Raw genomic sequence first — 56731 nt, 5'->3', positions numbered from 1 at the left:
GCGGCCAGCAGATGCAGCACCGTATTGGTCGATCCCCCCATGGCAATATCCAGCGTCATGGCATTCTCAAAGGCCGCCTTGCCGGCGATGCTGCGCGGCAGCGCCGACGCATCATCCTGCTCATAGTAGCGGTGGGTCAGAGCGACGATACGCCGCCCCGCCTCCTCGAACAGCGCCCGGCGATCGGCATGGGTCGCCAGCAGAGAACCGTTGCCCGGCAGCGCCAGCCCCAGCGCCTCGGTCAGGCAGTTCATGGAGTTCGCGGTAAACATCCCAGAGCAGGAGCCGCAGGTTGGGCAGGCGGCGCGCTCGATCTGTTCACTCTGTGCATCGCTGACCTGCGGATTGGCACCCTGGATCATCGCATCGACCAGATCCAGCTTAATCAACCGATCAGAGAGCTTGGTTTTACCGGCCTCCATCGGGCCCCCAGAGACAAAAATCACCGGGATATTCAGGCGCAGCGCCGCCATCATCATCCCCGGCGTTATCTTGTCGCAGTTGGATATGCAGACCATGGCATCGGCGCAGTGGGCATTGACCATATACTCAACGGAGTCGGCGATAAGCTCCCGCGAGGGCAGCGAATAGAGCATGCCGCCGTGCCCCATGGCGATACCGTCATCCACGGCGATGGTATTAAACTCTTTCGCTACGCCGCCGGCGGCCTCGATCTGTGCGGCGACCAGCCGGCCCAAATCGCGCAGATGCACATGGCCCGGCACAAACTGGGTAAACGAGTTCACCACGGCAATGATCGGCTTGCCGAAATCCGCGTCGGTCATTCCGGTCGCGCGCCACAGCGCGCGGGCACCGGCCATATTACGGCCATGGGTAGTCGTGGCAGAACGATACTTAGGCATGCACAATTCACTCCCTGCGTTACCCGCACTGCGCGGGAAAATCAATGAACGGGCGCCGCGCTCCCGGCGCCCCATCGGCTCAGGCTACCGTCGCTGCAGGCTTACGGATTCACCGGATCCAGCCAGCCAAAGCGGTCCTCAGTCTGACCGTTGAACAGGCCAAAAAAGGCCTGCTGTACCCGCTTGGTGATAGGGCCACAGCGGCCAATCCCGACCTGGATCCCGTCCACGCTGCGCACCGGCGTGATTTCGGCCGCGGTGCCCGACATGAAGATTTCATCGGCCAGGTACAGCGCCTCGCGTGACAGCACCTGCTCCCGGACCTCTAGCCCCTGCGCCTGCGCCAGGGTGATGATCGCATCGCGGGTGATCCCCGGCAGGGCGGCGGAGGTAAAGGGCGGCGTGAAGATCACCCCGTTTTTCACCATAAACAGGTTTTCACCGGCGCCCTCAGATACATAGCCGTGGACATCCAGCGCAATGCCCTCCTGATAACCGTGGCGCCGCGCCTCTGATCCCACCAGCAGCGAAGAAAGATAGTTTCCCCCGGCCTTGGCCGCGGTTGGGATGGTATTGGGCGCGGCCCGATGCCAAGAGGAGACCATGGCATCGATGCCTTGCTCCAGCGCCTCCTCCCCCAGATAGGCTCCCCAGGGGAAAGCAGCGAGGATCACATCCGTGCTATAGCCCGCGGGTGGATTCACGCCCATTCCGACGTCGCCGATAAAGACCAGCGGGCGGATATAGGCGCTCGACAGCTGATTCCGGCGCAGGGTTTCACGACAGGCGGCCATCAATTCGTCAACGCTGTAGGCCAGCGGCATACGGTAAATCCGCGCCGAATCATGCAGACGCTGCATATGTTCACGGTGGCGGAATACCGCCGGACCGCGGTGGGTGTCGTAGCAACGCACCCCCTCAAAAACCGAGGTGCCGTAGTGCAGGGCGTGAGACATCACGTGTACTCGGGCCTCGCCCCAGGGCACCATGTCGCCGTTAAACCAGATATAATCCGCTTTCTTGGTGGTCATTGATTTATTCCTTTTGGCGACCTGCGCCTGATTCGATAACGGGGAAAATCACTCAGCCCAGCGCCTGACGGCGGGGCAGCATGCGCAGCGATCGCGAGGCGCTGACGTCAACCCGCGCGACGTCCAGCAGCTTACTCAACTGAGACGACAGCAGCGTGACCGGCCGCGTACTGGCCACCGTCAGCTCAATACTGACGCTATCGCAGTCGCCGTCCTGAGCCATGTTCATGGCGTGGATCTCAAAGCCTCGATGGCGCACCACGCGCAGGACCCGCTCCAGGATCTCCGGACGGCGACGAGCCTGAATAGCCAGATGGTGTTGGAAGGAAGGACTCTGCATCATGATACGTTCTCCAGCATAGATTCGTTGCCTGCGCCCGGCGGCACCAGCGGCCAGACATTTTCAAATTCGTCGATAGCGACCTGCAGCAGATAAGGACCCGGGGTGCTAAACAGGGCCTCCAGCGCCCCGGCCACCTGCGCCTTGCAGCTGATGCGCTGCCCCGGGATATCAAACGCCTGCGCCAGGGTTAAAAAATCCGGATTATCGGAGAGATCGGTTTCGCTGTAGCGGGCGTCAAAGAACAGCTGCTGCCACTGGCGCACCATCCCCAGACGCTGGTTATCCAACAGCACGATTTTCAGCGGTAGCCTGGCCCGCTTGATGGTGCCCAGTTCCTGAACGTTCATCATGAAAGAGCCATCGCCGGAGACGCAGATCACGCAGTCGTCAGGGCGAGCGACCTGTGCGCCGACCGCGGCCGGGATGCCGAACCCCATGGTCCCCAGCCCGCTGGAGGTAATAAAATCCTGCGGCAGGGAAAATTGCATATGTTGGGCGCTCCACATCTGGTGCTGTCCGACATCGGTGGTGACCACCGCCTGCGGCGGCTTACGCTCAGAGAGCTGATGCAAAAACAGCGGTGCATAGATCGCCTCGCCGGGATGGTCATAGCGCCAGGCATGCTGCGCCTTGAGCGCCGCCACCTGCTGTAGCCATGGGGCGATATCCAGCGGCATGGTCAGCGCCGACAGCAGCGGGTTCAGATCGCCGCACAGCGACACGTGCGCCTGGCGCAGCTTGCCCAGCTCCGCCGGATCGATATCCAGATGGATCACCTGCGCCTGCGGCGCAAAGGCATCGAGGCGGCCGGTAACGCGATCGTCAAAGCGGGCACCGACGGCAATCAGCAAATCGCACTGCTGCACCGCCAGATTAGCCGCCTTGCAGCCGTGCATTCCCAGCATCCCCAGGTAAGCGGGGTGACGATCATCGGCGGCGCCCAGCCCCTTTAGGGTCGCGGCAACCGGCATCCCGCTGCGCGACACCAGCGAGCGCAGCGCCGGCACCGCATCGGCCATCCCTACGCCGCCCCCCACGTACAGCACCGGTCGCTGCGCCTGTGCCAGCATGGCACGCGCCTGCGCCAACGCCGCGGGCTGGCAGGGTGCCTGCGCCGACGCTACGCTGCACAGCGGCGTCGCCAGCTCTCCCTGCGCCAGCTGAATATCTTTAGGAATATCGATCAGCACCGGCCCCGGACGCCCCTGCATCGCAATGGCAAACGCGCGATCCATCACCTCCGGCAGCTCGGCCAGCGACGTCACCATAAAGCTGTGTTTGGTGCAGGCCAGCGACAGCCCCAGCACATCCATCTCTTGAAACGCGTCGGTGCCAATCAGCGCCGAAGCGACCTGTCCGGTGATCGCCACCAGCGGCACCGAGTCCATCATGGCATCGGCCAGGCCGGTGATCAGGTTGGTGGCGCCGGGGCCAGAGGTTGCGATACAGACACCAACGCGGCCGCTGGCGCGGGCATAGCCAATCGCCGCCATCACCGCGCCCTGCTCGTGTCGGCACAGCAAATGGGCTACGCCGCCGTCATACAGCGCATCGTACAGCGGCATAATCGCACCGCCCGGATAACCGAAAACCTGGTTCACTCCCTGCGCACGTAACGCTTGTACTACCCACTGCGCTCCATTCATGATTAATTCCCCGACCCTGTCCTATTTTTCAGAATTTTATTCTGATCCAAGCTATCCCTGCCTCCGCCGGCCGCAGCGTAAAAAAAAGCCCCCGGACCGGATGGTGCGGAGGCTCTTTTCTGATTTTGGCTTGATTTCTAAGCCCTTCTTCGTCCAAGTGCAGCCCCGCACGGTGGGATAATAATCACCACCACGCTAATCACGACTAGGCTAATCACTTGGACGAATAGGCTCATAAACAGTGAAATCTGTTGTTTTGTCACACGATGCTTACAGAGGTATCACAGTTTTTTGTACGCTGACAACCCTTTTTTTGCATATGAATTGCACCATCCCTGGCGCAATATCGAGCAACGCATTGAGTTAGCTAATTTTTATAGACTTATCCTGACGTGGAATTTTCTCTGCCATCGACACACCGCGCGTATCCCGGCCAAAGGCGATCAGCGCCACGATCGTGAGCGCGACGCAGGCCGCCGTGATGGCCATCGCCAGCGCATAGTTTTGCCCATGATCGGCGGCGATCGACGCTTGCATCGTTGCATTCACTGACGCAATCAGATTACCCAGTTGGTAGACAAAGCCCGGCAATACCGCGCGGGCATTGGCCGGCACCAGCTCGTTCAAATAGGTCGGGATCACGCCCCATGCTCCCTGCACCATAAACTGCATCAAAAAAGCACCGACGCCCAGCATCAGCGAACCGCTGGAAAAGGCCCACAGCGGGATCACCGGCAGCGCCAGCAGCGCCGCCAGCATGATGGCGCGTTTACGACCGATCCGCTCCGACAGGATACCGAAGAACACGCCCCCAATAATGGACGCAATATTGTAGGCAACAGCAATGATACTGATGACATTGGTAGAGAAACCATGCTGCACGCGAAGAAAGGTAGGATAGAGATCCTGAGTGCCATGGCTAAAGAAATTAAACGCCGCCATCAGCGCGACCAGGTAAACGCACAGCGTCCAGTGGCGCCTCAGCACCGGCAGCAGCGCGACGCTCTGATGCTGCGCACGCGCCGCCAGCCAGACCGGCGACTCAGGGACATAAAAGTAGATGAAGGGCAGTAAAACAATCGGCACGGCGCCAACGATAAACATACCGCGCCAGCCCAGCGTCTGGGCACATAATCCATAGATCACCGCCGCCAGCAAATAGCCAAACGGGTAGCCAGCCTGAAAAATACCGGACATCAGCCCACGTGAGCGATCGGGGATGGTTTCCATGGTCAATGATGATGCGACACCCCAAATTCCCCCCATCGCGACGCCGTACAGCGCCCGTAGCAGCAGGAAAATCAGCAGCGAGGACGCCGCGGCAGAGAGCAGTTCAAACAGGGAGAAGCAGATAATATTCAGCATCAAAATGGGGCGCCGCCCATACTTCTCCGCCGCCCGACCAAAAATTAGCGCCCCGATCGGGCGTACCGCCAGCGTTAGCAGAATGGCCAGCGTGACCTGCTCCACCCCGACGTGAAACGTACGGGCGATATCGCTAAGCAGGAAGACCAGAATGAAAAAATCGAATGAATCCAGCGTCCAGCTTAAAAAGCTGGCAATCGCCACGTTACGCTGCTGCGCAGACCAACCAAGCATAATATGTTACCTTTGGGTAGGGTGTAGGGTAAGAAGACTGCTTTTACGCCCTTAGCCTGGATGGTTATCTATATTGTTGGCAGGACGTCAGCCTTTTGTATAACTTTTGTTAAAATACCCCTAGCCTTTCTGCTGGGTAAATCGCCGACGAGTTACATTTGTTGTTAATATGTTAATAATTATTGCATAACCCCAGCCTTTCCGCGTACGCCTCCGCATCCCTAACGCTGTCCCCTTTCCCCGCGCAACGCTTGCGCCATGATGACATGCCGAAGGGAGAGACCATCATGACTCTGGCCACTGTATACACGCGCGCCGCCCTGGGTATTCAAGCCCCCGAAGTCCGCATTGAGGCGCATATCGGCAACGGCCTACCGGGCTTTACCCTGGTGGGCCTGCCGGAAACAGCCGTACGCGAAGCCAAAGATCGGGTGCGCTGCGCCATGTTGAACAGCGGATTTCAGTTCCCGCCGAAGCGCATTACGCTGAACCTGGCACCCGCCGATCTGCCTAAGGAAGGGGGGCGCTACGATCTGCCGATGGCGCTGGCGCTGCTGCTGGCGTCCGAACAGCTGGCCCCACGCGTATCCGTTGGCGACTATGAATTTATCGGCGAGCTGGCCCTGTCCGGCGATCTGCGTTCAGTACAGGGGGCGCTGCCCGCCGCGCTGAGCGCCGCCCGCGCGAAGCGCACCCTAATAGCGCCCAGTGATAACGCGGCGGAGCTCGGGCTGCTGGCAGCCCCTCGTCCCCCTGTCGCGCCGTCGCTGCTGGCCGTCTGCGCCTTTCTGAGCGGCCAGGCATCCCTAGAGACCGCGCCGGCCGGCGAGATGACGAGCGACTGCGCGGGCGCCGGCGATATGACCGACATTATCGGTCAGGCGCAGGCGCGACGGGCGCTGGAGATCGCCGCCGCCGGTGGACATAATCTACTGCTGATCGGGCCGCCGGGCACCGGTAAAACCATGCTGGCCTGTCGCCTGCCGGGCCTGCTGCCGCCGATGACCCCGGATGAGGCGCTAGAGCAGGCGGCCATCAGCAGCCTAGCCTACCCGGGCGCAATGCCGCCGCGCTATGGCGTGCGCCCCTTTCGCGCGCCACACCACAGCGCCTCCATGGCCGCGCTGATCGGCGGGGGCCGCTGCCGAAGCCCGGCGAGATCTCGCTGGCCCATCACGGCGTCCTGTTTCTTGACGAGCTGGCCGAATTCGATCGACGAACCCTGGACGCCCTGCGCGAACCGCTGGAGTCCGGCGTCGTCCACCTGTCTCGCGCCAGGATAAAGGTCAGCTTTCCCGCCCGAGTACAGCTGGTGGCAGCCATGAACCCCAGCAGCGGTGGCCACGCTGACGGACGCGATCGCCGGGCGGCGCCACAGCAGGTACTAAGATACCTCTCCCGGCTGTCCGGCCCCCTGCTTGACCGCTTCGATCTGTCGATTGATGTGCCGCCGCTGTCACCGGGACTGCTGGCTCGCCAGCGGGCGGATGGCGAAGACAGTGCGACTCTGCGCCGACGCGTGTGCGCCGCTCGGGCGCGGCAGTACGCCCGCGGCGGCCGGCTCAATGCGCATCTGGAGGGTGCCGCCCGCGATCGCGACTGCCGGCTGGCGCCGGACGATGCCCTCTATCTGGAGCAGGCGCTCACGCGCCTGGCGCTATCGGTACGCGCTTGGCATCGGCTGCTGAAAGTCGCACGTACGCTGGCGGATCTGGAAGGATGCGATGACATTGCACGCCGCCATCTGGCCGAGGCCCTGAGCTACCGCGCTATGGATCGGCTACTGCTCTCCCTGCAGCGGGGCTAAAACGCATTACGCCCGCATAACGCGGGCGTAATGATTCAGACGCGACCCCATGGACTCACGACCAGTTCAGGATCACCTTGCCGGAATGCCCCGAGCGCATCGCGTCAAATCCCTTCTGAAAATCATCGATCGCGTATTGATGGGTGATGATCGGCGTCAGATCGAGACCGGATTGGATCAGCGCCGCCATCTTGTACCAGGTTTCAAACATCTCACGCCCATAGATCCCTTTAATCAACAGCCCCTTAAAAATCACCTGGTTCCAGTCGATAGCCATATCGCCCGGCGGAATACCCAGCATGGCGATCTTGCCGCCGTGGTTCATGGTATCCAGCATCGTCCGGAAGGCCGGCGGCGCACCGGACATCTCCAGCCCGACGTCAAACCCTTCGCTCATCCCCAGCGCCTGCATCACCTCCGGCAGCGACTCCCGACTAACGTTGACCGCCCGCGTCACGCCCATCTTACGCGCCAGATCCAGACGATAGTCATTCACATCGGTGATCACCACGTGGCGTGCCCCAACGTGGCGACAGACCGCCGCGGCCATGATGCCGATCGGTCCCGCCCCGGAGACCAGCACATCCTCCCCGACCAGATCGAACGAGAGCGCCGTATGCACCGCGTTACCGAACGGGTCGAAAATCGCCGCCAGCGTATCGGGAATATTGTCGGGGATCTTGAACGCATTGAAGGCAGGGATCACCAGATATTCGGCAAAGGCCCCTTGGCGGTTAACGCCAACGCCGATGGTATTACGGCACAGATGGGTACGCCCGGCGCGGCAGTTACGACAGTGTCCACAGGTGATGTGACCTTCACCGGAGACGCGGTCGCCAATGCTAAAGCCGCTGACCTCCTGGCCGACGGCTACCACCTCACCCACGTACTCATGCCCGACCACCATCGGTACCGGAATGGTCTTCTGCGACCACGCGTCCCAGTTATAGATATGAACATCCGTCCCGCAGATCGCCGTCTTACGGATTTTGATCATGATATCGTTGTGACCCAGCGCCGGCAGCGGCACATCGGTCATCCAGATACCCTCTTCGGCTTTCAGTTTGGATAAGGCTTTCATAGCAGTCCCCTAAGCAATGACGCCAAGCTGTTTACCAACGCGAATAAAGGCGGCTACGGCCTGTTCAATCTGCGCAGGCGTATGGGCTGCCGACATCTGGGTGCGAATACGGGCCTGTCCCTGCGGCACCACCGGATAGAAGAACCCGGTCACATAGATCCCCTCCTGCAGCAGCAGATCGGCGAAGCGCTGCGCCAGCTTCGCCTCCCCCAGCATCACCGGAATAATGGCGTGATCGGCGCCGGCCAAGGTAAAACCGGCGGCGGTCATCTTTTCACGGAACAGGCGGGCGTTATCCCATAGGCGAGCGCGCAAATCGTCCCCCTGAGCCAGCAGGGTCAGCACCTGAGACGAGGCGGCGACGATGGCCGGCGCCAGCGAGTTGGAGAACAGGTACGGGCGCGAACGCTGACGCAGCCATTCGACCACCTCTTTACGGGCCGCGGTATAGCCGCCGGAGGCGCCGCCCAGAGCCTTGCCCAGGGTGCCGGTAATAATATCGACGCGCCCCATCACGCCGCAGTACTCCGGCGTTCCCCGCCCATGGGCACCGACAAACCCGACGGCGTGCGAGTCGTCCACCATCACCAGGGCATCATACTCATCCGCCAGATCGCAAATCGACCTCAGATCGGCGATCACGCCATCCATGGAGAACACCCCGTCGGTAGCGATCATGATATGGCGAGCGCCCTCGGCCCGAGCCAGCTCCAGACGCGCCTTTAGCTCGGCCATATCATTATTGGCATAGCGGTAGCGCCGCGCCTTGCACAGGCGAACTCCGTCGATGATCGACGCGTGATTCAGTGCATCGGAAATAATGGCATCCTCCGGCCCCAGCAGCGTTTCAAACAGTCCGCCGTTAGCATCAAAGCAGGAGGAGTAAAGTATGGCATCCTCCATGCCGAGAAAGTCCGCCAGCTGCTGCTCTAGCGCCTTATGGCTGTCCTGGGTGCCGCAGATGAAGCGCACCGAGGCCATACCGAAACCGTGTGAGTCCATCCCCGCCTTGGCGGCCGCGATCAGCGCCGGATGATCGGCCAGCCCAAGGTAGTTATTGGCGCAAAAGTTCAGTACGCGGCTACCGTCAGCCACGGCAATCTCCGCCTGCTGGGCGGAGGTGATGATCCGTTCGTTCTTGTACAGCCCTTCAGCACGCGTCGCAACGAGCTGCTGCGCCAGCTGCTGGTAAAAATCCGCAGACATGGGTTCTCTCCTAGGTTCCGGGTTCGCGAGGACATCTTACTGCTGAAACAGTATTGAAACGAGTTTGCAACCTTTATAATGCTAGAAATGCAGCATCTATCACGTCATGGCGCGCGGCAAGTGAGAATACGTCACAAAGTACGTCCATCCCGCGGGCGTACGCCGTCTCGCGCACGCTTTTTGGTTAACAACTGCGCCCCCGACGCTGCTTGCTGCGCCATGAAATGCTATGATGACGCCATCTGTAGCGCATTCGAGCGCTCCCGTTAGCTCATCGAAAGGTAAACCTCATGATTATTGTCACTGGCGGCGCCGGTATGATCGGCAGCAACATCGTTAAGGCACTGAACGATAAAGGCTATACCGACATTCTGGTGGTTGATAACCTCAAGGACGGCACAAAGTTTGTGAACCTGGTCGACCTGGATATCACCGACTATATGGACAAAGAGGATTTCATTGCCGGCATCGTTGCTGGCGATGACTTTGGCGATATCGACGCGGTATTCCACGAAGGCGCCTGCTCTTCCACCACCGAGTGGGATGGCAAGTACGTCATGGATAACAACTACCAGTACTCCAAAGAGCTGCTGCACTTCTGCCTGGAGCGTCAGATCCCTTTCCTGTATGCCTCTTCCGCCGCAACCTATGGCATGACGGACAAATTTGTGGAGGATCGCCGCTACGAAGGTCCGCTGAACGTGTATGGCTACTCCAAATTCCTGTTTGACCAGTATGTGCGCCGCATCCTGCCCCATGCCGAGTCTCAGATCTGTGGCTTCCGCTATTTCAATGTCTATGGCCCGCGTGAAGGTCATAAAGGCGGTATGGCCAGCGTTGCCTTCCATCTGAATACCCAAATCAACAACGGAGAACAGCCTAAACTGTTTGAAGGCAGCGAGAACTTTAGACGCGACTTCATCTATGTGGGCGATGTTGCGGACGTTAACCTGTGGTTTTGGGAAAACGGCGTCTCCGGGATCTTTAACTGCGGCACCGGCAACGCCGAGTCTTTCCAGGCCGTCGCTGACGCCGTCGTGGCGTATCACCAGAAAGGTAGCGTGACCTATATTCCGTTCCCGGACAAACTCAAAGGGCGCTACCAGGCCTTCACCCAGGCGGATACCACCCAGCTGCGCGCGGCCGGCTACAGCCGTCCGTTTAAGACCGTGGCACAGGGCGTGCGTGAATATATGGAATGGCTGAACCGTAAGCCCTAATACAGTAAGGAATTTCTCACGGTATGAAAATACTGGTTATCGGCCCGTCGTGGGTAGGCGACATGATGATGTCACAAAGCCTGTACCGCACCCTGAAGGCGACGTATCCCGAGGCAGAAATCGACGTGATGGCACCCAACTGGTGCCGTCCGCTTCTGGAGCGTATGCCGGAGGTACATCAGGCGATTCCTATGCCGCTGGGGCACGGTACGCTGGGGCTGGGCGAACGCTATCGTCTGGGTCGACAGCTGCGGGAGCGGGAGTACGATCGGGCCTATGTGCTGCCCAACTCCTTTAAATCAGCGCTGATCCCCTTCTTTGCCCGCATCCCTGTACGCACCGGTTGGAAAGGGGAGCTGCGCTATGGCCTGCTGAACGATCTGCGCCAGCTGGATAAGTCGGCATTTCCACTGATGGTCGAACGCTACGCGGCGCTGGCTTACCCAGCGACGCAGATACGTCGTGCCGCGGATCTGCCGCAGCCGTTACTGTGGCCTGCGCTGCAGGTACGCGACGAAGAGATCGCCGAAACCGCCGCCGCCTTTAATCTGACGGATCACCGCCCGGTGATCGGCTTTTGCCCCGGTGCGGAGTTTGGCCCGGCCAAACGCTGGCCCCATTACCACTATGCCGCCCTGGCCCAGCGTCTGATCGGACAAGGGTATCAGATCGCGCTCTTTGGCTCGGCCAAAGACACCGATGCCGGTGAGGAGATCCGCCGGACGCTGGACGAAGAGAGTCGCGAATACTGTCTGAATCTGGCTGGACATACCTCGCTGGATCAAGCCGTCGCGCTGATCGCTGCCTGCCAGGCCATCGTCAGCAACGACTCAGGGCTGATGCACATCGCCGCCGCGCTCGACAAACCGCTGGTTGCCCTGTACGGACCAAGCAGCCCAGACTTTACTCCGCCGCTGAGCCAACATGCCCGGGTAATCCGGCTGATTAGCGGCTACCACAAGGTCCGCCGCGGCGAGGGAGAAACCGGATACCACCAGAGCCTGATCGACATTACGCCGGATCGGGTTGAACAGACGCTGCAGGCGTTGCTGCATGATGAGAAGGAGAGCGGGTGCGTATCCTGATGGTCAAAACCTCCTCCATGGGAGATGTCATCCACACGCTGCCGGCGCTGACCGATGCGCAGCAGGCGATACCGGGACTTTGCGTAGACTGGGTGGTCGAAGAGGGCTTTGCCCAGATCCCCTCTTGGCACGCGGCGGTCGATCGCGTGATTCCGGTCGCAATCCGGCGCTGGCGCAAAAACCTGCTCAGCGCCCAAACCCGTCAGGAGTGGCGCACGTTTAAGCAACAGCTGCGTCAGGAGCGCTATGATGCGGTTATCGACGCACAGGGACTGCTTAAAAGTGCACTGCTGGTCACCCACAATGCCCTCGGTACCCGTCACGGATTCGATCGCCGCAGCGCCCGAGAGCCGCTGGCCAGCCTGTTTTACGACCGGCGCCATCGCGTTGCCCGCGATCAGCATGCGGTGGAAAGAACCCGCCAGCTGGTTGCGCAGAGCCTGGGCTATCCCCTGCCTGCGCAGCGCGGCGACTACGCCATCGCCCGTCATTTCACCCAACAGCTCCCCATGGATGCTGGCCAATACATGGTGTTCCTGCATGCCACCACCCGTGATGAGAAACACTGGCCAGAGGCGCACTGGCGTGAGCTGATTGCCTGGGTTGGCCGCCATACGACGCAGCGAATCAAGCTGCCCTGGGGCGCCGAACATGAGCATCAGCGCGCCCTGCGTCTCGCGGAGGGCTTCCCCCACGTTGACGTTCTGCCTAAAATGGCGCTGTCCGACGTCGCCACCGTATTAGCCGGCGCCAGCCAGGTGATCTCTGTCGATACCGGCCTCAGCCATCTGGCGGCAGCCTTGGATCGCCCCAATATCACCCTGTATGGCCCCACCGATCCGGGACTTATCGGCGGGTATGGGAAAAACCAGCTGGAAATTATTGAACCGACACACTCTCTTGATGCTCTGCCATCGTTAGCCGTCGTTGAGTACTTAAAAAATGAAAACTAATTTCATAGATAAGCTACCTATATATATTTCAGCATTATTTTGCGCATTTATTTCACTACTATCAATTAGTGATGATAATAATATAGTTAGCAATATTTATTATGTTTCGTTTGCATTATTTATCGCATGGTGCATTCGCGAAAGGAAAAACATATTTAATAAAACAAGTTTATTACTTGGTGCATTTCTTCTATTAAGCGCCATATCAACATATTGGTCTGATCACAGCAAAGATACATCGCGCTATATACAGCACGCCGTATATATTTTCATCTTCTCATCTATAATTTATGAGCTGAGAGGCACACTTTTTTTCAAAAATATTCTCTTTAAGTCCTATGTGGCAACATGTTCTATATTTGTTATAATAAATGGCTTTCTTTTTTATTCAAAGTATAACTTATACGATAGATTCTATCCAATCCTCGGCCCCTCTAATACCATAGACTATGCGGGGATACTATGCTTAGCAATAATCTTTTGCTGCTATCTCTATCAACATGAAAAGAATAAAGCCCCATATGTTATTGCTGGCATCATTTTATTAGCTGGCGTGATATTAAGCCAGAGCAGAACACCAATCATTGCTTTAGCCATATCGCTCATGGTGCTTTTTATAAAAAGCAAAAGATCAGCCATAATATCATTAGTGACTATTTTGGCAATTATATTTCTAATTCATACTGTCTATCCAAGTATTTTTACTCGTGACGCCGTCAATGGCGCGCCTACGCCAAGAATTTTTACTTGGCTATATACCATCCAACAAGTTAGCGAACATCATCCATGGCTTGGCTTTGGCTACAATGATACATTCGCTCATTATTTCAAGCCTCGGAATTTTACTTACAATAATGCTCACAGTGTCTTCATGAGCATGCTCTACTATTCTGGCATCATTGGCGTCATCCTGTTTTTTTCTTATATTTTAAATATCTTCTTCGCGGCAATAAAAGTCTTCAATGAAAATAGATATCCTATAGCATTTATTTTAATTTCGCTAATATTCTCATCAACCCAAGGATATCTATATATTTATCATCCGCGCGAGATATGGCTAGTTTTATGGCTACCGCTATTCTTAGCTATCCCAATGAGCAAGATATCATCGGAGCAAGTATAACATGGCAGAAAAAAGCATTGTTCACTTGGTTAATCTTCGCGATTTCGGTGGCGTTGAGCGTCTTATTTTAGACTATGTTATTAATGGAAAAGAACATAACTGGGTTATTATAAACACGGCTAACTCCCTCAACAAACGATTTAATGAACATGCTAATTCAATTATTTTCTGCAATCGAGCCATTCAGTCAGCGGCTATCCAGATCCCATCATTTATAAGAAAAAAAGCGCTCTGGAATAAAATAAAAAAAATAAACCCAAGTCATGTTGTTATCTGGAATCAAATTGTCTCCCTTGAAGACAAACCTGACTCAATCAAAGCGATATATTATGACCATGGTGCTGTATGGGAGGTTGAAAAAAACAAAAAGACCATTGATTTTTTCAAAAGAATCGATGGCTGCATTTGCGTATCACAAGCTTCTAAAAAAATATTGGAAAATAAATTCGAGCATCGCTGTGATATATCTGTGATATTAAACAGAACTAGTGTTGAATCGCGAGACAGCATCATCGCTGACGAGAAGAAAAAAACCTTTACTATCGGTTGCGCAGCACGCTTCTCACCATTAAAAGCACTTGGATTACTTCCCCTGATTGCAGAAGAGACAGCCCTACGAGGGTTTAACTTCAATTTTATTATTGCAGGAACAGGTGAGGAGGAATCGGCCTTAGCCAGCTTAATCGACAAAAAAAACTTAAAAAAATCAATAAAAACAATTGGTTTTCTCGATAATCTTAACGATTTTTATAAGCACATTGATGTTTACATAAGCACATCTGCACATGAAACATGCAGTTTGTCCTGCATTGAAGCAATGTCATTTGGTATCCCTATCATTTCGGCAAATATTGATGGGCAGCCTGAAATAATTAGCAATGGACATACTGGCTTCTGTATTTCGCCTACGCTGAGCATGGAAGACTATTGCAAAAAAACAGGCATGTCTCTACCATTTCAAAAAGATATCTACTATCCAGAAAATGATACCATTGGCCCTCCGCGCTTATTAAGCCCCAAGGATGCAGCAGATAAAATAATTGAAATTTATCTTCATGGAGTAGATGATTACAAAAAAAACTCGAGACATCGAGCCAAAGAACTCTTTGATGATAAAACCTTTGAGGAAAATCTCATTAAAATAGTTAGGAATTTTTAGATAATGAATATCGCCCACTTTGAAACCTCCATGGACTGGGGTGGTCAAGAGCTACGGATCGTAGAGCAGGCTGAATGGCTAAACCAAAACGGCTATCCGACCTGGATCATTGCCCGCCCAGGCTCGGCCATCCTGGCTAAAGCCCAGGAGAAAAATCTGCCAACGTTTGCGATTCGCGTACGAGGTTCCGTTCATCCCAAGACATTGGCGCCATTATTAAAATTTATCCGTGCTCAGCGCATCGATATTCTTGATTGTCATGGAAGCCGGGACGCCGTCTATGGCGCATTGGTCAAGCTGCTTACCGGTGTCAAAGTTATCCGCTCTCGTCATGTCACCGACCCAATAAAAATGAGCGGACTCCATGGATTGGTATGGCGCCATGGTAACCACGGCATTATTACTACAGCAAAAAAAATCCAGGAGATGCTGGAGACGCAGGGGATCCCGAATAAAGATAAAACGCTGGTTGCTCCCGCTGGCGTCGATCCGCAGCGCTTCTCCCCCGAGCACGATGCACAGCAGCTACGGGCCCGTCTGGGCATCGCTGCCGATAGCCTGGTTATCGCGAATATCGGGATGATCCGCCCTGATAAAGGGCAAAACTATTATGTGGAAGCATGTAAGCAACTGCTGGATAAAGGAGTACCAATCACCTGCATCCAGGTTGGCGAGGCCACAAGCCAGACCGCGGACTTTAAACGACAGGTTCTTGAGCTCGCACAGCCCTATGTCGATAAACAGATCCGTTTTCTCGGCTACCATAATGATATTGAGAACTATCTGGCTATTGCAGATATTGTTGTCGTCGCCTCGGTCGCTACAGAGGCGCAGACTCGTTTAGTTTCCCAAGCCTTTTTGATGAAGAAAAATGTCGTCGCAACGACGACCGGGGGACTGCCGGAAATGATCGCCCACGAGCAAACCGGTCTGCTCTGCCCTCCCCATGATGCAAAGGCGTTGGCGGACGCCGTCTGTCGACTGATTGAACAACCCCCGCTACGCGCGCAGCTCCGTGAAAACGCCTATCAACACGCGCTGCAATATATGACTTTTGATTATATGATCAAAGAGATGGTTAAATTCTACCAGGCGACGCTGCACCAATAATCGCTTCCCCTCTTGGATATATCCAGAGGGGGAGACGCACTATCTCCACAGGCTATTATTATTGCTCACTTTGCCACAAACATAATTTTGTGCCCCAAAAAGCATGCGAGACTCTTCATTTTTTTAATGATAGCATGGCGTCATTATTAATTAATTTCACTTAATAAATGACTGACAGCCAGGCTAAGACATTCCGTCTCATCCACTTGATTGACCTGCGTAAAGTGGGCGGCGTTGAAACCATGTTTTGCGATTTTCTGCGCTATGCCACGCAGGCCTATCCGCATATTCAACACACGCTGATAATGGAGCACAGCGGTATTGCCAACGCCCTGCGCCCACGCCTACAGGGCCTGCAGCAGGTCAGCATCCAGACGATTAAACGCTGTGGATCATTTAGCCTGCCCAACCGCCCAAAGCTCTTTCGCGCCTGGAATCGACTGCGGCTGATCCGGGACTCTGCTCCGGATATTGTATTGATCTGGAACCAATTTACGGAATGGCATCTCTCCGGCTCACGAACAGCACGCTACCTACGCTGCCCGGTCGTCTACTATGAGCACGGCATGTCATGGTATCAGCACACGCCGACGCTACCGCAGCGTTTCTTTGCCCAGGTGACGCATTGCCTGGCTGTATCTCACGCCTGCAAACGTATGCTGGAGCTTAAACACCATATCACGCAGCCGATCGCCGTGGAGCTAAATGCCCCACGCAGCCTACCGGCGCACGCCACGCCGAAGCCAGCGCGCCATCGCGGGCAACCGATTATCTTTGGCAGCGCAGGACGATGGGTGCCGCTCAAGTGTCTCGGACTGCTGCTGCTGACGTCCCAGGTACTACAGCAGCGTGGCATACCGCATCATTGCTATATCGCGGGAGAAGGCAAGGAGGCGGACTATCTACAGCATCTACGCACGGCGCTTGGCGTGGAAAAAGAAACGACATTATTAGGCTTTGTCTCTGATATGGAGGCATTTTACGCCAAGCTGGATCTCTACATCTGCCCCTCCATGCATGAAACCGCATCGCTCACCGCGCTAGAGGCTGGAACCTATGGGATCCCGACGATCACCAGTAATATCGATGGTCTGCCGGAAACCGTTCGCCACCAGCAGACCGGTCTCTGCCTCACCCCGACGCTCTCGGTCGAGCAGTATGCCCACATCAGCGCCGCCTCCACCGATTTTTCACCGTTGGTCTACGACCCGGTGCAGGATCGACTAACCCCGCCGTTAATCCTGTCACCCGAGCAGCTCGCGGATAGCATTGAAGATCTCTATAACAACCCGGAAACCTACCAACAATTGAGCGACGGCGCCCGCGAATACGCCGCCGCCAGCCGACGTTTTAACGACCTCGCGCAGGCGCTATGTCAACGTCTGCTCACGCTGGCGCCCCCCGCCCGCACGACTAACGCCTATCGTTCGTTAAAAAACAAAGGGGGAAGACATTCGTCTCCCCCCCTGCAATACAGCGTCTTCGCATGCGCCCAAACGAAATTACATCGCCGGACGCTGACCACGTTTTATCTGATAATACTCCGCCAGCGTCTGCCCCGTCACCTGAGGCGCCAGCCAGTCAAACAACGCCTCCAGATCGTGATACAGCCGCTCGATATCCTGCTCATTGCGAAATGTCGGGCTTCCTCCGGGCATAAATTCAGAGGAGTGCAGCATAAACTCTACATAATCACGCCCTTGGGATAGGTGATACTCCGCTACCCGCTGCATCTCCTGCAGGTTGCCACCGCGCGGACGCAGCCACTGAACCGACGCCGGACGCCGCTTACCCCGTAGGCGATCATAGGCACCGCGCAGGTGATTAAACAGCGGAGCATGCTTCAACCGGGTACTCATCGGCACTTCCAACAGCGTGGAGGTGCCCTCACGGCGTAAATCATCGGCGTCCACAAAATAGGCGTTATCCGGATAGCCGCTGTAGTCACTACCGCCGTTTCCCTGCGGCGCACCGCGGGCACCACGCCAATCAACGCGCGGCGTGACCGAGCAATCGACCTGATAACCATGCGCCAACAGCAGCTGCAAATAAAAGGCATTCATCGCCCAGCGACCCGCGCGATGGCTCACCATTTTTGTCTGGAAGGTATCCTCCAGCAGGTGCGTCATGTAATCCACTTTTTGTTGGATTACCTCAGCAGGATATTCAATTAGATAAGGTTTATTGGCCCAGTCATTATCCGTCAGCGGGATCTCCGGCGGACTATTCCAAGCATGCAGGTGCATCCCTACCTCACCGCATCCCCGGGCGATCACATCCTGGGCGAATTCAACATAAACCGGATCGCTGGCCATTTCATAATTGGTCAGATAGACCGGCTTAAAACCATATTTCTCACACAGCTGCTGGAATCGAGGCAAATAGCGGGCATTCTCTGTCGTAATCCGATCGTGGTTTTGCCACAGATTATCGCCTTCGGTGTCGATGGTAATGATAAATGCAGGATGGCTCATACTGATACGTCTTCTTCTTAAAGCCCATTCTTTTGTCCATGGTAGAACAATTAATATAAAACCGCTACCACGCTTCTCCCCGCCCCGCTAATCCTCTAAAATCGAGCGTCAACCGCAGTCAAAGGCAAAAGAATGGTATCCAATTCGACGCTCCCCGCCGCGTTTTCTCCGCAGCGTATTTTGGTGATCAAGCTACGCCACCACGGCGATATGCTCTTGGTCACGCCGGTTATCAGCACGCTGAAACGGCACTATCCCTCGGCGCAGATAGACGTTCTGTTGTATGCAGAAACCCGGGATATGTTGTCGGCTAATCAGGATATCCATCAGCTCTATTGCATTGATCGTCAGTGGAAAAAACAGGGCGTGCGCCATCAGCTAAGCCAAGAGTGGCGCCTGCTGCGTACGCTGCGCGCGCAGCGATACGATCTGGTCGTCAACCTCGCCGATCAGTGGCGCAGCGCCATCGTCACGGCGCTGAGCGCCGCACCGGTGCGTATCGGGTTTGACTTTACCAAGCGCCGTCACCCGCTCTGGCGAACCAGCCATACACATCTCGCCAGTACGGCAGAGCACGGAAAGCAGCATACCGTAGAGCAAAACCTCTCGATTCTGGCGCCGCTCGGGCTCGCCGATGACGATAGCCGCGTCACCATGGGATATAGCGAGCAGGATTGGCAAAGCGCAAGCGCGCTCATTCCTACGGCATGGCAGGCGGGATACGTTGTCATTCAGCCGACCTCTCGCTGGTTCTTTAAGTGCTGGCAAGAGGCGCGCATGAGCGAGGTCATTAATGCTCTCTCTCAGGCGGGCTACCCTATTTTGCTCACCTCCGGGCCGGATGCTCGAGAACGAGCGATGATCGATGCCATTATGCAGGGGTGTCCAACGGCGCTGGTGACCAGCTTGGCAGGACAGCTAACGCTGCGCCAGCTGGCGGCCATTATTGATCATGCCCGCCTATTTATCGGCGTAGACTCCGTTCCCATGCATATGGCCGCTGCGCTACAGACGCCGCTTGTCGCATTGTTTGGCCCCTCAAAGCTCGTCTTTTGGCGCCCATGGCAGGCCCGCGGCGATGTTATCTGGGCCGGCGATTTTGGCACCCTCCCCGATCCGGATGCTATCGATACCCAAACAGCGGAGCGTTACCTCGATTTAATCCCCAGCAGCGCAGTGATCGCGGCGGCAAAGAGGTTACTTGAATGACCCAATTCAGATTGGCATTAGTCCGGCAAAAATACCGCCCCGACGGCGGCGCAGAGCGCTTTGTCTCACGGGCGCTGGAGGCGCTGGACAGCCATGACATTGAGCTGAACGTTATCACGCGTCAGTGGCAGGGCCCCGTCAAACCAGCCTGGCATATCCACCTGTGTAATCCCTGGAAATGGGGGCGCATCAGCCGCGAGCGTGGCTTTGCCCATGCGGCCCGCACGCTTTGGCAGCAACAGCGCTTCGATCTCGTACAGAGCCACGAGCGTATCCCCGGCTGCGATCTCTATCGCGCCGGCGACGGCGTACATCAGCGCTGGCTGACGCAGCGCGCGCGGATCCTTCCCGGCTGGAAAGCCCGCATGCTGTGGCACGATCGCTATCATCGCTATGTCATGAACGCAGAGCAGGCCATGTATCAGGCGCCTGAGCTGCGCGCCGTTATCTGTAACGCGGACATGATTAAACAGGAGATCATCGCAGACTTTGGCGTGCCGGAAAGCAAAATCCACGTCATCTACAATGCCATCGATCACCACCGCTTCCTGCCTCCGGATGAGGCGCAGCGCGCCGCACTGCGTCGTCGCTGGCAAATACCGCAGAGCGCCTCCTGCCTGATCTATGTCGGTTCAGGCTTTGAGCGCAAGGGGCTACGGGCCGCGATAGAGGCGATCGCCCCCACGGAGCGCTACCTGTTAGTTGTCGGTAAAGATAAAGAAGAAGCCCGCTACCGCGCGCTGGCAAATACGCTGGGCTGCGCTCAGCGCGTGCGCTTTCTGGGAGTGCAGCCGGAAACGCTGCCGTTTTACCAAATGGCCGACGGGCTGCTGCTGCCAACGCTGTACGATCCCTTCCCTAACGTGATTCTAGAGGCGATGGCCTGCGGTCTGCCGGTGATCACCAGCACAGGCTGCGGCGGTGCCGAGTTTATCCGCAGCGGCGATAACGGCTACGTTTGCGATGCGCTGGATATTGCCGCGCTACGCGATGCGGCCATGGCGCTACCCGCTCAGGCGCTGGGCTCTCACGCAGGCAAGTTAGCCCGGGAGCGTATTATGGAATGCACCGCCGAGCGCCTTTCCGCGCAGCTTATTGGGCTGTACCGACAACTGGTGAAGTAAACTATGCGAATTTTAATGATTATCGACGGTCTCCCGGGCGGGGGGGCCGAAAAGGTCGTATTGACGCTGGCACAGTATTTTTTGGCCCAGGGTGACAGCGTCTCCCTGTTCTCCCTGCGCGATGTCTGCCATTACCCGTTGCCTGACGGCCTTGACTACCGCGTCATCCGCGATACCTGCCGCGCCCCTTGGCGCAAGCTGAGTGAGCTGTCGCGCCGGGCCCGTCAGCTGGATGAGGCGATCGCCAGCGCGGAGCAGAAGGGGCGCTATGATCTGGTCCTCTCCAACCTGCACAAGACCGATCGCATCGTCGCCCGCAGTCACCTGCTGCGAGACCATAACCTCTGGTTCTGTCTGCACGGCGTCTTCTCCACCTCCTATCTGGGACATCGCCATGGCTTCAGCCGCTGGCTGAAGCGTGAAAAGATCCGCCGTATCTATCAGGGCCGTCAAATCGTCGCCGTCTCTCACGCCGTGGGGGAGGATCTCTGCCAGCAGTTCAACGTTACGCCGGCGCAGCTACAGACCATTCCCAATCCCTTTGATCTCGAAGCTATTCGCCGCGCGGCCGATGCCCCCTGTCCGCTGGAGGGGCAAGACTACCTGATCCACGTCGGGCGCTTCCATCCGGCCAAGCGGCACGATCGTCTGCTTGAGGCCTATGCGCAAAGCGGGCTTAGCGCACCGTTGGTGCTACTGGGGCAGGGCAGCCCAGAACAGGAGCACACGCTGCGAGCATTGGCCAAAACCCTTAACGTGGCGGAGCGGGTACATTTTGCCGGGTTTCAAGCCAATCCCTACCCCTGGATCCGTCATGCCAGGCTCCTGGTCGTCAGCTCCGACAGTGAGGGCTTTGGCAATGTACTGGTCGAGGCGCTTACGCTGGGTACCGCCGTGGTTAGCACGCGCTGTCCCGGTGGGCCAGCCGAAATCATGACGGGCGATCTGGCGCGCGGCCTGTGCCGCCCAGATGCAGCCTCTCTGGCACAGACCCTGCAGGATATTTATCGCCATCCCCCCGCTATCGACGATACACAGCTGCAGCAATATGGCGTCGCCGCCGTTTGCACGCGCTATCGCCAGCTCGGAAAAGCCTGATAGCCCGACGCGGGTAGCTAGCGCTACCCGTATCACCTCGCGATCGTAATGCGGCATGCATTCTCACTGGCCGCATTAATATGTAAATTCTGGGAAAATCGGTAAAATAATGGCATTAGCGCTGTGAAATGCTTAGAATTTGCCCGCCGATACTAAAAATAACGGATACAAGCTTGGAATCGTTATATACCGTACTGCTTTATATTATTCAGCCCCTGATCTGGCTCAGACTGCTGCTGCGTAGCCGCAAAGCCCCCGCCTACCGCAAACGCTGGGGAGAACGCTATGGATTCTGCCGTAATAAGGTTGCGCCGGGTGGAATTCTGCTGCACTCGGTATCCGTCGGCGAAACGCTGGCTGCGGTTCCGCTGGTGCGGGCGCTGCGCCACCGCTATCCAACGCTGCCCATCACGGTAACCACCATGACGCCGACCGGCTCAGAGCGAGTCATGTCGGCCTTTGGTAACGATGTGCATCACGTCTATCTACCGTACGATCTCCCCGGCGCCATGCGGCGCTTTCTGAACACGGTGCGCCCCAAACTGGTGATCGTGATGGAGACCGAACTGTGGCCCAACATGATTTCTGCTCTGCATCAGCGCCAGATCCCGCTGGTGATCGCCAATGCGCGCCTCTCTGCTCGCTCAGCCAAAGGCTACGGCAAACTGGGCGGATTTATGCGCCGTCTGCTGCGTAAAGTCACCCTGATCGCCGCGCAAAACCAAGAGGATGGTGAACGCTTCATCGCGCTGGGGCTCAAGCGTAGCCAGCTGGCCGTCACCGGTAGCATTAAATTTGATATCTCGGTCACGCCAGAGCTGGCCGCCCGCGCCGTCACGCTGCGCCGCCAGTGGGCTCCCCACCGGAAGGTGTGGATCGCCGCCAGCACCCACCAAGGCGAGGAGGCCATCATTCTGCAGGCTCACCGTCGCCTGCTGGCCCAGTTTCCCGACCTGCTGCTGATCCTGGTTCCCCGCCACCCCGAACGCTTTAAAGAAACCGAGCTGCTGACGCAAAAAGAGGGGTTCACCTACCTGATGCGCAGCGGCGGTGAAATCCCGACGCCGCAGACCCAGGTGGTGATCGGCGATAGCATGGGCGAGCTGATGCTGCTGTATGGGATCGCCGATCTGGCCTTTGTCGGCGGCAGCCTGATCGAGCGCGGCGGACATAACCCTTTAGAGCCGGCCGCACACGCCATCCCGGTGCTGATGGGTCCCCATACCTTTAACTTCAAGGACATTTGTGCCAAGCTGCATCAGGCCGACGGCTTGATCAGCGTGGCGGACGGCGATGCGCTGGTCAACGAGGTCTCGACCCTCCTGACCGATGAGGACTACCGCCTATGGTATGGCCGCCACGCCGTCGAGGTACTGCATCAGAATCAGGGTGCTCTCCAGCGTCTGCTGCAGCTGCTATTACCCTACCTGCCACTACGGAGTCACTGACCATGCCACCGCGCCTCTCCGTCGTCCTGATTTGCAAGAATGCAGCCGACCTCCTGCCGGAGTGTCTGGCCTCCGTGGCATGGGCCGATGAAATCATCGTCCTGGACTCCGGCAGCAGCGATGAGACGCAGCGTATCGCCCAGGCCGCCGGCGCCAAGGTCTATGAAAACCGCGACTGGCAAGGATTCGGCATCCAGCGCCAGCGGGCGCAGCAGTATGCCAGCGGTGACTATATTCTGATGATCGACAGCGATGAGCGCGTCACTCCGGCGCTGAAAGAGGCCATCGCCCAAGTGCTCACGCAGCCGGTCACCGAGCGGGTATACAGCATCGCCCGCCGCAATCTATTCTTGGGGCGCTTTATGCGTCACAGCGGCTGGTATCCAGACCGGGTGATCCGCCTCTACCCGCGTCAGCGCTACGGCTATGACACCAGCCCGGTCCACGAGTCTCTGGCGTGTCGCGGCGCGTCCGTCACGCCGCTGCAGGGCGATCTGCTACACCTGACCTGCCGTGATTTTGCCGGATTCCAGCAAAAACAGCTGTGCTATGCCACGGCCTGGGCGCATGAGCGCCACGCCCGCGGTAAAAAGACATCCATGCTGGGAATATTCAGCCATACCGTCGGCGCCCTGCTAAAAACTCTGCTGCTGCGCGGCGGCGTGTTGGACGGGAAACAGGGATGGCTGCTGGCCGTCGTCAACGCACAGTACACATTTAACAAATATGCCGAGCTGTGGGCACTGCAGCATGGCTATACGGAAAAAACGCCTTTATGAGCCGCACAGCGATTTATCCGGGTACATTCGACCCGCTGACCAATGGACATCTGGACATTGTGACGCGCGCCGCGCATATGTTCGACCGCGTGATCCTGGCCATCGCCGCCAGCCCTGGCAAACGGCCGCTTTTCACCCTAGAGGAGCGCGTCGCCATGGCGCGTGAGGTGACCACCCATCTGGCTAACGTTGAGGTACAGGGCTTCTGCGAGCTGATGGCGCACTTTGCGCAGCGCCAGCGGGCCAATATCTTAGTGCGGGGGCTGCGCGCCGTCTCTGACTTTGAATATGAACTGCAGCTGGCCAATATGAATCGCCACCTCATGCCGACGCTGGAAAGCGTATTCCTGATGCCGGCAGAGGCCTGGTCCTTTATCTCCTCCTCGCTGGTGAAGGAGGTCGCGCGCCACGGCGGCGATGTCGACGCATTTCTACCCGAGCCGGTAGCCCGGGCGCTTATGGCTCGTCTGCGCAACGCTTAACGCTGGCAGTGTGGGCAGTAAAACGTGGTGCGCTGCCCATGCTTGCTACTCTTGATGGTCGTGCCGCAGGTCAGACACGCCTCCCCCGCCCGCCCGTAGACCTGTAGCTGCTGCGCAAAGTAGCCCGGCTTACCGTCCGCCTGTAAAAAATCGCGCAGCGTCGTCCCGCCTTGATCGATGGATCGCTGCAGCACCGCCTTGATCGTCTGCACCAGCAGGCTCGCTTCATCTGCGCTCAGCGATCCCGCCAGACGATCCGGATGGATCTGTGCACTGAACAGCGACTCGCTGGCATAGATGTTACCGACGCCGACCACCAGCGTGTTATCCATCAGCCACGGCTTCACCGCCGTACGCCGACCGCGCGCCCTCTCCAGCAGGTACTCTGCGCTGAACGCCTCGCTGAGCGGCTCCGGCCCCAGATGCGCCAGTACGCTGGCCGTCGCCAGATCGTCATACCACAGCCAAGCGCCAAAGCGGCGCGGATCGGTATAGCGCAGCATCATGCCATCCGTCAGCAGCAGATCGACGTGATCGTGCTTCTGCGGCGGCGTCTGTGCCGGCAGGATCCTGACGCTACCCGACATGCCAAGATGGATGACGATCCACCCCTCAGGCAACGCCAGCAGCAGATACTTGGCACGCCGCTGCACGCTCAGTATCGGCCGATCGCGCAGCGTCAGCAGCGTTTCGGAAACCGGCCAGCGCAGGCGCGGCTGGCGCACCGTCAGATGGGAGAGCGTTTTCCCCTCCAAAAACGGCGCAATACCGCGCCGGCTGGTTTCTACTTCCGGTAATTCAGGCATAACCCCTCTCTGAAAAAACAGCCTAGGCTATAGATAGGGGCGAATGGACAAAAAAAAACCCGGCAGAGCCGGGTTTTTCCAATTCCACTAAAATTATTTAATTTTAGCTTCTTTGTAGATCACATGCTGGCGTACCACCGGATCGAACTTTTTCAGTTCCAATTTTTCCGGTTTGGTACGTTTATTCTTGGTAGTGGTGTAGTAGTGACCAGTACCAGCAGAGGAAACCAGCTTGATCTTCTCGCGAATACCTTTAGCCATGATTCAGCTCCTTAATACTTCTCACCACGGGCACGCAGATCGGCCAGAACCGCTTCGATACCCTTCTTATCAATAACACGCATACCTTTAGCAGATACACGCAGAGTTACAAAGCGCTTCTCACCTTCAACCCAAAAACGGTGTGAGTGCAGGTTAGGCAGAAAACGGCGTTTGGTCGCATTCAGCGCATGGGAACGGTTGTTACCGGTCACCGGACGCTTGCCAGTAACTTGGCAGACTCGGGACATGTCTATTCTCCAAAAATCAAATCAGCTCGAGCTTCGTATAGGATGTGGCCGCCTCGTCAGGCTTTAGAGCCCATCCCGGCAAACTCCGCCGAGTAGACTCTGAGTCAGGTCGAAACCTGCTGAGATAGGCTCTTAACGCCACAACCTAGATTCTCAAAGGTGGCGTAGTATACGCTCTAGAGCGCATGTGCTCAAGACCCGAACAGCTAAAGATCCCTCAGGATAGCGAAAAATATGATTAAATCCACCCACGTTCAGCAAAGGAAACCCGCTGACCATGGCCGATGACCATATGATCGAGAACCTGAATATCCACCAGTGCGCAGGCCTTAGCCACGCGCTCCGTTAACAAACGGTCCGCCACACTGGGTTCGGGATTGCCCGACGGGTGATTGTGCGCCAGGATTAACGCCACAGCATTCAGCTTAAGCGCTTCCCTGACGATTTCTCGTGGATATACATCCACGCAGTTTATAGTACCTGAAAACATCTGCTCAGATCGAATAACACGGTGTTGATTGTCTAAAAACAGCACGACAAAGATTTCGCGCTCCAGTGAAACGAAGAGATTCTGCAGGTATAGCGCCGTCAGATCGGGGCTGGTAATCGCGCTTTCCTCACCGATACGGTGCCGTAGCACCCGTCGCGATAGCTCAATAACCGCCTGAAGCTGGGCAAACTTGGCGATGCCCAGCCCCTGGCTGGCGCAGAAGGTATCGACATCTGCCCGCAGCACCCCCTGTAGCGACCCAAAGCGCTGCAGCAGCCGCTCCGCCAGCTGTATCACATGTACCCCCGGCAGCCCCGTGCGCAGAAACAGCGCCAGCAGCTCACGATCGCTGAGCGCTGCCGCGCCCAGCGCGAGTAGCTTTTCCCTCGGCAGCGCCCCCTGCGGCCAGCCGCCCTCGCCCTTACCCTGCGCCATCGCCCCGCCTCCCCCATCCGCCAGACTACCGATGGGCATAAATTAACTGTATAAATAAACAGCACCAACTAGCACAGATAAAAACTGTGCGGCCTTACGCAGGCTTTCCGTGGTTGTTGCAGAGTCGGCGAGAGGAAACCGGTTATGATAAAATCTTGCCAACCTTGGGCTTTCAACGGAACCAACACCATGACTGTACTTCGCGGCAAACGCATCCTGTTGGGCATCAGCGGCGGGATAGCCGCCTATAAGTGCCCGGAAATCGTACGTCGACTGCGCGAGCGCGGCGCAGAGGTGCGCGTAGTCATGACCAAAGGGGCACAGGCCTTTATCACCCCCCTGACGCTGCAGGCCGTCTCTGGACATCCGGTTGCCGACGATCTGTTCGATCCGGCGGCCGAAGCCTCGATGGGACACATCGCGCTGGGAAAATGGGCCGACCTGGTACTGTTAGCCCCCGCAACGGCGGACCTGATGGCACGCTTGGCCGCCGGCATGGCGGACGATCTGCTGGCCACCCTGTGCCTGGCCAGCGCTGCCCCTCTCGCCATCGCGCCGGCGATGAATCAGCAGATGTTCCGCGCCGCCGCCACGCAGGACAATCTGGCCACCCTGGCGCGGCGTGGGGCGCTGATCTGGGGCCCAGACAGCGGAGAGCAGGCCTGCGGTGACGTCGGCCCAGGGCGCATGCTGGATCCGCTGACGCTGGTCAGCCTTACCGAGCAACACTTCAGCCAGAGTCAGGACTTGGCGGCCTACCGGCTGATCATCACCGCCGGCCCAACGCGCGAAGCGCTGGACCCGGTGCGTTTTATCAGCAACCACAGCTCCGGTAAAATGGGCTTTGCCATCGCTGAAGCCGCCGCCCGCCGCGGCGCGCAGGTGACGCTGATCAGTGGGCCGGTCGCCCTGCCTACCCCGCCAGGCGTAGCGCGTGTCGATGTGCAGAGCGCACTGGACATGCAGGCGGCCGTTGCCCAGCGCGCGCGTGATTGCGATATCTTCATCGCCTGCGCCGCCGTCGCCGACTACCGCGCGCAGCAGATCGCGCCAGAGAAGATGAAAAAGCAGCAGGGCGATACGCTGACGCTGACGCTGGTGAAAAATCCGGATATCGTCGCCGGCGTCGCCGCCATGACCGAAGCGCGTCCGTTTGTGGTAGGATTTGCCGCTGAAACGCAGAATGTGGAAGAATACGCCAAACAAAAGCTGGCGCGTAAAGGGCTCGACCTGATCTGCGCCAACGACGTTTCACAAGATGGGCAGGGTTTTAATAGCGATACCAATGCCTTACATCTTTTTTGGCCCCAGGGTGACAAACGGTTGCCGCTCAGCAGTAAATCCCGCCTGGGCTGCACCTTAATCAATGAGATCGTCAGACATTATGAAGAAAAAAATCGACGTTAAAATCCTCGACGCGCGCATCGGCCAACAGTTTCCGCTGCCGACCTATGCCACCCCCGGCTCCGCCGGCCTGGATCTGCGCGCCTGCCTGGACAGCACCGTCGTCCTCGCGCCGGGTGAAACCACCCTGCTGCCCACCGGACTGGCTATTCACATTGCCGATCCGTCTCTGGCGGCGGTGATCCTGCCGCGCTCCGGCCTGGGCCACAAGCACGGCATCGTGCTGGGTAACCTGGTCGGGCTGATCGACTCCGACTACCAGGGGCAGCTGATGATTTCCGTGTGGAACCGTGGGCAGACCCCCTTTACCATTGAGCCGGGCGAGCGCATTGCGCAGCTGGTACTGGTACCGGTGGTGCAGGCCGACTTTAATCTGGTGGAATCCTTTGAGGACAGCGCGCGCGGCGACGGCGGTTTTGGCCACTCTGGCCGCCACTAATCCGCCGCACGCAACGCTACCAAGCCTAATCACCGTCGCACCCTGGTGCGGCGGTGTCTGTTGTGGGAAATCCGTTTTCGCCGTTTAGCAAGGGTCTTGTCAGGCATGGCAGAAAAAGAAAATACGAAAAGGAACCGTCGCGAAGAGATTTTACAGGCGCTGGCGCAGATGCTGGAGTCCAGCGACGGCAGTCAACGCATCACGACAGCAAAACTGGCGGCGAACGTCGGCGTTTCAGAAGCCGCACTTTATCGCCATTTTCCCAGTAAAACGCGGATGTTCGACAGTCTTATCGAGTTTATCGAGGACACGCTGACATCGCGCATCAATCTTATACTGCAGGATGAAAAAGACACCTTCAACCGGCTTCGTCTTATTCTTCTGCTGATCTTGGGTTTTGCCGAACGCAATCCTGGGTTAACCCGGATTATGACCGGCCATGCCCTGATGTTTGAGCAGGATCGCCTACAGGGGCGAATCAACCAGCTGTTCGAGCGCATTGAGGCCCAGCTGCGCCAGGTATTAAAAGAGCGCCGACTGCGCGAAGGCAGCGGCTTTGACCACGACGAGACGCTGCTGGCCAGCCAGCTTCTGGCGTTTTGCGAGGGTATGCTATCGCGCTTCGTGCGCTCAGAGTTCCGCTACCGCCCCACGCAGGAGTTCGAGACACGCTGGCCGCTCCTGGCCTGCCAGCTGCAGTGATCCCAACGATGGCCGCCAGACGGCGGCCATCGGCAACTCACACCCCGTACTGGGCGCGATACGCTTTTACTGCCGCCAGGTGCTGCGCCATCTCCGGCTGCTCTTCCAAATAGCGGATCAGATCGCCTAAGGTGATGATTGAAATCACCCGGCAGCCGTAGTCACGCTCCACCTCCTGGATCGCCGACAGTTCGCCGCGGCCGCGCTCCTGACGATCAAGAGAGATCAGCACGCCGGCCAGCGCCGCCCCGTTGGCCTGGATAATCGACATCGACTCGCGAATCGCGGTACCGGCAGTGATCACATCGTCCACCAGCATCACCCGCCCGGCCAGCGCACTGCCTACCAGCGTGCCGCCTTCACCGTGATCCTTGGCCTCTTTACGGTTAAAGCAGTAAGGCATATCCCGATCGTGGTGCTCAGCCAGGGCCACCGCCGTTGTGGTCGCAATCGGGATCCCTTTGTAGGCTGGCCCGAACAGCACGTCAAACGCAATCCCGCTGTCCACCAGGGCCTCCGCATAGAAACGCCCCAGCAGCGCCAGATCTCGCCCGGTGTTAAACAGGCCGGCGTTAAAGAAATAGGGGCTGGTGCGCCCGGACTTCAGCGTAAACTCACCAAACTTTAGCACCTGCTTGCTGAGTGCGAATTCAATAAAACGGCGCTGATAGGCCTTCATACTTTTCTCCTTCAAAGTCTGTTAACGCGACGGATGCCCACCCCGCGGGCAAAAAAAAGGCGACTTATTCAGTCGCCTAAAAATCACTGCTCCAGCGCCGTCTTCTGCGCCTGGATAATCTGTCCTATGCCGTCTCTGGCCAGCGCCAGCAACGTCAAGAGCTCTTCATGGCTGAACGGTTCGCCTTCGGCGGTGCCCTGCACCTCGATCATCCGACCGTCCTCCATCATCACCACGTTCATATCGGTTTCCGCGGCGGAGTCTTCCACATACTCCAGATCGCACACCGCCTCGCCGGCCACGATCCCCACCGAAACGGCGGCCACCATGCCCTTCAGCGGGCTCTCCTTCAGCTTACCGGCGGCCACCAGCGCGCCCAGCGCATCGGCCAACGCCACGCAGGCTCCGGTGATCGACGCCGTACGGGTTCCACCGTCCGCCTGAATCACATCGCAGTCCAGGGTGATGGTAAACTCGCCCAGCTTCTTCAGATCTACCGCCGCCCGCAGCGAACGAGCGATCAGCCGCTGGATCTCCATGGTACGGCCACCCTGCTTGCCCTTGGCCGCCTCGCGCGCCATGCGGCTATGGGTAGAACGCGGCAGCATGCCGTATTCTGCGGTGACCCACCCCTGTCCCTGGCCTTTTAAAAAGCGCGGCACCCCTTCATCAACGCTGGCGGTACACAGCACTTTGGTATCGCCAAACTCCACCAGCACGGACCCTTCCGCATGCTTGGTATAGTGACGGGTCAAACGCAGTGGACGGATCTGTCCGGCAGCTCGGCCTTCAGGACGCATAAGCTCATCTCCGCAGGTAATTCAGTAATCGGCTGCGCATTATACGGCCTTCATCTGCTTATGCCTATCACGCAGGACGCCGCGGGGCTATAATCCCGACAACACACACCGTTTTAGTAATAGGCAGGCACTATGATCCGTAGCATGACCGCTTACGCCCGACGCGAAGTCAAGGGTAACTGGGGCAGCGCAGCCTGGGAGCTGCGCTCAGTAAACCAGCGCTATCTGGAAACCTATATCCGTCTTCCGGAGCAGTTCCGCAGTCTGGAGCCGGTGATCCGTGAGCGCCTGCGCACCCGCCTGACCCGTGGCAAGGTCGAGTGCAACCTGCGCTTCGAACTGGATCCGAGCGCCCAGAGCGCCCTGATCCTCAACGAAAGCCTGGCTAAACAGCTGGTCGATGCCGCTAACTGGGTCAAACTGCAGAGCGACGAGGGTGAAATCAACCCGCTGGACGTCCTGCGCTGGCCCGGTGTGATGGCGGCCGCCGAGCAGGATCTGGACGCCATCGGCAGCGAGCTGCTCGCCGCGCTGGACGGCACCATCGACGACTTTATCGACGCGCGCGAGCGTGAGGGCAGCGCCCTGAAGCAGCTGATCGAACAGCGTCTGGAGGCCGTATCCGCGGAGGTGGCCAAGGTGCGCAGCCGGATGCCGGAAATCCTGCAGTGGCAGCGCGAGCGTCTGGTCAGCAAGCTGGAGGAAGCCCAGGTACAGTTGGAAAACAACCGTCTGGAGCAGGAGCTGGTGCTGATGGCTCAGCGTATCGACGTGGCCGAAGAGCTGGATCGCCTGGATGCCCACGTGAAAGAAACCTACGTCATCCTGAAGAAGAAAGAGGCCGTCGGCCGTCGCCTGGACTTTATGATGCAGGAGTTCAACCGCGAGTCGAACACCCTGGCGTCCAAGTCGATCAACGCCGATATCACCGCCTCTGCCATTGAGCTGAAGGTGCTCATCGAGCAGATGCGCGAGCAGATCCAGAACATCGAGTAAGCGGCCGGCGGACGATGCGTCCGCCCCGCTGAAGCATGCTAAAAAGCCATTGTTGAAATGGCTTTTTTTCTATTGTGGCCAACGCGCTGCCGCGGCCCACCTCCGGCGGCGTGGCTCTCCCTTGCCAGTTAACCACTAAAAAAACTAATCTATATCAAATATAAAATACGCAATCAAAGCCACAAATAAGGCATATATACATTAGAAAAAGTAATTCGAAACAGCATACCTTAGAAAAACTCAGTCGCGCAGCCCGCCCAGGCTGACTATCCTGCCCACTTTCGACCTCTTCCCTGGCTTTACGGACGAGCATACCCATTATGTTACTGAGCATTCTCTATATTGTCGGCATTACCGCAGAGGCGATGACCGGCGCGCTGGCGGCGGGACGTCGCCAAATGGACACCTTCGGGGTGATCATCATCGCTTCGGCCACCGCCATCGGCGGCGGCTCGGTACGCGATATGCTGCTGGGGCACTACCCGCTGAGCTGGGTCAAACACCCGGAAAACATTGTGATCGTCGCCTGCGCCGCCGTGCTGACCACCTGGGTAGCGCCGTTGATGTCACATCTGCGTCGCCTGTTTCTGCTGCTCGACGCCGTCGGCCTGATCGTCTTTTCCATCATCGGCGCCCAGGTCGCGCTGGAGATGGGGCACGGCCCTATCGTCGCGGTCATCGCCGCCGTCGTCACCGGGGTGTTCGGCGGCGTTCTGCGCGATCTGTTCTGCAATCAGATCCCCCTCGTCTTTCAGAAAGAGCTGTACGCCGGGATCTCGTTTGCCGCCGCTTGGCTCTATCTGGGACTGCTATACCTGCAGGTACCGCAGGATCTCACGGTGATCATCACCCTGGTGGCCGGCTTTAGCGCCCGTCTGCTGGCGCTGCGCTTCCATCTGAGCCTGCCGGTTTTCGACTATAAACAGCCGGAGCGCGAATAGTCCGAGCGGCGTGAAATCTGCGTCGGCGCAACGAGAGCGCTGCAACCGGCGGCGGAGCCGTGTATAATGAGCGGATATATTGCTATATTTCGCTCTTTTACACGCTGATAAGACATACACATGGTACAAGGTACGCTCTATATCGTTTCCGCGCCGAGCGGCGCTGGCAAATCCAGCCTGATCCAGGCCCTGCTGAAAACGCAGCCGACCTACGACTCCCGGGTTTCCGTCTCGCACACCACGCGCGCCAGCCGTCCGGGCGAACAGCACGGTGAGCATTACTACTTTGTCTCTGTGGACGAGTTCAAGGCAATGATCGCCCGCGATGATTTCCTGGAGCACGCCGAAGTCTTTGGCAACTACTATGGCACCTCGCGTCAGGCGATTGAAAAGGTTCTGGCGCAGGGGATCGATGTTTTCCTCGATATCGACTGGCAGGGCGCCCGCCAGGTGCGCAGCAAGATGCCGCAGGCCCGCAGCATCTTCATTCTGCCGCCGTCGCGCGAGGAGCTGGCGCGCCGTCTGCACGGTCGCGGGCAGGACAGCGATGACGTCATCGCCGGGCGCATGGCCAAGGCGGTCAGCGAAATGTCGCACTATAGCGAGTACGACTACCTCATCATCAACGACGACTTCGACGTCGCGCTTCAGGATCTGCGCACCATCATCCGCGCCGAACGCCTGCGCCGCGAGCGTCAGCAGCTGCGTCATGATGCTTTAATCAGCAAATTATTGGCAGACTGAGCCCAGTTTCAGTATCATGCCCAGTCATTTCTTCACCTGTGGAGTAGCACTTTTATGGCACGCGTAACTGTTCAAGACGCTGTAGAGAAAATTGGTAACCGTTTTGACCTGGTGTTGGTCGCAGCCCGTCGCGCGCGCCAGATGCAGACGGGCGGCAAAGAGCCGCTGGTTCCGGAAGAGAACGATAAGACCACGGTTATCGCCCTGCGCGAAATCGAAGAAGGTCTGATCAACAACCAGATCCTCGACGTGCGTGAGCGTCAGGAGCAGCAGGAGCAGGAAGCTGCCGAGCTGCAGGCGGTAACCGCCATTGCGGAAGGTCGTCGTTAATTAACCTCAAGGGCAGCCTTTGTATCTGTTTGAAAGTCTGAATCTCCTGATTCAAAAATACCTGCCGGAAGAGCAGATCAAACGCCTGAAGCAGGCCTATCTGGTCGCGCGCGATGCGCACGAGGGACAAACGCGCTCCAGCGGTGAGCCCTATATCACCCACCCGGTCGCGGTGGCCTGCATTCTGGCCGAAATGCGTCTCGACTATGAGACGCTGATGGCCGCCCTGTTACACGACGTCATCGAAGATACCCCCGCTACCTACCAGGATATGGAACAGCTGTTCGGCAAGAGCGTCGCCGAACTGGTGGAGGGGGTATCCAAGCTCGACAAGCTGAAGTTTCGCGATAAAAAAGAGGCCCAGGCGGAAAACTTCCGTAAGATGATCATGGCGATGGTGCAGGACATCCGCGTCATTCTGATCAAGCTGGCCGATCGCACCCACAATATGCGTACCCTGGGTTCGCTGCGTCCCGACAAACGTCGCCGCATCGCGCGTGAAACCCTGGAGATCTACAGCCCGCTGGCTCACCGCCTGGGTATTCATCACCTGAAAACCGAGCTGGAAGAGCTGGGCTTTGAGGCCCTGTATCCCAATCGTTACCGGGTGATCAAAGAGGTGGTGAAGGCCGCGCGCGGCAACCGCAAGGAGATGATCCAAAAAATCCTGGCGGAGATCGACGGGCGCCTGACCGAGGCCGGCATGGCCTGCCAGGTCAACGGCCGTGAGAAACACCTCTACTCCATCTACCGCAAGATGCACCTCAAAGAGCAGCGCTTCCACTCCATCATGGATATCTACGCCTTTCGCGTCATCGTCAAGGACGTGGATACCTGTTATCGGGTGCTCGGCCAGGTGCACAGTCTGTACAAACCGCGCCCGGGGCGGGTGAAGGATTACATCGCCATTCCCAAGGCTAACGGCTACCAGTCGCTGCACACCTCGCTGATCGGACCGCACGGCGTGCCGGTCGAGGTACAGATACGCACCGAAGATATGGATCAGATGGCCGAGATGGGGGTCGCCGCCCACTGGGCTTATAAGGAAGGCGAGTCGAGCACCACTGCCCAAATCCGTGCTCAGCGCTGGATGCAGAGCCTGCTGGAGCTGCAGCAGAGCGCCGGAAACTCCTTTGAATTCATCGAAAGCGTGAAGTCGGATCTGTTCCCCGACGAAATCTACGTGTTTACCCCCGAAGGGCGCATCGTCGAGCTGCCGGCCGGCGCCACGCCGGTCGACTTCGCCTATGCGGTGCATACCGACATCGGCCACGCCTGCGTCGGCGCCCGCGTCGATCGCCAGCCCTATCCGCTGTCTCAGGCGCTGAGCAGCGGCCAAACCATCGAAGTGATCACCGCGCCGGGCGCCAGACCCAACGCCGCCTGGCTGAACTTTGTGGTCAGCTCTAAGGCGCGGGCCAAGATCCGCCAGATGCTGAAGAACCTCAAGCGCGATGACTCCGTCAGCCTGGGGCGCCGCCTGTTGACCCATGCGCTGGGCAACGGCCGCAAGCTGGCCAGTATTCCTGCGCCCAACATCCAGCGCGAGCTGGAGCGCATGAAGCTGCAGTCGCTGGACGACCTCTTGGCGGAGATCGGGCTGGGCAACGCGATGAGCGTCGTGGTGGCGCGCAATCTGCTGGGTGAACAGGATACGCCGCCGGGCGGCCGTAAGCTGCCGATCAAGGGCGCCGATGGCGTGCTGCTGACCTTTGCCAAGTGCTGTCGCCCCATTCCTGGCGATCCGATCATCGCCCACGTCAGCCCCGGCAAGGGCCTGGTGATTCACCATGAGTCCTGCCGTAACATCCGCGGTTATCAGAAAGAGCCGGAAAAGTTCATGCCGGTGGAGTGGGATAAGGAAATCGATCAAGAGTTTATCGCCGAAATTAAGGTTGATATGTTCAACCACCAGGGGGCGCTGGCCAACCTGACGGCAGCGATCAACGCGACGGCCTCCAACATTCAGAGCATGAACACCGAAGAGAAAGACGGGCGCGTCTACTCCGTCTATATTCGCCTGACCACCCGCGATCGCGTGCATCTGGCCAATATCATGCGCAAAATTCGCATCATGCCGGATGTCATTAAAGTCACCCGAAACAGAAACTAACCGCCATGACCCCACAACGCTATGCGCGGATCTGTCAGATGATGGCGGCACGCCAGCCGGATCTGACGGTCTGCATGGAGCAGGTTCACAAACCGCACAACGTCTCCGCCGTGATCCGCACCGCAGACGCCGTCGGCGTCCACCAGGTCCACGCCGTCTGGCCGGGCAAAAGCATGCGTACCCTGGTCTCCACCGCCGCCGGCAGCAACAGCTGGGTCAACGTTAAAACCCACCGGGATATCGCCACCGCCGTCGGCGAGCTGAAAGGTCAGGGCATGCAGATCCTGGCCACCAACCTCTCGGCAACCGCCGTTGATTTTCGCGAGATAGACTACACCCGACCGACCTGTATCCTGATGGGACAGGAGAAGCGTGGCATCAGCGCCGAAGCGCTGCAGCTGGCCGATCGCGATATCATCATTCCGATGGTCGGCATGGTGCAGTCGCTCAATGTCTCCGTCGCCAGCGCGCTGATCCTGTATGAGGCGCAGCGCCAGCGCCAGCAGGCCGGCATGTATGGTCGCAGCCAACCCTCCCTGAGCGAAGAAGAGCAGCAGCGCCTGCTGTGGGAAGGCGGCTATCCAGTCTTGGCCAGCGTCGCCCGCCGCAAGGGCTTGGCACGTCCGCACATCGGCGACGATGGGCAGATCGATGCGCCCCAGGCGTGGTGGGACGCCATGCAGGCCGCCCGGAGCTGATATGCAAGGCCGCCTGCTCGATGCCGTTCCGCTGACGTCGCTCTCCGGCGTCGGCGCCAGCCAGGCGGGCAAGCTGGCCAAGCTCGGACTGGTTACCATACAGGATCTGCTGCTGCATCTGCCGCTGCGCTACGAAGACCGCACTCGCCTGTACCGTATCGGTGAATTGCAGCCCGGCATGGTGGTGACGGTGGAGGGCGAAGTACTGCGTACCGACGTCGCCTTTGGGCGCCGTCGCATGCTGACCAGTCAAATCAGCGATGGCTCCGGCCTGCTGACCCTGCGCTTTTTCAACTTCAGCGCCGCCATGAAAAATAGCCTCGCGCCGGGTAAACGGGTGCTGGCCTACGGCGAGATCAAGCGCGGCCACCACGGCGGAGAGATAATCCATCCCGAGTACCGCATGCAGGGTGACGACGCCGCGCCGGCGCTGCAGGAGGCGCTGACGCCGGTCTACCCGACCACCGAAGGCGTACGTCAGGCCACGCTGCGCAAGCTGAGCGATCAGGCGCTAGCGCTGCTCGATATCACCCCTATCCCAGAGCTGCTGCCCGACGCCCTAAAGCAAGGGCTCCTTAGCCTGCCCGATGCGCTGCGCACCCTGCACCGCCCACCGCCGGACATCCATCAAGAGGATCTGGCGCAGGGACGACACCCCGCCCAGCGGCGCCTGATTCTGGAAGAACTCCTGGCGCATCACCTCAGCATGCTGGCGGTACGCGCCGGCAACCAGCGCCATCGCGCGCTGGCCTTGGCAACCGATGACCATCTCAAACAACGTTTTCTCGCGGCGCTGCCCTTTACCCCGACGACGGCCCAGCGGCGGGTGCTGGGCGATATAGAGGCGGACATGGCCAAAAGCGTGCCGATGATGCGCCTGGTGCAGGGCGACGTCGGCTGCGGTAAAACCCTGGTCGCCGCCCTGGCGGCGCTACGCGCCATCGCCCATGGCCACCAGGTGGCGCTGATGGCGCCTACCGAGCTGCTGGCCGAACAGCATGCCGCCAACTTCCGCCAGTGGTTCGCCCCGCTGGGCCTAAGCGTTGGCTGGCTGGCCGGGAAACAGAAGGGGAAGGCGCGCCAGACGCAAATGGCGGCCATTGCCGCCGGCGAGGTAGACATGGTGGTCGGGACGCACGCCCTGTTTCAGGAGCAGGTGCAGTTCGCCGGCCTGGCGCTGGTGATCATCGACGAGCAGCATCGCTTTGGGGTTCATCAGCGGCTGGCCCTGTGGGAGAAGGGCGAGGCGCAGGGATTTCACCCGCACCAGCTGATCATGACCGCCACCCCGATCCCGCGCACCTTGGCGATGACCGCCTATGCCGATCTGGATACCTCGGTCATCGATGAGCTACCGCCGGGACGAACCCCGGTCACCACCGTGGCCATCGCCGATACCCGGCGTCAGCAGATCCTGGATCGGGTACGGCACGCCTGCCTGGAGGAGAAGCGCCAGGCCTACTGGGTCTGCACCCTGATTGAAGAGTCCGATCTCCTGGAGGCTCAGGCGGCCGAAGCCACGGCAGAGACCCTGATGCAGCAGCTTCCCGAGCTACGCATTGCGCTGGTACATGGTCGAATGAAAGCGGCGGATAAACAGCGGGTCATGACGCAGTTCAAGGCGGGAGAGGTCGATCTGCTGGTGGCCACCACGGTGATCGAGGTCGGGGTCGATGTCCCCAACGCCAGCCTGATGATCATTGAGAACCCCGAGCGTCTAGGGCTGGCGCAGCTGCACCAGCTGCGTGGACGCGTCGGGCGTGGGGCGATCGCCTCCCACTGCGTTCTGCTGTACAAGGCGCCGCTGAGCCAGACGGCGCAGCGGCGACTGCAGGTGCTGCGCGACAGCAATGATGGTTTTGTTATTGCCCAGCGCGATCTGGAGATCCGCGGCCCCGGCGAGCTGTTGGGCACCCGCCAGACCGGCAACGCCGAATTCCGCGTCGCCGATCTGCTGCGCGATCAGGCGCTAATACCCGAAGTCCAGCGTATCGCTCGCCATCTGCACAGCGCCTATCCACAGCACGCGCGCGCGCTGATCGAACGCTGGCTACCCGCCGGCAGCCGCTACTCCAACGCCTGAGCTGCGCCGACCAGCCTTAGCCGATCGCCTGTGCAAACAGCGGCAGCATTAAATACAGCTTAATAATGATGGCGTTGGCAATATCGATAAAGAAGGCGCCGACCATCGGCACGACCAAGAACGCCAGGTGGGAAGGACCAAAGCGCTCGGTGATGGCCTGCATATTGGCGATGGCCGTCGGCGTAGCGCCCAGCCCAAAGCCACAGTGCCCCGCCGCCAGCACCGCCGCGTCGTAGTTCTTTCCCATCACCCGATAGGTAACGAAAATGGCGTACAGCGCCATCACCAGCGTCTGCACCGCCAGGATCGCCAGCATCGGCAGCGCCAGCGAGGCCAGCTCCCACAGCTTCAGGCTCATCAGCGCCATCGCCAAGAACAGCGACAGACTGACGTTGCCCAATACCGAGACGGCGCGTTCGAACACCTGATAAAAGCCGATTTTTGACAGGGTATTGCTTAAGATAACCCCGACAAACAGCACGCAGACGAAGGTCGGCAGCTCCAGCGCCGAGCCGCGCAGCCACCCGGCGATCAGCTGACCGACCGTCAGGCAGATAACGATCAGCGCCAGGGTCTCAATCAGCACCAGCGAGGTGATCATGCGCCCGCTCTGCGGCTTCTCAAAGGCGCTGGGCACCGCATTGTCATCCGGCGTGCCGTCCGGCGTCGAAGAGTGCTTCACCAGGTAGCGCGCGACCGGGCCCCCGATCAGGCCGCCCAGCACCAGCCCAAAGGTTGCGCAGGCCATTGCCACTTCGGTCGCATTCTGGAAACCGTAGCGCTCAATAAACAGCTTGCTCCAGGCGGCGCCGGTACCGTGGCCGCCGGACAGCGTAATCGAACCGGCCAGCAGCCCCATCAGCGGATCCAGCCCCATCAGTTTCGCCATACTGATACCGATGGCGTTCTGCACGATCAACAACCCAACCACCACAAACAGGAAAATACTCAGCGCCTTGCCCCCGGCGCGCAGGCTGGCCAGGTTGGCATTCAGACCAATGGTTGCAAAAAAAGCCAGCATCAGCGGATCCTTCAACGACATGTCGAAGTCGACTTCAAAACCGATGCTTTTTTTCAGGATTAGCAGGGCCAGGGCAACCAATAGCCCGCCGGCTACGGGTTCAGGAATGGTGTATTTGGTCAACAGAGGTATTTTTTGCACCATCTGGCGCCCCAACAGCAGCACCAGCGTCGCGGCAACCAACGTGCCATAAATATCCAAATGATACATTCAGGTACTCCATATAGTTTTTATATTTCAGAAAGTTATATAATTTCACCGTTTTTTCGCAGCTCAGTAACCCGACAATTTAATGACAAAGGTTGTGATGCGGCAAGCTTTTATCGAAAAAACTCTGCTGGATAAAAGCCACAAAAAAGTGGCCACGCACCCAACGCAAACGATTGCTTTTGTGGCGCAGATCATTAAAATGCGCCCATTGTTGATCCTGGATGCCCGCACACATGACCACTCAAACGACCGACCTCGATCCGATGGCCCAACCGACTACGCCCCCGACGACCCACAGCGAACTAATCTATCGTCTGGATGACTGCCCGCCGCTGGCGCAGACCCTGTTTGCCGCCTGCCAGCATCTGTTGGCGATGTTCGTCGCCGTCATCACCCCGGCCCTGTTGATCTGTCAGGCGCTCGGCCTGCCGGCGCAGGATACCCAGCACATCATCAGCATGTCGCTGTTCGCCTCTGGTCTAGCCTCCCTGCTCCAGATCAAAACCTGGGGCCCCGTCGGCTCCGGTCTGCTGTCGATTCAGGGCACCAGCTTTAACTTTGTCACGCCGCTGATCATGGGCGGTATGGCGCTAAAGAACGGCGGCGCCGATATTCCTACCATGATGGCGACGCTGTTTGGCACCCTGATGCTGGCCTCCTGCACAGAGATTATCCTGTCACGCTTCCTGCACCTGGCGCGCCGCATCATCACCCCGCTGGTCTCCGGTATCGTCGTGATGATCATCGGTCTGTCGCTGATCCAGGTCGGCCTGATCTCCATCGGCGGTGGCTATAGCGCAATGGGCGATCACAGCTTCGGCGCGCCGCGAAATCTGCTGCTGGCCGGGGCGGTGCTGCTGGTGATCATCCTGCTCAATCGCCAACGCAACCCCTACCTGCGCGTCGCCTCGCTGGTGATCGCGATGGCCGTCGGCTACGGCCTAGCCTGGCTGATGGACATGCTGCCGGCGTCCGCCGCGCAGCCGAATACGGCGCCGCTGGTCACGATACCAACCCCGCTGTACTACGGCCTGGGGATAGACTGGAACCTACTGATACCGCTGATGCTGGTGTTTATGGTGACCTCGCTGGAGACCATTGGGGATATCACTGCGACCTCGGATGTCTCAGAGCAGCCGGTCTCCGGGCCGCTGTACATGAAGCGCCTGAAGGGCGGCGTGTTGGCCAACGGCCTCAACTCTATGCTGTCGGCGATCTTCAATACCTTCCCCAACTCCTGCTTCGGACAGAATAACGGCGTGATCCAGCTGACCGGCGTCGCCAGCCGCAAGGTCGGCTTCGTGGTCGCGCTGATGCTGGTCCTGCTCGGCCTATTCCCCGCCGTCGCCGGGTTTGTCCAGCATATTCCCGAGCCGGTGCTCGGCGGCGCCACCATCGTGATGTTTGGCACCATCGCCGCCTCAGGGGTGCGTATCGTCTCGCGTGAGCCGCTCAACCGCCGCGCCATCATGATCATGGCGCTGTCGCTGGCCGTGGGGCTGGGCGTATCGCAGCAGCCGGAAATCCTACAGTTTGCCCCTCAATGGCTGAAAACCCTACTCTCCTCCGGCATTGCGGCAGGCGGGATCACCGCTATCGTACTGAATCTGATCTTCCCGCACGAAACTCACCGCTGATCCCCGCAGCGCGGGCCTGATAACAGGCCCGCTTTCGCCTTTCACAACGCTTTCCCTTGAGCCTCGCTCATAATTACGGCATAAACTAGGCTGTGCCCGGCGAACGGGGCCAGACCGCTCTCGGCCTTTGAGAGGCATCAACGCTCTCCTGGACACTGCCGCGTATGCCGCCCCGGAACACTGAAAGGACGAATCACCATGAAAGTTATCGGGAAACTGCTGCTGACGCTCTGCGTACTGATCCTGCTGGCGCTGGCGGCGGCCTATTTTATCGTGCAGAGCCGCTGGGGAGCCCGCCAGATAAGCGACTGGGTCAACCAACACACCCACTACCGCATCACGCTGAGTGCGCTGCAGCATACCCTGGGTCAGCCGGCGACAGTGCAGGTTAACGGCTTCAGTCTGGCCCGCGCCGGTCAGCCCCCGCTGATCCAGTCAGCGACGCTGCGCCTGACCTTCGGCTGGCAGCAGCTTAGCGCACCGCGCCACTTTAGCGCGATTAGCCTCAGCGGCGGCAAACTGACGCTGACGCAGGACGGCATACCACCTCTGCCCATCAGCGCCGCCGCCCTGCGCCTGCACGATATGCAGATCCTCTGGCCCCACGCTGACTGGCCCCTGCAGGCCTCCGACGTAGACGGCGGCATCGTTCCCCTGCGCCCCGGCAGTACCAAGGTGGATTTTCAGTTCAGCGCCGCGGCGCTGAACATCGGCGAGATTCCGGCCAAAAACGTGCTGGTACAGGGGGAGTATCGGGATCGCCAGCTGTGGCTGAATAACCTGGGTGCCGATGTGGCCAATGGGCAAATGACGGCGCAGGCGCTGCGCCAGGCCGATGGCACATGGCGTATCGATAGCCTGCGGCTGAGCCAGATCCACTGGCAAAGCCCACAGGCGCTGCGGCCGTTTCTACACGCGCTGCAGATCCTGCCGCCGTTGACGCTCGTCCGGCTCGATCTGCTGGGCGCTAACCTTGAGGGCAAAGGCTGGGCGCTGGGCGGGCTGGATGCCACTCTGCGCAACGTCTCGCTGACCGATGGCCATTGGCATAGCCAACGGGGATCGCTGGCCTTCAACGCGGCGGATATCGTGCTCGGGACGGTGCATCTGAGCGATCCGCTGCTCAGCGCCGACCTCACGCCGCAGGGGATCACGCTGCGCCAGTTCAATACCCGCTGGAGCAATGCGCTGATCCGCGCCAGCGGCGACTGGCAGCGTGACAGCGGCCATCTGACCCTCAACGATTTGGCCGTCGTCGGCCTGGTGTACACGCTGCCCAGCGCATGGCGCACGCTGTGGCTACGCCCGCTGCCCGCCTGGCTGCAGGAGATCACGCTGCAGCGCTTCTCTCTCAGCCGCACCCTGTTGGTCGATATTAACCCCGACTTTCCATTTCAGATGACCGCGCTGGATGGCTTTGGTAGCCATGTCACCCTCGCCCGCCAGCGCCGCTGGGGGATCTGGCAGGGGCAGATGCAGTTCAATGCCAGCGAGGCTACCTTTAATAAGGTGGATCTGCGCCGTCCATCGGCAACGCTGCTGGCGGACGGCGGCACCGTCCGCGTCAGCGATCTCAGCGCGATTTCACAGAAGGGATTACTGGAGGCCAGCGCGACCCTGATCCAGGACGATAGCCTATTAACGCTGGCGCTCCACGGGCGCGGCGTACCGGTCAGTCAGTTGGATGCCTGGGGCTGGCCTGCGCTGACGACGCTGCAGGGCGATATGAATCTACAGCTGACGCTACGCGCGCCGCTGCAGGCCGGCACGCCGTTCCGCCAAGGCGTCGAGGCGACGCTGCAGGCGCAGGACGGCCACGGCCACACGCTGCATCAACGCATGGTCAGCGGGCAGCTTGTCGCAGAGCCGTCACCGATCGCTACGGAGGGCCGATAGTCTGTCGGCCCCCCGCGACGCTTATTGGGCAAAGGAGAGGGTATTGAGCACGCCGTTGGCGATATTGGCCGCTTCTTGGCGATTATCGCCCGGCAGGGAGATCTGCATGGTCATCAGCTGATCGCCGACCTGGGCTAAGATAATGCTGGAGTAGATGGCGTGACCGTTCGCCTGCTGCATACTCACGACCTTCTCAACGTCCTTTCCACCCAGCTTAACGCTCTCAGACGAGACCAGCTGCAGGCTGGCGTCGCGTGATTTCTGCTGGTCAATCAGGCGGGTCGACAGGGTATTCAGGTTATCCTGCGGCATCGGCGCCAAGATGACGATCACCGCCTGCTGCCCGGTTTTATTGGCATACACGGACATATTGTTGGTCTGTGAGCCCAGCTTGCTGGTCTGATCGCTCAGTCCCGCAGGCAGCGTAAAGCCAATCTTACCGTCTAACAGGCTGACTTTGGCACCCGCCGGCACGCTGGGCTGAGTCGCGCTCGCACCCTGCGCCGGTGCGTTGGTCTCCGCGGTGGAGCTGCCATCGCAGGCGGCCAGTCCGGTAACCAACAGCCCGACGCCGATCAACTTCACTAAATTACCCATGGAAATTCCTTATGTTGTCCGAAGGTCTAATTCCACATCGCACCCGATCGCGGAACAAAAAGCAAGTAACCGTATGTTACGCCGCATCTAAACGCAGATCCCTGACCAGACGCAGACGGTAATCGACAACCTCGTCCTGAGGCTGCACCTGAATAATGTGATAGCCATTATTTATCAACATCATCAGCATCGAGGAAAAGCCATTACGGGTTTTTACCTCAATACGCCGATACCCTTGATTTAACGCCCACGCCTGCTGCGCATGCAATAGGATTTGAGCGATTCCTTTACGTCGCCAGCCGGGTAACACGCCGCCAAGCCAGCTGTAGAACATCTGCTCATCCAGCGCATAGCCCACTTTAAACCCCACGTCACGGCCGCCGCTGCGGGCGATCAGGAGACTGGCCTGACGGCCGGCAAGACGCCGCTGTATATCCGCCAGCGAATGGCGCGGAGCAAACTCCGGAATGGCCCGATACAGCGCCAAGATCGCGGCCGGGGTGGCCGAGTGCAGCGTGATCGGTGTCATCGTGCGCCTCCTGTCGGAAGATAAAAGGAGAGCATAGCGTAAAACGTCGAAAAGGCGGAGTCAGGGGAAAAATACCCTGTGCGACGGGCACAGGGTAGGCGGCGGCCTTACTGATAGCGCAGACCAAAGCCGTAGGGACGCCAGGTATCCAGAGCACGGTAGCCCGGCATATCGGAGAGTTGGTTCACGACCGCCTGCGCCTGATTAGGCAGCGCAAAGGGGAGGCGACCCTGCGGATTAAAACGCCCGCTGAGCACATCCATCAACGCATGGTCGGAAACCCCAAACGTCGCCAGGATGGCTCCGGCGCGATCCATTCCACTGGCGCGGTCTAGCACAAACGGCTGGCGATAGTTTATGGATAAAATCGTATTGGCCGCCCCAACCCGCGCCATAATCGTCTGGATATCGGCCAGCGACGGCGTTATTTGCCACGTTTTAGCCCGGGCCATCGCGCTAAAGGCCAGATCATTCAGCTCATCCTCGGCGGCACCGCCAAAGCGGCGCGCCTCGACATAGGGATTGCTGACCACCACGCGAACGATCGCCCGCGCCGTCTGGGGCGGTATCGCGGGCAGCGCGCCGCCGCGCCGATCGCCGCTGATCACCCGAAACCCGTACGCCTCAACAATCGCCTTATCCATCCCCACCACATACAACGTCTGCGCGGGCGCCAGTGGTAATAGCGGCGCCCTATCGTCGCCATTTTTCAACAGGACGATGGACTTACGCTGCGCCAGCGAGGCCAGCGCCTGAAACGCCTTATTGCCCAACGTTTGCGTGGCCCGTTCGGGGTCAACATAGGCGTTTTCAAACAGCCCCAGCGTAAATTGCTCTTTCAACAGCCGACTGACCGCCAGATCGACCCGCTCTTGGCTAATTTTTCCCGAGCGGATCGTGTCATATACGATGGCATTGCTGTGATAGCCCGAAAGGACATCCGTCCCCGCATTGACCGCGATGGCAATCTGCTCCTGCTCCGGCAGGTGTTCAATGCCCCATGCGCGATCGCCGATAATCCCGGTATCGCTATTGACATACCCCTTGAACCCCAGCTGTTCACGCAGCAGCCCGGTGATAACGCCGGCCGAGAACGCCATGCCGACGTCGTTTGGCGTCAGCGCCTGGCCGACGGGAATACCGTAATAGGGCATGATCGCCGACACGCCGAGCTCAATGGCGGTAATAAAGGGTTTCAGGTGATAGCGGAAGTTCTGCCCGGCATAGTTCTGATTTTTCCCGTAGGCATAGTGGGGATCGCCGCCATTCTCCTGCGGGCCCCCGCCGGGAAAATGCTTTATGGTCAGCGCGATACTGTCGCGGCCCAGCCGCTCTCCCTGTAACCCCAGGATCAATTGGCGGGCAATATCCGACATCAGATCGGCGTCCTCGGTAAAAGTTTCATGAACGCGATACCAGCGGGGCTCCGTCGCCAGATCCATCATGTAACCATACATGCCGCGGATACCGACGGCACGCCACTCCTGGGCCATAATCCCGGCAAACTCACGGATAAGGGACATGTCTCGGGTGGCCGCCAGCCCCGCCTCTTTCGGCCAGGAGGAGAACGCGCCGCTAATCACGTTGATCCCCTCCCGCGCCTGGGGATCGAGGTGATTGCGGGCGTTAGACTTAAACAGCGCCGGAATGCCGTGGGGGGTTCGCTCCGCCATCTCCTGTGCCTGATTTAGCGCCTCTGCCACCTCGCGCGGCGTCAGCTGATTGGTACCGGACTGCGGCTGCGACACCACCGGATTACGGAAAATAAAGCGCGTCATATGCTGCTCACGGATTAACGCAGCATCCTCCTGGCGGATCGCGCCCTGCGGTGCCACCCGGAACGTATCGATCATCATCATGCCGGCCTTTTCCCGCAGCGTCATACGCGCGACCAGATCGGCGCTGCGCTGCTCCGCAGAAAGCCGCCAATCCTCATAGGGATCCAGGCGACCATTGCCGTTAGCATCGCGAAAGGTGTATCCCTGAACATGCAGCAGCGGATGCACGCGGGATACCACCGGCGGCTGCTCAGCGTCGGCTGCATACGTCGTCGCAGTCAGCGGCGACAGCAGGGCGCATATCAATATCGGGTATTTATACATCCGTGCTGATCTATACATAATATTCTCCTCAGAAAAATCTCTCCTGTGGAGGAACATAGCGCAGAAAAAAACGAAATAAAATTATATATAACAATGATATATATGTGATTTTTATAGTTTTAATTTATCAGTTCACGGCGGCGGTCCCCCTAAACGACAACGGGGCGCGCCTACGCGCACCCCGTTTCGTCTCCCTCATCCCACGTGAACTACGCCAGCGAGGCCTGCTGCTGGCGAAACGCTATCCGCTTCAGCAGCATATTCAGCATAACGCCGTACATCGGCAAAAAGAAAACCATGCTAATCAATAGCTTGAATGCATAATCCACCAGCGCAATCTCTACCCAGTGGGTTGCCATAAACGCGTCGCTGCTGCGGTAAAAGGCAATAAAGAAAAACGACAGCGTATCGCTGATGTTGCCAAACAGCGTCGAGGCGGTCGGTGCAACCCACCAGGCTCGCGTCTGCCGCAGGCGATTAAACACATGCACATCCAGTATTTGACCCAGCACATAGGCCATAAAGCTGGCGCAGGCAATGCGCGCGACCATCAGGTTAACGCTGCCCAGCGCGGCAAAGCCCTGCCACTGCCCCTGAAAAAATAGGGCGGAGACACAGTAGGAGATCAGCAGCGCTGGCACCATCACCGCCAAAATAATACGCCGAGCCAGCGGTGCGCCAAAGATACGCACGGTCAGATCCGTCGCCAAAAAGATAAACGGGAAGGTAAAGGCGCCCCAGGTGGTATGGAAACCGAACACGGTGATCGGCAGCTGCACCAGATAGTTGCTTGATGTGATAATCAAGACGTGAAAGAGAGACAGCCAACAAAGGGCCGTAAACCGCTGCTGCGGTGTAAAACTAAACATCGATGTCACCTTTTTGGTTATTGGGGTGAGGGAACCCAAGAAAACGATCATCCTTAACGGATGCGGCGGCGATCATACCCGGCTCTCGCCACGATGCAACGGTTATTTTTCACGCAATCGTTAACGCCCTTTGCAGCCTGCGCTGCGCCGGGTACACTAGGGCGCGTCTCGTAACGGCGCACGTCAGCGACGCGCACGGCCAATGACGGGATACGCCCTAGCGACGTGAGATTATTTATTCGTGCGACCGCCCTGAACGGCGCTATTCAGAGACCTGCCATGACCGATCTGTTCGCCAATCCGGACAAAACCCTAGACGCTCTGGGCCTGCGCTGCCCGGAGCCGGTAATGATGGTACGCAAGGCCGTACGCCATATGGCGGCGGGTGAAACCCTGCTGATCATCGCCGACGATCCGGCCACCACCCGCGATATTCCCGGCTTCTGCCGTTTTATGGATCACGCCCTGCTGGCGCAGGAGATCGAGCAGACGCCCTACCGCTATCTGCTGCGCAAAGGCGGCGCCTGAGCTGCCCGACCAGGCCGGGCACCCCATGGCTTAGCCCCTTACAGCGGGCTAAGCGTGATTTCCACGCGGCGGTTTTGTGCTTTCCCCGCGGCAGTGCTGTTCGTTGCAATCGGGTTCGCCGGCCCCATGCCGATGGTGCGAATGCGTCCCGCGGACACGCCCTGAACGATCAGCGCGCTGGCAACGCTGTCGGCGCGCTGCTGTGACAGGCGCATGTTCAGATCGCGGCTACCGGTGCTATCGGTATAGCCCACGACGTTAACCGCCGTTTTCTGGTACTCCTTCAGCACCATCGCCACCCCGGTCAGTGTATTGGCACCGGCCGGCTTCAGATTGCTGCTATTCGAATCAAAGGTCACGTTATTCGGCATATTCAGGACAATGTTATCGCCCTGACGGGTGACGCTCACCCCGGTACCGCGCATCTTGTCGCGCAGCTTCGCCTCTTGCACATCCATGTAATAACCGATGCCGCCGCCCAGCGCCGCACCCGCCGCCGCGCCGATCAGCGCCCCCTTACCACGATCGCTCTTAGAAGAGGAGAGTGCACCCACGCCGGCGCCCAGCAGGGCACCCAAGCCGGCGCCGACGCCGGACTTCCCAGCCTGAGACTCACCGGTATAGGGATTGGTGGTACATCCGGAAAGGATCAGCGCCGCACTGATCAGGCCTGCGATGCAAAAACGGCTTTTTTTCATGAATAAACCTCAATGTCGATAAATGTCCCCGCTCCCGGGGACGTCAAGATAGCGTGATGCGCGATGCGCGGCACCTGCCGCGGTCGCGCTGCCCCCGTCTGACCGGCTCGGTGGGCATTGGTTCAGTATGAGTGGAGCAAAAATCACGTCACAGGATAAGGGTAACAACTCCTAAAATCGCAAACAGCAGAGAAGAAAGTCGCCTTCCCCAGCCGCTCTTCAGGTAGGGCTGCAGCCGAGCACCGAACCACAGCATCGGCGCATTGGCCAGCACCATCCCCAGCGTCGACCCCAGGACGACCCAGGTAATATGCTGATAGTGCGCGCCCAGCAGGACGGTCGCAATCTGGGTCTTATCGCCAATCTCAGCCAGAAAGAACACCACCAGCGACGTCCAGAAGGGATGCCCCCCGCGGATCTCACCGTCATCTTTATCGGGAAACAGTACCCACACGGCCATGGCCAAGAAGCCCGCCGCCACCATCCAGCGCATAATCTGCGGACTGAGAAACTGCGTGACCAGCTCCCCTATCAGGGCAGCAAAGTAGTGGTTAACCAGCGTTGCCAGAATAATTGCCAACAGGATCAGGAAAGGCTTACCAAAGCGCGCTACCAGCAGCAGCGTCAAAAGCTGAGTTTTATCGCCGATTTCAGCCAGGGCGACGGAGCTCATCGAAGTAAGAATAATGGACACAGCGGAACATATACCGGGGTGAGTCTCATAGACACATGGCGCGACCAGGCCCTCACCCCGGAGTGCGCCTTGGCCGGCCACAGGTCTCGTCAACCCATCTCGTGACGGGCGCTGACGCCATGGTGATAACACCAAGTTTGTTGACGTCAGCGTCGGCGCTGGCGCACCGACAGACTACTCCCCCATGACGGAAGAGCGCGCAGTGTAATCAAGACGCTCGCTTTTCTCAAGCACCGCCCTACGCTGCCACAGCAGCGTGGCCACCGCCTGACCGGTCTGCGCCTGGATCTGTCTGTCGATGCAGTGAAACCCCTGGCGGCGGTAAAAAGCCTGCGCCCGCAGGTTGGCACAGTATGCCTCTAACAGCAGCCAGGGATGGTGGCGTTTAGCGTGGCGCATCAGGCGCTGTGCCACGAACAGCGCACCGAGCAGATGGCCAGGCAATATGCAGATAAAGCCGCCGATCCGTCCACGGTCGGTCGCCAGCCACGTCTGCCCCTCCGGCAGATAGGCATCGCGCACCCACGGCAGGCTGGCGCGCCAGTAGCCGGGCGGTATCGCCGGGTGAGCCTGGATCGTCAGCTTCAGCCACAGCGCCAGCAGCGCCGACGTATCAGCGGGCCTGGCCGGACGCAGATACAGGGGACGCATCATGGTACAGACAGCAGCCGGGCATATGGTCATTCACCATCCCACAGGCCTGCATGAAGGCGTAGCAGATCGTGGTGCCGACAAAGGTAAAACCGCGCTGCTTCAGCGCGCGGGCCAGGGCATCAGAAACCGACGTGTGCGTCAGCGCCTGCCATCCGCCCTCCGGCGGCGCCAGCGGTGCCCCGCCGACGAACGACCAGATAAAGGCCGAAAACGCCTCGCCGCGCTGCGCCATCGCCAGCAGGGCCCGGGCATTGGTGACGATCGCCTCCAGCTTGCGCCGGTTGCGGATCAGCCCCTGGTCCAACAGCAGGTCAGCGATATCCTCTGCCGTCATCGCCGCCACCTTGGCGGGATCAAAGCCATGGAAAGCCTGCCGGTAACGTTGACGCTTTTTCAGCACCGTCAGCCAGGAGAGCCCGGCCTGCTGTCCTTCCAGACACAGCAGTTCGAACAACGCCTGCCCGTCATACAGCGGCCTACCCCACTCATGATCGTGATAGGCGATATACAGAGGATCGGCCGAAACCCAGGCACAGCGCGGCGGCGCGTGGTCGTCCATACGTTCTCCCGATAACAGTCTTCAGCGCATCATACCCTGCCAGAGCGTCAGCGCCCGGCGTTGATGCGATATTTTGCACGTAAAATCCGCAATAGCGGCGCCTGCGGGCTAAAAAAGCGCGCCTTGTCGCACTATTGCTGTATATCTTACGCTCAGGCGGTATACTGATCCTTTCTGTTTCAATCCACTTGAACGCGTGCGAACACATCCAACATGCAAAAGTTTGATATCAAGACCTTTCAGGGGCTGATCCTGACTCTGCAGGACTATTGGGCGCGCCAGGGCTGCACCATCGTCCAACCGCTGGACATGGAAGTCGGCGCCGGCACTTCCCATCCGATGACCTGCCTGCGAGCGCTGGGCCCAGAGCCGATGGCGACCGCCTATGTACAACCGTCCCGCCGTCCGACCGATGGCCGCTACGGCGAGAACCCGAACCGACTGCAGCATTACTACCAGTTTCAGGTCGTGATCAAGCCGTCACCGGACAACATTCAGGAACTGTACCTGGGCTCACTCAAAGCGCTGGGACTGGATCCCACCGTGCATGATATCCGCTTTGTTGAGGATAACTGGGAAAACCCGACCCTGGGTGCCTGGGGCCTTGGCTGGGAAGTCTGGCTCAACGGTATGGAAGTCACCCAGTTCACCTACTTCCAGCAGGTGGGTGGCCTGGAGTGTAAGCCGGTTACCGGTGAAATCACCTACGGCTTAGAGCGTCTGGCCATGTATATCCAGGGCGTCGATAGCGTCTACGACCTGGTATGGAGCGATGGCCCGCTGGGTAAAACCACCTACGGCGACGTGTTCCACCAGAACGAAGTGGAGCAGTCCACCTATAACTTCGAATACGCTGACGTCGATTTCCTGTTCGCCTGCTTTGAACAGTACGAAAAAGAAGCCCGCATGCTGCTGGAGCTGGAGCACCCGCTGCCGCTGCCGGCCTATGAGCGCATTCTGAAGGCTGCCCATAGCTTCAACCTGCTGGATGCCCGCAAAGCGATCTCCGTGACCGAGCGCCAGCGCTACATCCTGCGCATCCGTACCCTGACCAAAATGGTCGCCGAAGCCTACTACGCCTCCCGCGAGGCGCTGGGCTTCCCGATGTGTAAAAAAGATTAAGAGGCAGCCATGACGCAACAGACTTTCCTGGTTGAAATCGGCACGGAAGAGCTGCCGCCGAAAGCACTTCGCTCCCTGGCGCAGGCCTTTGCCGACAACTTCCGCACAGAACTGGATAATGCCGGTCTGGCGCACGGCGATATCGAATGGTTCGCCGCACCGCGCCGCCTGGCGCTGAAAGTCGCCGCCCTGAACGCGGCGCAGCCCGATCGCGAGATCGAGAAACGGGGTCCGGCCATCGCCCAGGCGTTCGACGCCGACGGTAAGCCGACCAAGGCGGCCGAGGGCTGGGCCCGCGGCTGTGGCATCAGCGTCGATCAGGCCGAGCGCCTGAGCACCGACAAAGGCGAGTGGCTGCTGTACCGCGCGCTGCAGAAAGGGCAACGTGCCCAGGATCTGCTGCCGACGCTGGTCGCCAACGCCCTGTCACGCCTGCCTATCCCCAAGCTGATGCGCTGGGGCGACAGCGATACGCAGTTTGTCCGCCCGGTACATACCGTCACCCTGCTGCTGGGCAGCGAAAGCATTCCGGCGACGATCCTTGGGGTGCCGTCCGATCGCGTCATCCGCGGCCACCGCTTTATGGGCGAAGCCGAGTTCACCATCGACAGCGCCGATCAGTATCCGCAGATCCTGCTGGAGCGTGGCAAGGTTATCGCTGACTATGACGCCCGCAAGGCGCTGATCAAGCGCGATGCCGAAGCCGCTGCGGCCCGCATCGGCGGCGTAGCCGATCTGAGCGACAGCCTGCTGGAAGAGGTCACCTCTCTGGTCGAATGGCCGGTCGTACTGACCGCCAAGTTCGAAGAGAAATTCCTCGCTGTTCCGGCAGAGGCGCTGGTATACACCATGAAAGGTGACCAGAAATACTTCCCGGTTTACGATGCCGCGGGCAAGCTGCTGCCAAACTTCATCTTTGTCGCCAATATTGACTCCAAAGATGCCCAGCAGATCATCTCTGGCAACGAGAAGGTCGTGCGTCCGCGTCTGGCCGACGCCGAGTTCTTCTTCAAAACCGACCGTAAGCAGCGTCTTGAGGACAATCTGCCGCGTCTGGAGACCGTGCTGTTCCAGCAGCAGCTGGGCAGCCTGCGTGATAAGACCGATCGCATCACCGCGCTGGCCGGCTGGATTGCCCAGCAGATCGGCGCCGATGTCAATATGGCAACCCGCGCGGGCCTGCTCTCCAAGTGTGACCTGATGACCAACATGGTGTTTGAGTTCACCGACACCCAGGGGGTCATGGGGATGCACTATGCTCGCCACGACGGCGAGGCCGACGAGGTCGCCGTCGCCCTGAACGAACAGTATATGCCGCGCTTTGCCGGCGATGCGCTGCCCACCTCTCTGGTCGCCTGCGCTGTCGCCATTGCCGATAAAATGGATACCCTGGCGGGGATCTTCGGCATCGGCCAGCATCCGAAGGGCGATAAAGATCCGTTTGCGCTGCGCCGCGCCGCACTGGGCGTACTGCGTATCGTCGTAGAGAAAAAGCTGCCGCTGGATCTGCTGACCCTGACGCAGGAAGCCGTGCGCCTGTACGGTGACAAGCTGAGCAACGCCAACGTCGTCGATGACGTCGTGGAGTTTATGCTGGGCCGCTTCCGCGCGTGGTATCAAGAAGAGGGCCATGCCGTTGACACCATTCAGGCGGTGCTGGCGCGCCGTCCGACCCGTCCGGCCGACTTCGACGCCCGCGTACGCGCCGTCAGCCACTTCCGTACGCTGCCGGAGACCGCTACGCTGGCCGCCGCGAACAAGCGCGTCTCCAATATCCTGACCAAATCAGGCGATGTCCTGGCTGAACAGGTTCAGGCCGTCCTGCTGAAAGAGCCGGCGGAAATCCGCCTGGCGGCCAACCTGATCACGCTGCAGGAGAAGCTGGCGCCGCTGTTCGCCGACGGCCGCTATCAGGAAGCGCTGGTTGAGCTGGCTACCCTGCGTCAGCCAGTCGATGACTTCTTCGAGCAGGTTATGGTCATGGCCGACGATGAGCAGGTCCGCATCAACCGCCTGACGCTGCTGAACAAGCTGCGCGATCTGTTCCTGCAGGTCGCCGACATCTCCGTTCTGCAGTAGGTTAGCAGAGCAGGCTATCGAACCCGCCGTTAGGCGGGTTTTTTACTTTATGGCTGTTATCCCGCATTTTACGGGGTACACTAGATTGACAGATTTCGTACCATTCTTGCGCGGTTTACAGGAGTCACTCACATGACCTTCGCAGTAAAAACATGGGCACAGCGCCTGCTGATGCCCGTTATGGCACTCTTTTTAGTCATGCAGCTGAGTGGCTGCGGCGATAGCGATAAAGAGCAGCAAAAAGCCTTTATCGACTATCTACAGAATACGGTAATGCGCGGCAGCGTTACGATCCCCACCCTGAGCGAGGCCCAAAAACAGCAGCTGGGGCACTATGCCGGCGACTATGCTGTCCTGGTCACCTTTTCTCAGAACTTTAACCGCGCCATGGAAGCCAGCATGACGCCGCTGTTCAGTACCCTGCAGCAGATCCGTACCCCGCAGGAGTATCTGACCCAGCGCGATCGTCTGCAGCAGGAGCTTGGCGCGCTGAACATGCTGGGCCAGCAGATCCAGAGTGCCAAGGCTCAGGCCGACGGTGCCTATGCCACGCTGAAGCAGCCTGAAGAGGTCAAAGCCGTCTTCGATAAAGCCTTCACCAAGATTGTCACCGGCCCCAGCAACGCCGTTATGCCGATGATCCCGCAGGCGGCAGACGTCGCCCAAACGCTGGTACAGGTCGGTGATTTCCTACAAAATCTGGGACCGCAGGCGCGCTTCGATAATCAGGGCGTACAGCTGCAAACTCAGGCTCAGGTCGATCAGTACAACCAGCTGATGCGCGATCTGTCCGCCAAATACCAGACGCTGATGGCGGCAAAGCAGCAAAATGCCGGGCTGCTGCAGAACTAAACGGCCTGTCTCAAGACAATAAAAAACCCGGCGCCGATGCCGGGTTTTTTATTGTGACGGCGAATGCCTCGCTAGGCGGCGCCCGCTTCGCGGTAGGCGCGCTCAACCTCTTCTGCCAGGATCTGCACCCCGCGCTCAATCAACGTCGGATCGGGCACATAGTTCATGCGCATACACTGCCGGGTATGCGGCCACGCCTGCGCTAGCCCGGGGAAGAAATAGTCGCCGGGAACCATCAGTACGCCGCGCTGTTTCAGCCGCTGATACAGCTCCTCGCTGCCAATCGGCAGATCCTTAAACCATAGCCAAAGAAAAATCGCCCCCTCAGGCCGGTGGATCAGACAGCGCTCCTCCGGCAGATAGCGGCGAATAATCGCCAGCGTCTGGTCAACGCGCTGCTGATAGAACGGGCGAATCACCTCACGGCTCAGCCGCAGCAGATCGCCACGCTCGATCATGCGCAGCGCCAGCGCGGGACCCATGCTGCCCGGAGAGAGACTGATGACGCCGTTCATATTGCTCAGCGCCTGAATGGTTCGTTCGTCAGCCACCACGATCCCGCAGCGTACGCCCGGCAACCCTAGCTTCGACAAACTCATGCACAGGATCGTATTCGGGTTCCACAGCGGCGTCGCCTCGGTAAAGATGATGCCGGGAAAGGGTACCCCGTAGGCGTTGTCGATCAGCAGCGGGACGCGATGCTGCCGCGCCAGCGCGTCTAGGCGGGTAAGCTCTTCATCCGTCAGCACGTTTCCGGTTGGGTTGGTTGGCCGCGATACGCAGATCAGGCCAATGTCATCCTCAATCTTCAGGCGATCGAAGTCGATATGGTACTTGAACTGCCCCTGCGGCAGCAGGGCAATGCTGGGCTTAAGCGCCACAAACAGATCATCCTCCAGGCCGGCGTCGGCATAGCCGATATACTCCGGCGCCAGCGGAAACAGGACCCGCCGCCGAGTGCCATCGCTGCACCGTCCCGCAAACAGGTTAAAAAGGTAGAAAAACGCGCTCTGACTGCCGTTAGTCAGCGCAATATTTTGTGGCCCAATCGGCCAGCCATACTGTTCTGACAGCAGTCTGGCCAACGCCTCCAGCAGCGTATCCTTACCCTGTGGCCCATCATAGTTACACAGCGCTTCGCCCAGCGTCCCCTCCTCCAGCAGCTCACCGCATAGGGAGGTAAAATACGCATCCATCTGCGCAATCCGCGCCGGGTTACCGCCGCCCAGCATAACGGCGCCTGGCGTGCGCAGACCATTATTGAGATCGTCCATCAGACGGGTGATTGCGGAGTAACGGGTAAATCTCTCGCCAAAAGCAGAAAACGTCATAGCGGACCACGCGGACGGTTAGGAATAAAAAAAACCACCTTACCCGCAGTGAGCCGATGCGACAAGTCAGCCGCGTAGCCCCTTTATTTTGATTATTCTGTAAAAATTAAAAATTACAGAATAAAAAAAGGCGCAGCCGCGGCTGCGCCAAATCGAGAGGGTTTATACCCGCGGAGGGTATGGTCGATCTGATTATTACTGTTGGGTGTTCGGTTCATCCCGGCACTCAAGCGCCGCGGGATCGCGCTGCGCGGCGCCGATGATAATGCGCTGCGGCTGGAGCGCCTCCGGTACGTGACGCACCAGATCGATATTCAATAGACCGTTTTCAAAGGCGGCGCCCT

At 58.9% G+C, this 56731-nt stretch carries 54 protein-coding genes, 2 pseudogenes and 1 riboswitch (2 of these 57 cut by a window edge); of the genes and pseudogenes, 30 read left to right on the top strand and 26 right to left on the bottom strand.

Going from position 1 to position 56731, the window contains the following annotated elements; all coding sequences use genetic code 11:
* The 6 genes from ilvD to BRD58_RS00745 form a co-directional block, all read right to left on the bottom strand.
* Nucleotides 1-863, bottom strand: the 5' end (the start) of a protein-coding gene (ilvD, locus tag BRD58_RS00770) for a dihydroxy-acid dehydratase (RefSeq protein ID WP_012846972.1). It extends 988 nt beyond the left edge of the window; only the first 863 of its 1851 coding nucleotides appear in the window; its start codon is at nt 861-863; its stop codon lies beyond the left edge, outside the window.
* Between the two features lie 101 nt (nt 864-964).
* Nucleotides 965-1894, bottom strand: coding sequence for a branched-chain amino acid transaminase (locus BRD58_RS00765; protein WP_012846971.1), 930 nt, complete (start codon nt 1892-1894; stop codon nt 965-967).
* Nucleotides 1895-1946: 52 nt separating this feature from the next.
* Complete coding sequence (ilvM, locus tag BRD58_RS00760) at nt 1947-2237, bottom strand: acetolactate synthase 2 small subunit (protein WP_073381391.1); 291 nt, start codon at nt 2235-2237, stop codon at nt 1947-1949.
* Nucleotides 2234-3883, bottom strand: a complete 1650-nt coding sequence (ilvG, locus tag BRD58_RS00755) for an acetolactate synthase 2 catalytic subunit (RefSeq protein WP_073381389.1) — start codon at nt 3881-3883, stop codon at nt 2234-2236. The genes ilvM and ilvG overlap by 4 nt, the downstream gene beginning before the upstream one ends.
* Before the next feature lie 137 nt (nt 3884-4020).
* The gene (gene ilvL / locus BRD58_RS00750) at nt 4021-4119 is read right to left on the bottom strand and encodes an ilv operon leader peptide (RefSeq protein ID WP_071818493.1); all 99 of its coding nucleotides are present in this window, start codon (nt 4117-4119) and stop codon (nt 4021-4023) included.
* A gap of 127 nt (nt 4120-4246) precedes the next feature.
* Complete coding sequence (locus BRD58_RS00745) at nt 4247-5482, bottom strand: MFS transporter (protein ID WP_073381385.1); 1236 nt, start codon at nt 5480-5482, stop codon at nt 4247-4249.
* Between the two features lie 287 nt (nt 5483-5769).
* On the opposite strand from BRD58_RS00745, the pseudogene BRD58_RS00740 reads away from it, so the two are divergent.
* Nucleotides 5770-7289: pseudogene (locus BRD58_RS00740) on the top strand (YifB family Mg chelatase-like AAA ATPase).
* A 55-nt stretch (nt 7290-7344) separates the two neighbouring features.
* On the opposite strand, the gene tdh reads toward BRD58_RS00740, so the two are convergent.
* Complete coding sequence (gene tdh / locus BRD58_RS00735; protein WP_073381382.1) at nt 7345-8370, bottom strand: L-threonine 3-dehydrogenase; 1026 nt, start codon at nt 8368-8370, stop codon at nt 7345-7347.
* 9 nt (nt 8371-8379) lie between these two features.
* Nucleotides 8380-9576 (bottom strand): glycine C-acetyltransferase, encoded by a 1197-nt coding sequence (locus BRD58_RS00730; RefSeq protein ID WP_012846965.1) that lies wholly within the window; start codon nt 9574-9576, stop codon nt 8380-8382.
* Between the two features lie 290 nt (nt 9577-9866).
* Between BRD58_RS00730 and rfaD the strand changes: the two genes are divergently transcribed.
* From rfaD to BRD58_RS00695, 7 genes and pseudogenes are all read left to right on the top strand, one after another.
* A complete protein-coding gene (gene rfaD, locus BRD58_RS00725) occupies nt 9867-10796 on the top strand; it encodes an ADP-glyceromanno-heptose 6-epimerase (RefSeq protein ID WP_012846964.1) in 930 nt (309 codons plus the stop codon).
* A 23-nt stretch (nt 10797-10819) separates the two neighbouring features.
* Entirely contained in the window at nt 10820-11881 is a 1062-nt protein-coding gene (gene rfaF / locus BRD58_RS00720; protein WP_012846963.1) for an ADP-heptose--LPS heptosyltransferase RfaF, read from the top strand.
* Nucleotides 11869-12834 carry a lipopolysaccharide heptosyltransferase RfaC gene (gene rfaC / locus BRD58_RS00715; RefSeq protein WP_012846962.1) on the top strand — a complete coding sequence of 322 codons (966 nt, stop codon included), beginning with the start codon at nt 11869-11871 and terminating at the stop codon, nt 12832-12834. The genes rfaF and rfaC overlap by 13 nt, the downstream gene beginning before the upstream one ends.
* Nucleotides 12824-13957: an O-antigen ligase family protein gene (locus tag BRD58_RS00710; RefSeq protein ID WP_015460666.1), complete on the top strand. Its 1134-nt coding sequence runs from the start codon at nt 12824-12826 to the stop codon at nt 13955-13957. The genes rfaC and BRD58_RS00710 overlap by 11 nt, the downstream gene beginning before the upstream one ends.
* Nucleotide 13958: 1 nt before the next feature.
* Nucleotides 13959-15116, top strand: a complete 1158-nt coding sequence (locus tag BRD58_RS00705) for a glycosyltransferase (protein ID WP_012846960.1) — start codon at nt 13959-13961, stop codon at nt 15114-15116.
* Nucleotides 15117-15119: 3 nt separating this feature from the next.
* Nucleotides 15120-16226 carry a glycosyltransferase family 4 protein gene (locus BRD58_RS00700; protein WP_012846959.1) on the top strand — a complete coding sequence of 369 codons (1107 nt, stop codon included), beginning with the start codon at nt 15120-15122 and terminating at the stop codon, nt 16224-16226.
* Between the two features lie 167 nt (nt 16227-16393).
* Nucleotides 16394-17332 (top strand): annotated as a pseudogene (locus BRD58_RS00695) (glycosyltransferase); the annotation flags it as partial.
* Between the two features lie 396 nt (nt 17333-17728).
* Here the strand turns inward: BRD58_RS00695 and BRD58_RS00690 are convergent.
* On the bottom strand, nt 17729-18700 hold the full coding sequence (locus BRD58_RS00690; RefSeq protein WP_015460663.1) for a polysaccharide deacetylase family protein: 972 nt from the start codon (nt 18698-18700) through the stop codon (nt 17729-17731).
* A gap of 132 nt (nt 18701-18832) precedes the next feature.
* On the opposite strand from BRD58_RS00690, the gene rfaQ reads away from it, so the two are divergent.
* The 6 genes from rfaQ to coaD all read left to right on the top strand — a co-directional run bounded on the left by rfaQ (nt 18833) and on the right by coaD (nt 24840).
* Nucleotides 18833-19909, top strand: a complete 1077-nt coding sequence (rfaQ, locus tag BRD58_RS00685) for a putative lipopolysaccharide heptosyltransferase III (RefSeq protein WP_015460662.1) — start codon at nt 18833-18835, stop codon at nt 19907-19909.
* A complete protein-coding gene (locus BRD58_RS00680) occupies nt 19906-21033 on the top strand; it encodes a glycosyltransferase family 4 protein (protein WP_015460661.1) in 1128 nt (375 codons plus the stop codon). The genes rfaQ and BRD58_RS00680 overlap by 4 nt, the downstream gene beginning before the upstream one ends.
* 3 nt (nt 21034-21036) lie before the next feature.
* Entirely contained in the window at nt 21037-22131 is a 1095-nt protein-coding gene (locus BRD58_RS00675) for a glycosyltransferase (protein WP_012846954.1), read from the top strand.
* Nucleotides 22132-22304: 173 nt separating this feature from the next.
* Nucleotides 22305-23579, top strand: a complete 1275-nt coding sequence (gene waaA, locus BRD58_RS00670; protein WP_012846953.1) for a lipid IV(A) 3-deoxy-D-manno-octulosonic acid transferase — start codon at nt 22305-22307, stop codon at nt 23577-23579.
* Nucleotides 23580-23581: 2 nt separating this feature from the next.
* A complete protein-coding gene (locus BRD58_RS00665) occupies nt 23582-24358 on the top strand; it encodes a glycosyltransferase family 2 protein (RefSeq protein WP_015460660.1) in 777 nt (258 codons plus the stop codon).
* Nucleotides 24355-24840, top strand: coding sequence for a pantetheine-phosphate adenylyltransferase (gene coaD, locus BRD58_RS00660; protein ID WP_073381379.1), 486 nt, complete (start codon nt 24355-24357; stop codon nt 24838-24840). The genes BRD58_RS00665 and coaD overlap by 4 nt, the downstream gene beginning before the upstream one ends.
* Here coaD and mutM read toward each other — a convergent pair.
* The 4 genes from mutM to radC form a co-directional block, all read right to left on the bottom strand.
* A complete protein-coding gene (gene mutM / locus BRD58_RS00655; protein ID WP_012846950.1) occupies nt 24837-25646 on the bottom strand; it encodes a bifunctional DNA-formamidopyrimidine glycosylase/DNA-(apurinic or apyrimidinic site) lyase in 810 nt (269 codons plus the stop codon). The two genes, coaD and mutM, sit on opposite strands and share 4 nt — an antisense overlap.
* A 93-nt stretch (nt 25647-25739) precedes the next feature.
* Entirely contained in the window at nt 25740-25907 is a 168-nt protein-coding gene (gene rpmG / locus BRD58_RS00650; protein WP_005290066.1) for a 50S ribosomal protein L33, read from the bottom strand.
* A gap of 11 nt (nt 25908-25918) precedes the next feature.
* Nucleotides 25919-26155 (bottom strand): 50S ribosomal protein L28, encoded by a 237-nt coding sequence (gene rpmB, locus BRD58_RS00645; protein ID WP_015460658.1) that lies wholly within the window; start codon nt 26153-26155, stop codon nt 25919-25921.
* Nucleotides 26156-26393: 238 nt separating this feature from the next.
* Nucleotides 26394-27080 carry a RadC family protein gene (gene radC, locus BRD58_RS00640; RefSeq protein WP_012846948.1) on the bottom strand — a complete coding sequence of 229 codons (687 nt, stop codon included), beginning with the start codon at nt 27078-27080 and terminating at the stop codon, nt 26394-26396.
* Nucleotides 27081-27269: 189 nt separating this feature from the next.
* On the opposite strand from radC, the gene coaBC reads away from it, so the two are divergent.
* The 3 genes from coaBC (at nt 27270) to slmA (ending at nt 29625) form a co-directional block, all read left to right on the top strand.
* Nucleotides 27270-28487, top strand: a complete 1218-nt coding sequence (gene coaBC / locus BRD58_RS00635; protein WP_034168739.1) for a bifunctional phosphopantothenoylcysteine decarboxylase/phosphopantothenate--cysteine ligase CoaBC — start codon at nt 27270-27272, stop codon at nt 28485-28487.
* Entirely contained in the window at nt 28465-28923 is a 459-nt protein-coding gene (gene dut / locus BRD58_RS00630) for a dUTP diphosphatase (protein ID WP_073381377.1), read from the top strand. The genes coaBC and dut overlap by 23 nt, the downstream gene beginning before the upstream one ends.
* A gap of 105 nt (nt 28924-29028) precedes the next feature.
* The gene (slmA, locus tag BRD58_RS00625) at nt 29029-29625 is read left to right on the top strand and encodes a nucleoid occlusion factor SlmA (protein WP_012846945.1); all 597 of its coding nucleotides are present in this window, start codon (nt 29029-29031) and stop codon (nt 29623-29625) included.
* A gap of 37 nt (nt 29626-29662) precedes the next feature.
* Here slmA and pyrE read toward each other — a convergent pair whose 3' ends face one another.
* Entirely contained in the window at nt 29663-30304 is a 642-nt protein-coding gene (gene pyrE / locus BRD58_RS00620) for an orotate phosphoribosyltransferase (protein WP_069577981.1), read from the bottom strand.
* Between the two features lie 83 nt (nt 30305-30387).
* A complete protein-coding gene (rph, locus tag BRD58_RS00615) occupies nt 30388-31104 on the bottom strand; it encodes a ribonuclease PH (RefSeq protein ID WP_015460655.1) in 717 nt (238 codons plus the stop codon).
* Nucleotides 31105-31236: 132 nt separating this feature from the next.
* On the opposite strand from rph, the gene BRD58_RS00610 reads away from it, so the two are divergent.
* The 7 genes from BRD58_RS00610 to recG all read left to right on the top strand — a co-directional run bounded on the left by BRD58_RS00610 (nt 31237) and on the right by recG (nt 39009).
* Nucleotides 31237-32100 (top strand): YicC/YloC family endoribonuclease, encoded by an 864-nt coding sequence (locus BRD58_RS00610; protein ID WP_012846942.1) that lies wholly within the window; start codon nt 31237-31239, stop codon nt 32098-32100.
* A 320-nt stretch (nt 32101-32420) separates the two neighbouring features.
* Nucleotides 32421-33041 (top strand): trimeric intracellular cation channel family protein, encoded by a 621-nt coding sequence (locus BRD58_RS00605; protein ID WP_012846914.1) that lies wholly within the window; start codon nt 32421-32423, stop codon nt 33039-33041.
* 120 nt (nt 33042-33161) lie between these two features.
* Entirely contained in the window at nt 33162-33785 is a 624-nt protein-coding gene (gene gmk, locus BRD58_RS00600; protein WP_012846913.1) for a guanylate kinase, read from the top strand.
* A 54-nt stretch (nt 33786-33839) separates the two neighbouring features.
* Nucleotides 33840-34115 (top strand): DNA-directed RNA polymerase subunit omega, encoded by a 276-nt coding sequence (gene rpoZ, locus BRD58_RS00595; RefSeq protein WP_005291030.1) that lies wholly within the window; start codon nt 33840-33842, stop codon nt 34113-34115.
* Nucleotides 34116-34134: 19 nt separating this feature from the next.
* Entirely contained in the window at nt 34135-36228 is a 2094-nt protein-coding gene (gene spoT, locus BRD58_RS00590) for a bifunctional GTP diphosphokinase/guanosine-3',5'-bis pyrophosphate 3'-pyrophosphohydrolase (protein ID WP_012846912.1), read from the top strand.
* Nucleotides 36229-36233: 5 nt separating this feature from the next.
* Entirely contained in the window at nt 36234-36926 is a 693-nt protein-coding gene (gene trmH / locus BRD58_RS00585) for a tRNA (guanosine(18)-2'-O)-methyltransferase TrmH (protein WP_015460653.1), read from the top strand.
* A 1-nt stretch (nt 36927) separates the two neighbouring features.
* Nucleotides 36928-39009, top strand: coding sequence for an ATP-dependent DNA helicase RecG (gene recG, locus BRD58_RS00580; protein ID WP_012846910.1), 2082 nt, complete (start codon nt 36928-36930; stop codon nt 39007-39009).
* 16 nt (nt 39010-39025) lie between these two features.
* Here recG and gltS read toward each other — a convergent pair whose 3' ends face one another.
* Nucleotides 39026-40240 carry a sodium/glutamate symporter gene (gltS, locus tag BRD58_RS00575; protein ID WP_012846909.1) on the bottom strand — a complete coding sequence of 405 codons (1215 nt, stop codon included), beginning with the start codon at nt 40238-40240 and terminating at the stop codon, nt 39026-39028.
* A gap of 233 nt (nt 40241-40473) precedes the next feature.
* Here gltS and BRD58_RS00570 point away from each other — a divergent pair, with 233 nt between their 5' ends.
* Both BRD58_RS00570 and BRD58_RS00565 read left to right on the top strand, forming a co-directional pair.
* Nucleotides 40474-41877, top strand: coding sequence for a nucleobase:cation symporter-2 family protein (locus tag BRD58_RS00570; protein ID WP_012846908.1), 1404 nt, complete (start codon nt 40474-40476; stop codon nt 41875-41877).
* A 198-nt stretch (nt 41878-42075) separates the two neighbouring features.
* Nucleotides 42076-43773, top strand: a complete 1698-nt coding sequence (locus tag BRD58_RS00565; protein WP_073381374.1) for an AsmA family protein — start codon at nt 42076-42078, stop codon at nt 43771-43773.
* Nucleotides 43774-43794: 21 nt separating this feature from the next.
* Here the strand turns inward: BRD58_RS00565 and BRD58_RS00560 are convergent, their stop codons facing one another.
* The 4 genes from BRD58_RS00560 to BRD58_RS00545 all read right to left on the bottom strand — a co-directional run bounded on the left by BRD58_RS00560 (nt 43795) and on the right by BRD58_RS00545 (nt 47870).
* The gene (locus tag BRD58_RS00560) at nt 43795-44370 is read right to left on the bottom strand and encodes a DcrB family lipoprotein (RefSeq protein WP_012846906.1); all 576 of its coding nucleotides are present in this window, start codon (nt 44368-44370) and stop codon (nt 43795-43797) included.
* A 76-nt stretch (nt 44371-44446) separates the two neighbouring features.
* Nucleotides 44447-44899, bottom strand: coding sequence for a GNAT family N-acetyltransferase (locus tag BRD58_RS00555; protein WP_073381372.1), 453 nt, complete (start codon nt 44897-44899; stop codon nt 44447-44449).
* Nucleotides 44900-45006: 107 nt separating this feature from the next.
* Entirely contained in the window at nt 45007-47019 is a 2013-nt protein-coding gene (locus BRD58_RS00550) for a glycoside hydrolase family 3 protein (protein WP_236721564.1), read from the bottom strand.
* 191 nt (nt 47020-47210) lie between these two features.
* Entirely contained in the window at nt 47211-47870 is a 660-nt protein-coding gene (locus BRD58_RS00545) for a 7-cyano-7-deazaguanine/7-aminomethyl-7-deazaguanine transporter (protein ID WP_012846902.1), read from the bottom strand.
* 279 nt (nt 47871-48149) lie between these two features.
* Between BRD58_RS00545 and tusA the strand changes: the two genes are divergently transcribed.
* Nucleotides 48150-48398: a sulfurtransferase TusA gene (tusA, locus tag BRD58_RS00540; protein WP_014524145.1), complete on the top strand. Its 249-nt coding sequence runs from the start codon at nt 48150-48152 to the stop codon at nt 48396-48398.
* A 38-nt stretch (nt 48399-48436) separates the two neighbouring features.
* Here tusA and BRD58_RS00535 read toward each other — a convergent pair whose 3' ends face one another.
* The 4 genes from BRD58_RS00535 to BRD58_RS00520 form a co-directional block, all read right to left on the bottom strand.
* Complete coding sequence (locus tag BRD58_RS00535) at nt 48437-49096, bottom strand: OmpA family lipoprotein (RefSeq protein WP_012846900.1); 660 nt, start codon at nt 49094-49096, stop codon at nt 48437-48439.
* A gap of 148 nt (nt 49097-49244) precedes the next feature.
* Entirely contained in the window at nt 49245-49790 is a 546-nt protein-coding gene (locus tag BRD58_RS00530) for a TMEM165/GDT1 family protein (RefSeq protein ID WP_225857420.1), read from the bottom strand.
* Nucleotides 49791-49881: 91 nt separating this feature from the next.
* Nucleotides 49882-49985, bottom strand: a riboswitch (yybP-ykoY riboswitch).
* The gene (locus BRD58_RS00525) at nt 49965-50444 is read right to left on the bottom strand and encodes an N-acetyltransferase (RefSeq protein WP_073381369.1); all 480 of its coding nucleotides are present in this window, start codon (nt 50442-50444) and stop codon (nt 49965-49967) included. Its footprint overlaps the riboswitch before it by 21 nt.
* Nucleotides 50404-51003 (bottom strand): DNA-3-methyladenine glycosylase I, encoded by a 600-nt coding sequence (locus tag BRD58_RS00520; protein ID WP_012846897.1) that lies wholly within the window; start codon nt 51001-51003, stop codon nt 50404-50406. The genes BRD58_RS00525 and BRD58_RS00520 overlap by 41 nt, the downstream gene beginning before the upstream one ends.
* Nucleotides 51004-51216: 213 nt before the next feature.
* Between BRD58_RS00520 and glyQ the strand changes: the two genes are divergently transcribed.
* The 3 genes from glyQ (at nt 51217) to BRD58_RS00505 (ending at nt 55056) form a co-directional block, all read left to right on the top strand.
* Nucleotides 51217-52125, top strand: a complete 909-nt coding sequence (gene glyQ, locus BRD58_RS00515) for a glycine--tRNA ligase subunit alpha (RefSeq protein ID WP_012846896.1) — start codon at nt 51217-51219, stop codon at nt 52123-52125.
* Nucleotides 52126-52134: 9 nt separating this feature from the next.
* Nucleotides 52135-54204, top strand: coding sequence for a glycine--tRNA ligase subunit beta (gene glyS / locus BRD58_RS00510; RefSeq protein ID WP_073381367.1), 2070 nt, complete (start codon nt 52135-52137; stop codon nt 54202-54204).
* A gap of 132 nt (nt 54205-54336) precedes the next feature.
* Nucleotides 54337-55056: a DUF3053 domain-containing protein gene (locus tag BRD58_RS00505; RefSeq protein ID WP_012846894.1), complete on the top strand. Its 720-nt coding sequence runs from the start codon at nt 54337-54339 to the stop codon at nt 55054-55056.
* A gap of 71 nt (nt 55057-55127) precedes the next feature.
* Here the strand turns inward: BRD58_RS00505 and BRD58_RS00500 are convergent, their stop codons facing one another.
* Both BRD58_RS00500 and ibpB read right to left on the bottom strand, forming a co-directional pair.
* Complete coding sequence (locus BRD58_RS00500; protein ID WP_012846893.1) at nt 55128-56387, bottom strand: valine--pyruvate transaminase; 1260 nt, start codon at nt 56385-56387, stop codon at nt 55128-55130.
* A 195-nt stretch (nt 56388-56582) separates the two neighbouring features.
* On the bottom strand, nt 56583-56731 hold the final stretch of the coding sequence (ibpB, locus tag BRD58_RS00495) for a small heat shock chaperone IbpB (RefSeq protein WP_012846892.1). 316 nt of this gene lie beyond the right edge of the window; 149 of the gene's 465 nt are visible here — the last part of the coding sequence; the start codon falls outside the window, past its right edge — the gene reads right to left on this strand; the stop codon is at nt 56583-56585.

It is taken from the genome of Edwardsiella piscicida, from assembly GCF_001896205.1.
Classification (GTDB): domain Bacteria; phylum Pseudomonadota; class Gammaproteobacteria; order Enterobacterales; family Enterobacteriaceae; genus Edwardsiella; species Edwardsiella piscicida.
This window is presented reverse-complemented; position numbering and strand designations above follow the sequence as displayed.

Excerpts from the sequence above, each read along its gene's own strand:
- glyS (WP_073381367.1), top strand. The coding sequence starts at position 52,135 with ATGACGCAACAGACTTTCCTGGTTGAAATCGGCACGGAAGAGCTGCCG.
- glyQ (WP_012846896.1), top strand. The coding sequence starts at position 51,217 with ATGCAAAAGTTTGATATCAAGACCTTTCAGGGGCTGATCCTGACTCTG.
- BRD58_RS00565 (WP_073381374.1), top strand. The coding sequence starts at position 42,076 with ATGAAAGTTATCGGGAAACTGCTGCTGACGCTCTGCGTACTGATCCTG.
- BRD58_RS00745 (WP_073381385.1), bottom strand. The coding sequence starts at position 5,482 with ATGCTTGGTTGGTCTGCGCAGCAGCGTAACGTGGCGATTGCCAGCTTT.
- rpmG (WP_005290066.1), bottom strand. The coding sequence starts at position 25,907 with ATGGCTAAAGGTATTCGCGAGAAGATCAAGCTGGTTTCCTCTGCTGGT.
- dut (WP_073381377.1), top strand. The coding sequence starts at position 28,465 with ATGAAGAAAAAAATCGACGTTAAAATCCTCGACGCGCGCATCGGCCAA.
- BRD58_RS00680 (WP_015460661.1), top strand. The coding sequence starts at position 19,906 with ATGACCCAATTCAGATTGGCATTAGTCCGGCAAAAATACCGCCCCGAC.
- rfaD (WP_012846964.1), top strand. The coding sequence starts at position 9,867 with ATGATTATTGTCACTGGCGGCGCCGGTATGATCGGCAGCAACATCGTT.
- BRD58_RS00710 (WP_015460666.1), top strand. The coding sequence starts at position 12,824 with ATGAAAACTAATTTCATAGATAAGCTACCTATATATATTTCAGCATTA.
- BRD58_RS00675 (WP_012846954.1), top strand. The coding sequence starts at position 21,037 with ATGCGAATTTTAATGATTATCGACGGTCTCCCGGGCGGGGGGGCCGAA.
- BRD58_RS00570 (WP_012846908.1), top strand. The coding sequence starts at position 40,474 with ATGACCACTCAAACGACCGACCTCGATCCGATGGCCCAACCGACTACG.
- ilvL (WP_071818493.1), bottom strand. The coding sequence starts at position 4,119 with ATGAGCCTATTCGTCCAAGTGATTAGCCTAGTCGTGATTAGCGTGGTG.
- BRD58_RS00535 (WP_012846900.1), bottom strand. The coding sequence starts at position 49,096 with ATGAAAAAAAGCCGTTTTTGCATCGCAGGCCTGATCAGTGCGGCGCTG.
- BRD58_RS00505 (WP_012846894.1), top strand. The coding sequence starts at position 54,337 with ATGACCTTCGCAGTAAAAACATGGGCACAGCGCCTGCTGATGCCCGTT.
- pyrE (WP_069577981.1), bottom strand. The coding sequence starts at position 30,304 with ATGAAGGCCTATCAGCGCCGTTTTATTGAATTCGCACTCAGCAAGCAG.
- BRD58_RS00560 (WP_012846906.1), bottom strand. The coding sequence starts at position 44,370 with ATGGGTAATTTAGTGAAGTTGATCGGCGTCGGGCTGTTGGTTACCGGA.
- trmH (WP_015460653.1), top strand. The coding sequence starts at position 36,234 with ATGACCCCACAACGCTATGCGCGGATCTGTCAGATGATGGCGGCACGC.
- gmk (WP_012846913.1), top strand. The coding sequence starts at position 33,162 with ATGGTACAAGGTACGCTCTATATCGTTTCCGCGCCGAGCGGCGCTGGC.
- BRD58_RS00730 (WP_012846965.1), bottom strand. The coding sequence starts at position 9,576 with ATGTCTGCGGATTTTTACCAGCAGCTGGCGCAGCAGCTCGTTGCGACG.
- BRD58_RS00500 (WP_012846893.1), bottom strand. The coding sequence starts at position 56,387 with ATGACGTTTTCTGCTTTTGGCGAGAGATTTACCCGTTACTCCGCAATC.
- BRD58_RS00700 (WP_012846959.1), top strand. The coding sequence starts at position 15,120 with ATGAATATCGCCCACTTTGAAACCTCCATGGACTGGGGTGGTCAAGAG.
- BRD58_RS00525 (WP_073381369.1), bottom strand. The coding sequence starts at position 50,444 with ATGATGCGTCCCCTGTATCTGCGTCCGGCCAGGCCCGCTGATACGTCG.
- rpmB (WP_015460658.1), bottom strand. The coding sequence starts at position 26,155 with ATGTCCCGAGTCTGCCAAGTTACTGGCAAGCGTCCGGTGACCGGTAAC.
- BRD58_RS00705 (WP_012846960.1), top strand. The coding sequence starts at position 13,959 with ATGGCAGAAAAAAGCATTGTTCACTTGGTTAATCTTCGCGATTTCGGT.
- coaD (WP_073381379.1), top strand. The coding sequence starts at position 24,355 with ATGAGCCGCACAGCGATTTATCCGGGTACATTCGACCCGCTGACCAAT.
- slmA (WP_012846945.1), top strand. The coding sequence starts at position 29,029 with ATGGCAGAAAAAGAAAATACGAAAAGGAACCGTCGCGAAGAGATTTTA.
- BRD58_RS00520 (WP_012846897.1), bottom strand. The coding sequence starts at position 51,003 with ATGGACGACCACGCGCCGCCGCGCTGTGCCTGGGTTTCGGCCGATCCT.
- rpoZ (WP_005291030.1), top strand. The coding sequence starts at position 33,840 with ATGGCACGCGTAACTGTTCAAGACGCTGTAGAGAAAATTGGTAACCGT.
- BRD58_RS00665 (WP_015460660.1), top strand. The coding sequence starts at position 23,582 with ATGCCACCGCGCCTCTCCGTCGTCCTGATTTGCAAGAATGCAGCCGAC.
- ilvM (WP_073381391.1), bottom strand. The coding sequence starts at position 2,237 with ATGATGCAGAGTCCTTCCTTCCAACACCATCTGGCTATTCAGGCTCGT.
- tusA (WP_014524145.1), top strand. The coding sequence starts at position 48,150 with ATGACCGATCTGTTCGCCAATCCGGACAAAACCCTAGACGCTCTGGGC.
- BRD58_RS00555 (WP_073381372.1), bottom strand. The coding sequence starts at position 44,899 with ATGACACCGATCACGCTGCACTCGGCCACCCCGGCCGCGATCTTGGCG.
- rph (WP_015460655.1), bottom strand. The coding sequence starts at position 31,104 with ATGCGTCCTGAAGGCCGAGCTGCCGGACAGATCCGTCCACTGCGTTTG.
- BRD58_RS00550 (WP_236721564.1), bottom strand. The coding sequence starts at position 47,019 with ATGTATAGATCAGCACGGATGTATAAATACCCGATATTGATATGCGCC.
- BRD58_RS00690 (WP_015460663.1), bottom strand. The coding sequence starts at position 18,700 with ATGAGCCATCCTGCATTTATCATTACCATCGACACCGAAGGCGATAAT.
- BRD58_RS00765 (WP_012846971.1), bottom strand. The coding sequence starts at position 1,894 with ATGACCACCAAGAAAGCGGATTATATCTGGTTTAACGGCGACATGGTG.
- gltS (WP_012846909.1), bottom strand. The coding sequence starts at position 40,240 with ATGTATCATTTGGATATTTATGGCACGTTGGTTGCCGCGACGCTGGTG.
- ilvG (WP_073381389.1), bottom strand. The coding sequence starts at position 3,883 with ATGAATGGAGCGCAGTGGGTAGTACAAGCGTTACGTGCGCAGGGAGTG.
- BRD58_RS00610 (WP_012846942.1), top strand. The coding sequence starts at position 31,237 with ATGATCCGTAGCATGACCGCTTACGCCCGACGCGAAGTCAAGGGTAAC.
- mutM (WP_012846950.1), bottom strand. The coding sequence starts at position 25,646 with ATGCCTGAATTACCGGAAGTAGAAACCAGCCGGCGCGGTATTGCGCCG.
- coaBC (WP_034168739.1), top strand. The coding sequence starts at position 27,270 with ATGACTGTACTTCGCGGCAAACGCATCCTGTTGGGCATCAGCGGCGGG.
- recG (WP_012846910.1), top strand. The coding sequence starts at position 36,928 with ATGCAAGGCCGCCTGCTCGATGCCGTTCCGCTGACGTCGCTCTCCGGC.
- radC (WP_012846948.1), bottom strand. The coding sequence starts at position 27,080 with ATGGCGCAGGGTAAGGGCGAGGGCGGCTGGCCGCAGGGGGCGCTGCCG.
- rfaF (WP_012846963.1), top strand. The coding sequence starts at position 10,820 with ATGAAAATACTGGTTATCGGCCCGTCGTGGGTAGGCGACATGATGATG.
- tdh (WP_073381382.1), bottom strand. The coding sequence starts at position 8,370 with ATGAAAGCCTTATCCAAACTGAAAGCCGAAGAGGGTATCTGGATGACC.
- BRD58_RS00545 (WP_012846902.1), bottom strand. The coding sequence starts at position 47,870 with ATGTTTAGTTTTACACCGCAGCAGCGGTTTACGGCCCTTTGTTGGCTG.
- rfaQ (WP_015460662.1), top strand. The coding sequence starts at position 18,833 with ATGGTATCCAATTCGACGCTCCCCGCCGCGTTTTCTCCGCAGCGTATT.
- BRD58_RS00605 (WP_012846914.1), top strand. The coding sequence starts at position 32,421 with ATGTTACTGAGCATTCTCTATATTGTCGGCATTACCGCAGAGGCGATG.